This is a genomic window from Marinobacterium profundum (assembly GCF_001528745.1).
Classification (GTDB): Bacteria; Pseudomonadota; Gammaproteobacteria; order Pseudomonadales; family Balneatricaceae; genus Marinobacterium_A; species Marinobacterium_A profundum.
Genome location: NZ_BCNS01000084.1, coordinates 1 through 45,989, shown reverse-complemented (window position 1 = coordinate 45,989; position 45,989 = coordinate 1). Strand labels below are relative to the sequence as shown.

The following is a 45,989-nucleotide window of genomic DNA, read 5'->3' as shown; positions in this document are numbered from 1 at the left end:
AGGCCAATGCGAACGCCAGAAAAGCCAGCAAGTCCATGCACTTGCGCTAGTTTTTCTGGCGTGACGGACAAATAGGGAGGGAACCTATTTGTCCACCGGGTTAATAGTGTGGTGAAGGTTCCAACTATGTGTTTAAGGTGAAAGTCCCTTATGTCTGCTGCAACGCCAAGATCTGAAAGATCCATCGAATGGATAGCGCACGCGCCCGTTGCACTATTTGCAATTGTCATGGGGCTTTCGGGTCTTGGTCTTGTCTGGAGAAAGGCTCATGAGGTTTTTGGTTATTCAGCGCTAATAGGAGAGGTGATTGTTGGATTTTCAATACTATGTTTCATCATACTAAGTATTCTGTATTTAGTTAAGTTCTGTGTTTTCAAAGAGTTTGTGTTTGATGAGTTTCTGCACCCGGTGCAGGTGAACTTTTTTCCATCAATTACGATTAGCTTGTTGTTAATATCAGCTGTAATACTGCCTTATGATGCGGTTGCAAGTGAAAATATATGGCTCATATCCGCAGCCGCGCACTTGGGCTTGTCTATCATTATAATTAATCGATGGATTACCCATAATTTTGAAATAAAACATTCGAACCCATCCTGGTTTATTCCTGTGGTTGGAAATATAACGGTACCCCTGGCGGGAGCACAACTGGGCTACGTTGAAATATCCTGGTTCTTTTTCTCTATTGGCCTGGTGTTCTGGGTGATTCTGTTTACGATCATGATGTACCGTATTATATTTCATGACCAACTACCTAAAAAATTCTTGCCAACTCTATTTATTCTAATGGCGCCTCCCGGAATTGGTTTTAATGTGTATCTTTTCCTAAATGGCGGCGAATTGGACTTGTTAGCAAGGTTGCTTTTTTTTACAGGTTTGTTCATTTTGTTATTACTGTTTAGTATGATGAAATTATTTATTAAAATCCCATTTTCCGTATCATGGTGGGCTTATACTTTCCCATCTGCAGCTATGGCGATAGCCGCACTGCGTTATCATGAGCTGATTCATACCTCGGGCAGCATGATAATGGCGATCGGAATAATGTTGATAGCCACAACATTAATACTTCTGGTTACCTGGTGTACAGTTCGTGCGATCTTTAAGGGTCAACTCTTTATACTTGCTACTGATTAGTCTTCCTTTTCCACTGTATGCAGTTTTCCTGCAGGGCTGAAAAGGCTTGATTTCGCCAGGTTTATGAGTCACCTCAAGAATCCTCAGAGCATGGAGTTACAGGAGCTGTAACATCACCCGGGCCTGCAGTTGGAAGCAGATGTGTAATCTGTCACTTCGGTATGCATCTACTGCTTAGCTGTGAAGTCGTACAGTGTTACGGCCATCTATTAAAATTTTCGATAAATTTCTCAGCAAGGTTTGCCCATACTGTCGAGGTGAACCCTTACTGACCTGAATGATCCCCAACTGAAATGGTTGTCTTTTGATCAGCGGTCTCTTGCCAGGAGATCATGATTTTAAATCGCAATTTTGCTTTAAGTCATTGAAATTAAAGAAATTAAATTAATTTATTTTTATTGGTTAGCTTTGTTTAAAGACCCCTGTCTCTATGGAAATTTCACCTCAGGCCTGGAATCAGGAAGCATAAATCCTGATGTAATAAGGCTATTTAATACGTTTGATCAGATTATATTATTTTCGATAATTTACTGGCCGCGCTATAAATGTAATCACAAAACAAGAGAATTAAACGGGAGCTCTGACATGGATCTTGGATTTTTTACAATGCCAATTCATCCGCTGGACAAAGACTGGAAACAGTCACTGCGGGAGGATAGAGACGCATTTATTCTGGCGGACCAGCTGGGCTTTACCGAAGGCTATGTCGGCGAGCATGTTACTGACCAGGCGGAGAATATTACTTCCTGCGCAATTTTTATTGCTTCGCTGCTCGATGCAACAAAAACGATTAAACTCGGCACGGGCACTGTAAACCTGCCGAATAACCACCCTGCCGCTGTCGCTTCACAGATTGCCATGCTGGATCATTTGTTTGATGGTCGTCTTATTTTTGGTATTAGTCCTGGTGGTTTGCTCTCCGATGCAGAAGTTTTTGGAAATCTTGACGCCAATCGAAACGAGATGTTTCTTGAATCAATAAACCAAATCCTGGCGATCTGGAAAGACGAACCTCCCTATAATCTCAAAGGGAAATATTGGACTATTTCTACCGAACGCACCCTGATGGCTGAGATTGGCCAGGGCGTACTGCCCCGTCCGCTGCAGCGTCCGCATCCACCCATTGTTGTAACTGCAGTAGCGCCATTTTCTAAAGGTGTCACTGAGGCTGCGGCTCGAGGATGGGATCCCATCTCGGCAAACTTCTTGATGCCTGTTTGGGTTAAAAGTCATTGGCCGAAATATGCTGAAGGTTGTGAGCGTGCCGGTCGACCAGCTGACCTGGCCAACTGGCGGGTAGCCAAGAGTATCTTTGTTGCCAAGGATGACGAAACCGCCCGTGAATATGTTGAGGGGCCAAACAGCCCTTACCGTCATTATTATAACCAGCTCGTGACCAAGCTGAAAAAGCATGGCCGGGCGGAATTGTTCAAGACCGATCGCAATATGCCTGATGAAGCGGTAACTGTTGATAGCGTATGTGATCAGCTGATCATTCATGGATCTCCGGAAAAAGTGGCTCGAGAGTTGCTGGCATTCCGGGAAGAAGTTGGCGAGTTCGGCACCTTGCTGTACGCAGGGCATGACTGGGTCGATCCTGAGCTCGCCCGTGAATCCATGAGGCTCATGGCGGAGCAGGTGCTACCGGCGGTTAATGCAGCAGAGCGTGAAAACCGGATGGAGGAGGTGCCAGCATGAGAATAGCAATCGAAGGTGGAAGCCTGTTTGTAAAGGTGGATGAGGCACAGCAAAAGGGCGCACCCTGGTTAATGTTGTCCAATAGTATCGCCGCCGATCACACAATGTGGGATGGGCAGGTCCCACTGCTGACAAAACGCTACAACGTGCTTCGCTATGACGCACGTGGGCATGGTCTCAGCGATGCGCCTCCAGGGCCTTACAGCTTTGCGCTGCTGGTGAAAGACATTATTAGCATCCTGGATCATCTGGATATTGAGCGCACCAGTTTTATGGGACTGTCCCTCGGTGGGATGACAGCGCTTGGCCTGGCCCTCGAGCACCCGGAGCGCCTGGATAAGCTGGTGTGCTGCGACGCCCGGGCCGATGCGCCAGAGCCTTTCGTCAATAGTTGGGTCGAGCGTATTGGGCTTATTGAAAAATTCGGACTCAAAGCCATCCTGAACGGAACGGTTGAGCGCTGGCTGGTACCCTCTTTCGTTCAGAGCCACCCGGATGAAGTTGCCCGTATCGAGGCCATGATAATGGGGACATCGCCAGCTGGCTGGATAGGCTGCGCAGAGGCCTTGAAACAGCTGGATTACCTGAAGGATCTTGCGGCAATTAAGGTGCCTACGCTGTTCGTGGCGGGTGCCGAAGATGGGGGCGCGCCCTTGCCTGTTATGCAAGCAATGACCAATGCAGTCGCGGGGGCTGAACTGGTGGTTGTGCCCAATGCTGCACATCTGTCGAATCTGGATAACCCTGAGGGTTTCAATAGTGCTATCAGTGGATTTCTAGAGGTCGGCGCATGATTGATCTCTATTTTTGGCCCACGCCAAACGGGCACAAAATTACGATCTTTCTGGAAGAAGCTGGGCTGGAGTACCGGATTAAACCCGTTAACATTTACAAGGATGAGCAGTTCGCCCCTGAGTTTTTGCGCATTGGCCCCAACAACAAGATGCCCGTGATTGTTGATAATGCCCCGGCCGACGGTGGCCTGCCATTATCCATCTTCGAGTCGGGCGCGATTCTTGAGTATCTGGCGGAAAAAACCGGAGAGCTCTTGGCTACGGATCTCCGGGGGCGTTTGGATGCGCTGCAATGGCTCTACTGGCAGGTTGGCGGGCTGGGTCCGATGCTGGGGCAGAACCACCACTTCAATCACTATGCACCGGAGCGCATTCCCTATGCGACCCGCCGCTTTATTAACGAGACGAAGCGGCTCTACAGTGTGCTCGATGAACGTCTTGCCCAGCGAGACTTCATTGCCGGGGATTACTCCATTGCTGATATTGCCGCCTATCCCTGGATAGTGCGGCATGAGCGGCAAGGGCAAAAACTGGAGGACTACCCGAATCTGAAGGGCTGGTTTGACAGGATAGCGGCCCGGCCTGCTGTCGTACGTGCCTATGAGAAAGGTCAAGCAGTTGCCACGGCGGCAGCCTGAGTAAACTGGTGTTTTTTATAGCGAGTATCGGCGTCAGAAGTCGCGGTGCAGGGTGCTGAAATGAAAGTCCAGCAGCTGAGTCAGTTCCGGTGGCAGCGGTGCCAGTTTGGAGCGGGGCAGCAGGTAGGAGGCGAGGTTGAAAAAATCGCCAAATATCTGCGTCCGCTCCGCGCTGGTGCGCAGGTAGTCGTGGCCGGAGGAGCCGCCGGTGCCGATACGACGGCCAAGCATACGCTGCACCATCAGGGCATGGCGGTAACGCCAGGCGGTCAGTTGCTCATCCACTTCCACCAGCAGTTTCAGCAAGCTAAAGGGCTGTTGTAGCAGCGGCTCGTCACGGTACAGATAAATAAAGAGCGCTGCCTGAATGGCACGGTGTGACAGTCGTACCAGATCTTGCGCCCGTTGTGACTCGTAGGCTTCTGGCAGAAACAGGCAATCGAATTGCTGCCGGGTTTGCAGCAGTTGCACCAACTGGCGCTGTTTGTCGTCGGCTGAGAGCAGTGGGTGCGTTTCGATCAGCTGCCGGTCAGATGCAAGGCTTGCCTCGATACTGTCGCGATAGCTGGACCAGAAGTCGTAGTGCTTGTCCTGCAAGAACGGCATGCGCGCCAGCCAGGCATCGACCCGGTCGAACAGGCTGGGCTCGGCGCGCAGCTTGTGCAGGTAAACGGCATCGGCGGGCTTGAAACGCTGATAGAAGGCACAGGCGTCGAAGGCGGTGCGATCCTGTTCCCTTAGCCCGAGCTTTATCTCGATGGCCCGAAATTGCCGGCTTTGAAAGCCGGAGGCCGGCACCAGCAGGTCGCGAAACTCCAGAAAATCCTGTGGCGCCATGGTTTCGATTACACTGATCTGCTCGACCAGCAGATGCTGTATTACGGTGATCCGTTCCAGCTTGGAGCAGATGTCCGCCAGTAGGCGTTCATCGAGCCTGGCTTCCCCGAAAGCCCGCAGCACCGCATCAAGTTCATGCAGAATCTGTCTAAACCAGAGCTCATAAGCCTGGTGCACGATAATAAACAGCATTTCGTCATGGGCTTCGTTACCCTGACGGCGACTTAGCGGTGCCTGGGCGCCGAGCAATCGCCCGAGCTGCAGGTAATCGCCGTAATAGAGATCCGACGGCTGTGCCTCTGTCGTCATGCTGCCTCCTGCACTGATGTTTGAAATTCCCTGAGCTTGAGAAAAATAGCCCACAGCTTCCGGCGGCCTGCCTGGAGTGCTTTGCCGGCTGCAGATCGTTGAACCAAGTATAGAGGAGAGGCTGCCGCGCGCATGCTATGACAGCTTGTATTGGAGGTGGTTGTGGATAACTGCTTATGTATAAATTAATGCGAATTGTTTGTGTATTTCATCCACAAAAGCGCTGGGCAAGGTTGTGGGTAGTCTGTGTGTAAGCTCCGTGCACTTGGCGATAGATCCCGCAGTTAAAGGGATCTGGCCCGGTGCACAGTATCTGCACTGTGCAGTGGAAAAATGCTCCGAAAGGGACATCGATACTGCTATCGTTAAAACTTGTGCAGGGCTTTTCCACAGTCGGTCTGAGACGATCTGTGCAGTGCAGCGGGGGAGCGTCGCCCCCGCTGCTTTCTTGCTAGATGGCGCGCTTGAACTGATGCCATTTTTGCAGCCAGGTGATTACCCAGTGCGGTGCGCCATCGCCGGTGCCGGCGACTTTCAGGCGTGGATGCTGTTTCACTACCTGATCCAGAATTTCTTCCTGATTAGGTTCAACATCAACGAAAAAGACATGCTTGCCGCGCTTTAGGAGGCGTTTGAAGCGCCGGAAGTGCGTGTTGGGTTCCTGCAGGCCCAGGAAGCCGCCTTCCCAAGTGCAAAAACCCAGCAGGACAACTGCCAGGAAGGCGAAGGGAACCCAGCCTGCGGCGGTTTCAGTCCAGCCCATTCCGTAAGCGGCTCCCAGTAGCAGTGCGGCCAGTACAACGCCTATAGCGGCGCCTATTTCACTGGAGTGCACTATATCCTGTTTCAGGAACGAGGCTACTTTCGGCAGCTGGTGCTGCTCGACTGCGGCTTCGTTATCGCTCAGCACATGGATTTGTTCCGTGCTGATACCTTTGGCTTCCAGCTCGTGCTCGACGGACTCAAGCTCGTCAAGATTGTCACTGATGTAATAGTGCCGGTTCATGAAACACCTCCAGCGGTTAGGACTGAGACCTCCAGATCTCGAATGTTATGCAGTCGTTGGCTAAGGATGAATACGCTTGCCAGCTCTAAGTATAGCAGTGGCTTGGCAGTCGACTGGTTGGCGAGTAGCGGGGGATTAACGCCGGAATTGTTTTATAAGTAATTGATATTTAAGGTTTATGTTGCAATTCCTATGGGTTCGAAGGCAGATGGGGCGGAGCGGCGGGGTGCACGGGCGCAGAGTTCATCCCGCCCGTCTTTGGGGTGGCCTCAGCAGGGTACTGCAGGCGAGTTATTAAAAGCGGCGGATCAGCAGAGCACCTGTGAGTATCAGTGCCACACCAGCCAGGCGTCCGGGGGTAATGGCCTGTGGGGCAAAGCCGAACAGACCGAAGCGATCCAGCAGCAGGGCGCCGGTCAGCTGGCCGGCGATGACCAGTGCCAGCGCAAGAGTTGCGCCTATACGCGGCGCAAAAATGATCAGGGTAGTCACATAAAAGGCACCCAGCAGACCTCCGGTCCAGGACCAGGCGGGTGCTGCGCGCAATGCCTCCAAGCCCGGCCAGGGCAGTCGCAGACCTATGTAGCAGAGTACAAGGGCGAGGCTGCCGATGACAAAGGAGGCACCGGACGCCCAGAGGGCGGAACCGGCATTGCGGGCCAGGGTGCTGTTGACGCCGATCTGCAGCGCCAGCATGCCGCCGGCCAGCAGTGTCAGCGGGATTCCCAGCCAGTTCATAGCTGCTCTCCTTGTATCAGTCGCGTTTCACAGGCACAGGTGCATTGAGTTCGCGCTTTTTGGCCATGGCGTCAAACGCCGGTGTAAATGCGGGGCGGTGGAGATAGCGGCCTGCGCCTTTCTCGGCCCTGAGTTCGCCGTTGCACCAGACCAGTTTGCCCTGACTCAGAGTATGGCTGGGAATACCGGTCACTGTACGGCCTTCGAAAATATTGAAGTCGACATTCTGATGGTGGGTTTTGGCCGAGATGGTGCGGGTGCCGGCGGGATCCCAGACCACCAGATCCGCATCGGCGCCCACAGACACTGAGCCCTTGCGCGGGTAAAGGTTGAATATTTTGGCGGCGTTGGTGGAGGTAACCGCAACGAATTCATTCATGGTCAGGCGGCCCTTGTTGACGCCTTCATCCCAGATAATGGCCAGGCGGTCTTCAATGCCGGCGGTACCGTTGGGGATCTTGGTGAAGTCGTCTTTGCCGGCGGCTTTTTGCTCGGCACAGAAGCAGCAGTGATCGGTGGCGGTGGTCTGCAGGTTGCCGCCCTGCAGGCCCTGCCACAGCGCTTCCTGATGCTGTTTTGAGCGAAACGGCGGGCTCATTACATGGGCGGCGGCAAACTCGAAGCTTTCATTGCGGTACACGCTGTCGTCGATGGCCAGGTGGCCGGCCAGGACTTCACCGTAGACCCGCTGGCCATCGTTGCGGGCGCGGGTAATGGCATCCAGCGACTCCTTGCAGGACACATGCACTATATAGATAGGCACATTCATCACCTGGGCGATCTGGATGGCGCGATTCGCTGCTTCACCTTCCACTATGGGGGGGCGCGACAGCGGGTGTGCTTCGGGGCCTGTCATGCCACGGGCGAGCATTTCCTGCTGCAGCTGGAACACCAGCTCGCCGTTTTCGGCATGCACCGTGGGCATGGCACCCAGCTCCACCGAGCGGCGAAAGCTCTTCACCAGAATTTCGTCGTCCGCCATGATGGCGTTCTTGTAGGCCATGAAATGCTTGAAGCTGTTAACGCCGTGATCCTTGACCAGGGTTTCCATGTCGGCGGCAACAGAGTCGTCCCACCAGGTAATGGCCACATGGAAGCTGTAGTCCGAGGCCGACTTGGCGGACCAGTCGCGCCACTGCTCATAGGCTTCCATCAGGCGCTGGCCGGGGGCCGGGATCACGAAGTCGATAATGCTGGTGGTGCCACCCGCCAGGCCCGCAGCGGTGCCGGTGTAGAAGTCCTCGGTGGCTACGGTGCCCATAAAGGGCAGCTGCATATGGGTATGGGGATCGATGCCACCTGGCATGATGTACTGACCGCTGGCATCAATAACCTCTGCGCCGGCGGGTACCTGCAGATTATCGCCGATGGCGGCGATCAGGCCATTTTCACAATAGACGTCGGCCCTGAAGCTGTGGTCGGCGGTCACGACTGTACCACCACGGATCACGATGGACATGGGTCTCTCCTTCCTTCTTATGTAATCAATCAAGAGCCAGAAACAATCAGTTGGCAGGCGTGTGACGGTCGGGGCCATGAACGAGGCCCTCGGCCGTCATCTGGCTTCAGTTACCCTGGGCCAGGCCCTGGGTGACGGGCGCAGTCTGCTTGCTGGCTGCAATCCAGTAGATCAGGCCGCCGAGAATGGAACCGGTAAACCAGCCGTACTGATAGAACCAGTTCAGGTAGCCGGTGCTGATGGCAAACAGCGTCAGCGCCACCGGTATGCCAAAGGCAGTAAGGCCGGCGGGGTTAAAGCCGCTGTAGATGCCATGGGTCTTGTACAGTTCAGGCAGGTTGAGGAACTGACGTTTGATAATGAAATAATCGACGATCATGATGCCGGCAATAGGCCCCAGCAGACTGGAGTAGCCCAGCAACCAGCCGGTATACATGGCCTCGACACTGACATCGGACTCGATCACACCGAGTTTTTTCAGCAGCTCCCAGCCCATCAGCAATATGCCCAGGGCACCGGTCAGCAGCACGCCGCGGGTCTGGTTAATCTTCTTGGGAGCTATGTTCTGAAAATCGTTGGTCGGCGAGACGATATTGGCCGCGGTGTTGGTGGACAGGGTTGCGATGATGATCATGATCATGGCGATCACGACCCAGAAGGGGCTGTCGATCTTGCCGATCAGGTTGACCGGGTCCGAAATGGTTTCGCCCACCAGACCCGTGGAGGCGGCGGTGAGGATAACGCCGAGCGATGCAAAGAACAGCATGGTCAGGGGCAGGCCTATAATCTGGCCGGCGATCTGGTCCTTCTGTGATTTAACGTAGCGGCTGAAGTCCGGAATATTCAGTGACAGCGTGGCCCAGAAACCCACCATGGCGGTGAGACCACCGAAGAAGTAACCCCAGAAAGACGCGCCTTCGGGTCTGTTGGCCGGGATGGCCAGCAGCTCTGTCATGGATACCTGGGGCATGGCCCACATCATCAGGCCTATGCTCACACCCAGCAGCAGCGGTGCGGACAGGGTTTCCAGGATCTTGATGGATTCTGATCCCTTGATAACGATAAACAGGTTCATCACCAGGAACATGAAGAAGCCGATCACCTCGCCGGTACCGCCCAGGCTCTCCCAGCCGGGAATCAGCGTCGAGAAGAGGATATGGATGGCCACGCCGCCGAACAGTGTCTGGATACCGAACCAGCCACAGGCTACCAGGGCGCGAATCATACAGGGGATGTTGGAGCCCAGAATACCGAAGGAGGAGCGCAGCAACACCGGAAAGGGGATGCCGAACTTGGTGCCCGCGTAGGCATTCAGTGTCAGCGGAATCAGTACCACTACGTTGGCCAGCAGGATGGTGATCAGGGCTTCGGATACCGACAGCCCAAAGTAGGCGGTGAGCACGCCGCCCAGGGTATAGGTGGGTACGCAAATGGCCATGCCGACCCAAAGCGCCGCGACGTTCCAGGTCGACCAGGTACGTTCGCTGATTCTGGTGGGGGCTATATCCTCGTTATAGTGTGCACTGTTGCGCACGTCTGGGCCGGTATTGAGTTCGTAGAACTCACCTACCTGGACGGCGGTTGAGGTACGGGGAGACTCGGTACTCATAATGCATCCTCTTTTTTTGTTATAAGTATTACCGGTGCCGTCTGGGCACAGCCTGGCAGCCGGGTATCGCTCGGAAGTCGGGGTTTGCGAATGTTGCTCAGTGCGCGGTGCTGGACATTATCTGACAATCGCCAGGTGCAGCTATCAGCTTGCTGTGCCAGGCAGTGTCGGGCGGCGCAGGATTACGGATGCGGTTGGGGCTATGGATGCTGCTCTGGATGTAGTGAGCGGGCAGCAGACTTGCGGTGCGGTATAAGGTTCTGAACACGATCCTGTCTCCGTCTTGGCGGGCCTGGGTGTGTATCCGGTTCCGGTGTAACTCCGGTTAATCGGACGCTAGGCCTTGGTGTTGTTTGTTATTGTTGTTTTACCTTTTGGTCAATATATAACCTGGAAACTGACCGGGCAAGATAATTTTCCCAAAAGGTCAAAAATAGAGTTTCCGCTTATTGATGCCAAGCCATCAAGGGGGCGTCAATTGACAGCTTCAGGGGCGCGTGATCCAATCGCAGGTCGTTTTGGCAGTGTTCGCAGTGGGTACAGACAGATCATGGAAACAGATGACCGTTATATAGTCCCGGGTCTGGTCAGGGGGCTGGCTGTGCTGCAGCAGTTCAGCAAAACCAACAGGGAAGTATCTATAACTGAATTGGCAGAGGCGATTGGAGTGAATCGTTCCAGTACCTTCAGGCTCGTTTATACCCTCGAACACTGTGGTTTTCTGCGCCGCATTGGCGACAGTAATCGCTATACCCTGAGCTCGCGTATTCTGGATCTGGGTTTTCAATATCTCTCCAGCCTTGAACTGCTGGAGCCGTCGCGTCCGATTCTGGAGCATCTTCGCAACCAGACAACCCTGGCGAGCCAGCTGCTAATTCGCGACGGGCGCAATACCGTGATTGTCGACTGCTTCCAGGCCACCGGGCCTTTCACCAGTACCGTATCGGTGGGGACCCGCTGGCCGGCCCACGCCACTGTCACCGGGCAGCTGATGCTCTCGACCCTGTCGGATGAGGCGATTGTGGAGCTGTACCAGGATTTCAGCTTCGATCGCTTCACGGAAGCGACGCCCGCCACGCCCGAGGCCTTGCTGGAGCGGGTGCGCAGTTACCGCGGCAAGGATGCAGCCATCGCCTGGGGGCATTTTAATCCCGGCATGGCGGCCTGTGTAGCACCGGTTTTCAGTGTGGATGACCGGCGTATCGTTGCCGCGGTTTCCGTGAGTTGCCCGCTGGGCAGCCTGTCCCGGGACGAGTTCGACGGCCGTATCCGGGATGAGGTCGTCAAGGCCGCGCAGGATCTGTCCCGTACGCTGAGTCTGCACTCTTCCCAGTTTTGATTTCCAGAACCGGTGGCGGCTCTTTTATGAGCCGCCATGGGTTTGCTCCTTTCTTCTGCGTTCTTTTCCTTAAGTGATTCATTGGGCGCTGTCGCGTCTGTGCTGCAATATCTCCAACCTTCACACAAATTGATGTCCGCCTCGGCCACCACTGATCCCGTCTGGTTTTTCATCTGGGCTCCGGAATGTTATTTCATCTAGCCCGCGAATCTGATGCGTCTCTGCCGTGTCTCGCCGCCAGTGAACGGCCCCTGTGACCTGAACGTCGGAAACGGGATTAATTTTTTATGTTCGAGTATGAAAATCATATTTGAGTAAAAATTCTTGTTTTTCCGTTCGTTATCCTCTTTTTCCGGTTCGGCCTCTGCCCCTGTCTTGCCAAAAGGGGCGGAATCACTGTGTCTGGAATATGCCGCCTTAATTGATAATTTCTTTTTTAATATATTGTTTTTACAGATATTTTTTCTTTTCTGTTGGTTTTTATGGCGCAGTTGAGAGCTATTGCCCTGTTTTTCATGTGGGGTTGACTTGGTTTTTGAGTGGCGGTAATCTCTGTTCGCATATAAGACGAGTGTTTATATATAAAACATGAGGTGGTCGCGATGAGCTGGGTGTCAGTTTGCAAAGTGGGGCAGGTATCGGAAGACAGCCCGTTTTCAGTCAAGGTCCAGGACAAGGCGCTGGGTGTGTTCAAGGTGGAGGATGGCTTCTATGCCATCGACGATATCTGCCCCCATGCCTATGCATTGCTGACCCAGGGATTCGTTGAAGGCCGCACCGTCGAATGTCCGTTGCATGAAGCGATTTTCGATATTCCCACCGGCAAGCTGGAAAGCGGCCCAGGCTGTCGCAACCTGAACACCTATCCGTTGCGGGTTGAAGGCGACGACATTCAGCTGCAACTGGTCTGAGGAGACGCACCATGACCGAGTACAACCCCAAACTTGCCACCTGGTTCCGGAATGAGCCCAACACCCTGGCTGGCATCAATAACATCCAGGTGCCGGGCCGTACTCAGAACATCGTCTGGCAGACCCGCCACCGCGAGCCGAGCCGCTACGAAGAGGCGCTGGTAGCCCACCTTGAAGCTGTTTTCACCACGGGTGTGGTGGAGCTTGATGAGCTGGTTGCCGCGCTCAACGCACGGGGATCACGCACCGAAGCTTCGGCGCTCTGGAGCACCGACAGCTTCCAGGCCGAGATGGCGCGACTGGGTTACTGAGCAGAACAGGGGATTTACCGTGAACGACAAGCAAACAATCGAAAGCTATCTTGATCTTGGGCTGCGCAACCGCTGGTATCCGGTGGTGGCCAGTTGGGAAGTGGCGACCAGCCCCGTGGGCATTACCCGCCTGGGCGACAATATAGTGCTGTGGCGTGATCGCGAGGGTCAGGTGCATGCGCTGGAAGACCGTTGCCCACACCGTGGTGCGCGTTTGTCCCTGGGCTGGAACCTGGGCGACCGCGTGGCCTGCTGGTACCACGGCGTTGAGGTCAAGGGTGATGGCGAAGTGGCCGATGTGCCGGCCGTCAGCAACTGCCCCATGAGCGGCACCAAATGCGTGCGCTCCTACCCGGTGCTTGAAAAGCACGGCGCCATCTTTGTCTGGTTCGGTCTTGATGCCGGCACTGTGCCTGATGACCTGGTCTTGCCGGAGCAGCTCGAAAGCGAGCAGTGGAGCAGCTTCCTCTGCACCGCCGACTGGGCCTGCAACCATCGTTACGCCGTCGACAATGTGATGGACCCGATGCACGGTAGCTATCTGCACGGTACCTCCCACTCCATGGCCGAGGGTGAACGTAGCGCTGATATGCGCGTGGTCGACACCGAGAACGGCTTCAGATTCGAGAAAGTAGGCCAGAGCGGCGTCAATTTCGACTGGGTCGAATTTGGCGACAGCGGCACCTTCTGGTTGCGTCTGTCGATTCCCTATCAGCAGAAGTTCGGTCCCGGCGGCGAGTTCTGGATTGTTGGCCAGGCGACCCCGATCGATGAAAACAACACCCGTGTCTTCTTCTGGCGTGCCCGCAAGGTGCAGGGCTGGCAGCGTGACACCTGGCGTTTCCTTTATCGCAACCGGCTGGAAAAACTGCACTGGGATGTACTGGTTCAGGATCAGATCATCCTCGAGCAGATGGCGCCGGATGCCCGTAACCATGAGTTCCTCTACCAGCACGATGTGGGCCTGTCGCGCCTGCGTCGGCTGATGAAAAAAATGGCCCAGAAGCAATTGGCCCAGCTCGAAGAGGCTGCGCCCTGTAAAGAGGCCGCGGCCAATGAATAAGCTGCTGGCGGGCAAACGTCTGCTGATTACCGGCGCGGCGCGCGGGCTGGGGCTGGATTTTGCCCAGGCAGCCTGTGCCGCCGGTGCCCAGGTGGTGATGGCGGATATCCTTGATGAGCTGGTGGAACAGGAAGCTGGCGCCCTGGTAGAGCAGGGGTTTGATGCCGTCGCGGTACGGCTGGATCTGGCGGATCCTGAATCCATTAAGGCGGTCGCGGCATTCAGTGCCGCTCGTTTCGGCGAAGTGGATGGCCTGGTTAACTGCGGTGCCATTGCCACCGGTATCGGCGGCCCGGATATGTGTGAGCTGGAAATCGATACCTGGGATCGGGTGATGACCGTGAATGTGCGCGGTACCTGGCTGATGAGTCGGGCGATGGTACCGCACCTTGCGGCCTCGACTGCCGGCAAGATCGTCAATATCGCATCCGATACCGCGCTCTGGGGCGCACCGCGCCTGATGGCCTATGTCGCCAGCAAGGGCGCCGTTATCTCCATGAGCCGGTCGATGGCACGGGAGCTGGGGGCGCAGAACATCTGCGTCAACACCGTCTGCCCGGGTCTGACCCTGGTGGAGGCGACCGCTTATGTGCCCAGGGAACGTCATGAACACTATATAAACGGCCGGGCCATTCAGCGCGAACAGATGCCAGAAGATGTGACCGGCAGCGTGCTTTATCTGCTGTCGGACCTGGCGAGCTTTGTCACCGGTCAGACATTGGCGGTAAACGGCGGCTTCGTCTGCAACTGATCGGGCCTCAAGCCTTTAACAGAGAGATGACTATGAAGATCAAGGGTATCGAAGAATTACACTTCGGCGTCGAGGACATGGAACAGGCCTGCCGCTTTCTGAGCGATTTCGGTCTTAAAGCCGACAACAGCGCGGTGCAGGATGCGAAGTTATACCGCACCTTGAACCAGAGCCGGCTTTACCTGTACGACAAGGGCGACAGGCGTTTGCCGAACGCCTTTGAGGCCGGCTCGACACTGCGCACCCTGGTCTGGGGGGTTGAGCAGGCGTCGGATCTCGATGCCCTGACTGAACGTCTTGTTGATGTTCAGGGCTATGCCCGCGATGCGGATTCGGTCAGCTGCCTGGATCCCAATGGCATGTACCTGCGCTTTCAGCTGTCGACTCAGGTGCCGGTGGAACTGACGGTGCCTGGCATCAACCAGCACGGTGATATCCGTCGTGTGGATGCGCCGAGTCCCGTATATGAGCGCGGCGAGCCGATCGGTATTGGCCATGCGGTGTTCTTCGTTGAGGACCTCGACGCTGTTGAAGCCTTCTACCACGAGAAGCTGGGCTTCCAGGTGTCGGATCGCTACATCGGCAAGGGTGTGTTCATGCGCGCCGGCACCGAAGGCCATCATCATGATCTCTTCCTGCTCAAGGTGCCGAACAAGCCTGCTGGCCTTAACCATGTCGCCTTTACCGTGCGTGATATACACGAGGTGATCGGCGGTGGCATGGCGATGAACCGCAAAGACTGGTCCACCTTTATTGGCCCCGGGCGTCATCCGATATCTTCGGCCTATTTCTGGTACGTCAACAGCCCGCTGGGCGGCGCTTTCGAGTACTACACCAACGACGACTACCTGACTGCAGCCTGGCAGCCCCGCACCCTCGAACACCGCCTGGAACTCTTCACCGAGTGGGCCGTGGAGGGCGGTCTGGACGGCAACACCCGTCGCCAGGTGGTGACCCAGCTAGCGTGATATTGCCGCCTTGATTTCGGTATGAACGCCTTTTAAATGACAGCTAAAGAGCGAGGATAATCTTATGAGCCACAGCATTTCCCGCATTCTGATTATCGGTGCCGGCCAGGCCGGCGCCTGGGCGGCCCATACGCTGCGCCAGAACGGTTTCGAGGGTGAGCTGGCGCTGGTCTCTAACGAGGATCAGGTGTTTTACGAACGCCCACCGCTGTCCAAGCAGGTGCTGGCCGGTGAAATGGATGCCTCCGCGACGCAGCTGTTTTCCAGCGAAGCCATAGAGGCATTGAATATCCAGTGGCACAAGCCGGATACGGCGGTGGCGATCGATCGTGCGCGCCGGGAAGTGCGCCTGGCCAGTGGCAAGCTGCTGAGCTACGACAAGCTGATGCTGACCACCGGCAGCCGTGCCCGGGTGCCGGTCAAGGCCTGGGCCGAAATTGATGGCGTCTATACGGTGCGCACCATCGCGGATGCTGCGCGTCTGGGTGAAAAGCTGCAGCCGGGGCGCAGAATGGCCATTATCGGTGGGGGCTGGATCGGTCTGGAAGTGGCGGCCACGGCACGCAAGCAGGGGCTGGATGTGACGGTGTTTGAGCTCGCAGAGCGTCTGTGTGCCCGCAGCGTGGCGCCGCAAGTGTCTGACTTTCTCTATCAGCTGCACAGCGATCAGGGTGTCGATGTGCAGCTCAGTTGCGGTGCCATCGAACTGGCCGGCGCCGCCGGTGGTGCTGTGCTGGTGTCTGCCGCAGGCGCAGTGGCGGGCCTGTTTGATGCGGTGGTGGTAGGCGCGGGTGCTGAGATCGCCTCGGAGCTGGGTCGCGAAGCGGGTCTTGCGACCACGTCCGGGCTGGTGGTGGATGCTTGCGGCAAGACCTCGGATGCCGATATCTATGCCGCCGGTGACGTCGCCATTCACCCGGAGCTGGGTTACTGCATCCAGTCCTGGGCCAATGCGCAGAATCAGGCGATTTCGGCGGCGCTCTCCCTGCTGGGGCAGGATACGCCCTATGCCGATGTGCCCTGGCTCTGGTCGGATCAGTATCAGTGCAATATCCAGATCCTGGGGGCCGCCGGCAGCGGTGAAGGCACCGATATCCGCCGTATTTGCGGCGACAATCAGCAGTCCTTTATCCGCCTGGATGCCGATGATCGTCTGGAGTCCCTGATTGCAGTAAATGACCCGAAACTGATCAAGCTGGGAAAGCGCTGGATCAAGGCGGGTATGAAGCTGCCGGCCGAGATACTGGCGGATCCTGCACAGAATCTCATGACGCTAAAACCTTAGCCTGGAACCTTGGGCTGATACCGCGCGGACAGGCCCGCGAGCTGTTTAAAACAACGCTATAAGAATAAACAGGTACTAGTATGCAAACTTTGAAGGGTGATATGGCCGTTGCGAGCATGCCAAAAACCGGCTCCAACCTGAAACACTGGTCGATATCCGGCGTGCTGATGATTTGCGTCGTGCTGGCCTTTTTCGACAAGATCAGCATTGCCGTGCTCTTTTCCGATCCGACCTTTCAGACGGTCATGGGCATCGGTGATGACAAAACCAAGCTGGGCTGGCTAATGACCAGTTTCCTGCTGGCCTACGGTTTCTCCTCGATATTCCTCAGCATGGCCGGCGACCTGGTCAATCCCAAAAAATGCCTTACCGCCTGTGTGGTGCTCTGGGGTGTGTTGATGGCGCTGATGGGAATGGCCAAGAGCTATGAGCAGCTGCTGGTGCTGCGGGTACTGCTGGGTGTTGCCGAAGGCCCGCTGTTTGCGCTGGCCTATACCATCGTCAAGCAGTGCTACAGCCCGCATCAGATCGCCCGTGCATCAACCATGTTCCTGCTGGGGACGCCCATAGGCGCAGCCCTGGGTTTTCCGATTACCGCCTATGTACTGGCCAACTACGGCTGGCAGATGACCTTCTTCGTGATGGCTGCGCTGACGGTGGTTGTCGTGGCTGTGGTGGTGCTGGGCCTGCGGGATGTGCAGCTTAAAACTGGCGCCGAGCTTAACGCCGGCAAGAAGAAGATGGACTGGCAGCAGCATATCGCCAACTGCAAGGTTCTCTTTGGTGCGCGGGCTTTCTGGGCCGTCTGTCTGTTCAATACCGCGCTGCTGACCTATCTCTGGGGCCTCAATGGCTGGCTGCCGAGCTATCTGATCGAAGCCAAGGGCATCAACCTGAAAGAGTTTGGTTCCATATCATCGCTGCCCTTCATCGCCATGCTGTTCGGTGAAGTTGCCGGTGCCTTCCTGTCGGACAAAACCGGCAAGCGTGCCGCCCAGGTATTTGGTGGCCTGCTGATGGCCGGCATCGCCATGGCAGCGGTGCCTTTGATCGAAAGCCCGATGCTGACCATTCTCGCCATGTCGATCAGTGCCATGAGCTGGGGCTTTGGTGTTGCATCTGTCTTTGCCCTGTTGGCCCGGGTGAGCCCGGACAATGTCAGCGCCACGGCCGGTGGAGTGTTTAACGGCTTTGGCAATTTTGCCGGTGCCGCGGCCCCGGTACTTATGGGCTATATCGTGACCCAGACCGGGAATTTCGATAACGGCATCATGTTCCTGGTGGTCATTGCCATTGTCGGCTCCCTGGTACTGCTGCCACTTATTAAAAAATACTGAGTTGTACTTCCATTCCGCCTGCCCTGTATCGGGCGGGCAGGGGTAACTGTTGCCGTTAAATAGCGAGAGGATATGGGCATGACACTTAAATTCGAAGGTTGGGTAAAGCCGGAAGACAAATCGCTGGGTGATTGGCTCAATGGCCGCATTGCACGCTTTGAGGATCGCACCTACGACTTCAACGCCCTGAAGTTTCAGGCCGACTACGATCCCAAGTACCGTCGCGCGCAGATGCGCTACATGGGCACCGGTGCTACCGGCGTCAGCGCGGACAGCAACGCCGTACAGGCCGAGAATTTCACCTTTTCGACCATGATGCTGCCGGCCCAGTGTGAAGGCCCGCTGCATGTGCATGACGATGTCGAGGAAGTGTTCTTTATGCTGCGCGGCACCATCAACCTGTTTGTCGAGCACAATGGTGAGCGCTTCGAGACGACTCTGTGTGAGCGTGACCTGATTTCCATTCCGCCCGGCATCTACCGCGGCCTGTTCAACCCCGGTCAGGAAGACGCCCTGATGTGCGTGATGCTCGGTACGTCCAAGCCGCAGATCCCGACCTACCCCGAAGATCACCCCTTGTCGCAGATCAAGCGGGGCTGAAGCTGATGGCGTCCACTCTGACCGACAAGCTGAGCCGTTACCCGCTGCAAATGCTGCAGTTCAAGGGGCGTCGCCTGGCCTACCGTGAGGCAGGAGAAGGCCCGGTGCTGCTGCTGTTGCATGGCATCAGTTCGGGGTCAGGCTCCTGGGTCCAGCAGTTCGAATCCCTCAGCGCCCAGTACCGGGTCATTGCCTGGGATGCGCCGGGCTACGGAGGCAGTGATGCACTGAAGACCGCAACGCCAACGGCACTGGACTATGCCGAGGCCCTGCTGGGGCTGGTGGAGGCGCTGGATCTGCAGCGCCCGCTGTTGCTGGGGCATTCCCTGGGGGCCCTGCAGGCAGCGGCCTTTGCCAGCCTGCAGGGCGAACGCCTGGCGGGCCTGGTACTGGCGGATCCGGCCCAGGGCTACGGCCAGGCGGACGCACAAACGCAGCAGGATATCTTTCGCAAACGCCCGGCCATGCTCGAAGCCCTGGGTCCCGAGGGCCTGGCGCTTGAGCGGGCGCCGGCGCTGCTGTCGCCCAGTGCGAGCGCTGAAAAGGTGGCACTGGTGGCCGATGGCATGCAGCGGCTGAATATGGCGGGCTTTAGCGCCGCGTCCTGGCTGCTGGCCCACGATGATATCTGGCGCTATCTGCTGGACTACCAGCGCCCGCTGCTGGTGATCTGTGGCGATGAAGACAGCATTACGCCGCCGCAGACTGCGGCGGATCTGGCTGCAGACTGCAACAAGGCAAGCTATGTAGCACTGCCCCAGGCCGGTCATGCCAGCTATATAGATGCGCCCGCGGCTTTCGCCGCGGCCATCACCGATTACGCACAGAACCTGACTTTTGCACAGGGCCTGGGCCAGCGCGCTTTTTCTGGAGGCGAACAATGAGCTTTAATTTAACCGGCAAGGTTGCTGTGGTAACCGGCGGCTCCTCCGGCATCGGACTGGAGACGGTGCGCCTGCTGCTGCAAGAAGGTGCCAAGGTCGCCTGGTGTGGCCGCAACCCCGAGCGTCTGGCGGAGTCTGAAGGCTTGATGCGTGATGCCTTTCCTGAAGGGCAGATGCTGACCTCGGTCTGCAATGTTCTGGACCGCAGCCAGGTTGAGGCTTTTGCCGCCCAGGTGCAGGACGCCTTCGGCGGCGCGGACTGCCTGATCAATAACGCCGGTCAGGGCCGGGTCAGCTCATTTGCGCAAACGGCGGATGAAGACTGGCTGGCCGAGGCCGAGCTGAAGCTGTTCAGTGTGATTCATCCGGTGCGGGCATTTCAGCCCATGCTGGAAGCCTCCGGCTGCGGCTCCATCACCAACGTCAATTCCCTGCTGGCGCTGCAGCCTGAACCCCACATGATCGCCACCTCGGCGGCACGGGCGGGGCTCTTGAATCTGAGCCATTCGCTGGCCCATGAGTTTGCCGCCAAGGGGGTTCGCGTCAATTCGATCCTGCTGGGCATGGTGGAGTCGGGGCAGTGGCGTCGTCGCTTTGAGGATCGCAGCGACAAGGGCATGGGCTGGGACAGCTGGATTGGTGCCATCGCGGCCAAGCGCGGCATCCCGATGGGACGTCTGGGCAAGCCCGAAGAGCCGGCCCGCGCGCTGGTGTTCCTGGCATCGCCCCTGGCGTCTTTCACCACAGGCGCGGCACTGGATGTGTCCGGCGGCTTTAACCGGCATCTTTGAGGAAAATCTGCATGAAACAACTGATGATGATCGGTTTTGGCTCCATGGCCCGCGAAGTGGTCGCGCTGCTGCCCGAAGACCTTAATCTGCAATGGCTGCTGGTACCGGCGGATAGCGTGGCAGCAGCTCGCGGCCAGGTATCAGCCGATGTTCGGGTGATCAGCACTATTGATGCTGTGAATGCGGCCTGCGACGGCACGCCGGACCTGGTGGTTGAGTGTGCCGGTCAGGGCGCGATCCGCGAACATGGTGAAGCGGTCCTGGCCCGGGGCTGGGATCTGGGTGTGATTTCCGTCGGCGCCTTTGCCGACAATGCCCTGCTGGATCGACTGCAGAGCGCGGCGGTGGCGGGCAAGGCCCGCATTCATGCACTGGCCGGCGCCATTGCCGGTATCGATGGTCTGGCTGCGGCGAAAGAAGGCGGCCTGGACGAGGTGGTGTACTGCTCGCGCAAGAGCCCAAAAAGCTGGAGAGGCAGCCCGGCCGAAACCCTGATCGATCTGGACGCCATCACCGAGCCTACGGTGTTTTACCGTGGCACCGCCCGGGAGGCGGCGTTGCTGTTCCCGGCCAATGCCAATGTGGCGGCGACCATCGCCCTGGCCGGTATCGGCATGGATGACACCCGGGTCGAGCTGATGGCGGATCCCGGCATCGAGCGCAACCAGCACCTGATCTGCGCCCGTGGCCGCTTTGGTGATATGAAGCTGGAGCTGAGCGGCCTGCCGCTGGAGAGCAACCCCAAGACATCGACCCTGGCGGCGCTGAGCGTTGTTCGCGCCTGTCGTCACAGCACCGCGTCCCTGTTGATCTGAGGCCTTTGGCTTCGAGGAGAATAATCATGACCAAGCCTATTTTTATCGCCGGCCAGTGGAAACAGGGACGGGGCCCCGTGCGTGCGACCTATTTTCCGGCCGACGGCAGCCTGAATGCCGAAATCGCCACTGCCAGCATCGAAGATGTGGAAGAGGCTGTACAGGCGGCGGAGCTTGCCTGGCGTGAGCCCGATTGGCGCAACCGCATGCCTCATGAGCGCGCCGCGGTGCTGTATCGCGTGGCGGATCTGATTACCCAGCGCGTCGACGAACTGGCGGCCATGCAGACCCGTGACAACGGCAAGCCGCTGGCTGAAAGCCGGGGCCTGGTCATGAGTGCGGCCGGCACCGCGCGCTATTTTGCCGCCGCCTGCGAAACCCTGGATGAGCAATTTCCGGCCCAGCGCTCCCGCGAATTCATGACCCTGAGCGTGCACGAGCCGCTGGGCATTATTGCCGCTATCACCCCCTGGAATTCGCCCATTGCCAGCGAAATGCAGAAGATAGCCCCGGCGCTGGCGGCGGGCAATGCGGTTATCGTCAAGCCCGCCGATGCCACGCCGCTGGCGGCCCTGGCCCTGGCCGAACTGTTCGAGGAAGCCGGCCTGCCCAAGGGGCTGCTGAGTGTGTTGCCGGGCCGGGGCTCGGTGGTGGGCGAAGCTCTGGCGGCGCACCCGCTGGTGCGCAAGATTTCCTTTACCGGCGGCACCGGCACCGGGCGTCATCTGGCCCATGTGGCGGCCGAGAAGCTGATCCCGACCTCGCTGGAACTGGGCGGCAAGTCGCCTACCATCGTGTTTGATGACGCGGATATCGAGCTGGCAGCCAAGGGCGTTGTTTACGGCATCTTCAGCTCCTCGGGCCAGGCCTGCATCGCCGGTTCCCGCCTGTTTGTCCATGCCAAGGTGTATGACTGCTTCATGGATCGGCTGCTGACGCTGACGGCTAAGCTGCGCGTCGGTCACCCGGAGCAGTCGGGTACCCATATGGGGCCGCTGATCAGCGAAGCACACCTCGCGTCTGTGGCCGGTTTTGTCGACAAGGCACGCGCCGAGGGCGGTGAGGTCCTTTGCGGCGGCGCACGTTTGACCGAAGGGGACCTGGCCCAGGGCAGCTACTATCCGCCGACCATCATCAGCGGCCTCGATAATGACGCCAGCGTCTGCCAGGACGAGATTTTCGGGCCTGTGCTGGTGGTGCTGAAATTCGACGACGAGGCGGATCTGCTGGCCCGCGCCAACAACAGCGTCTTTGGGCTGGCCGCCGGAATCTGGAGCGAGGACTTCCGTCGCGCCTGGCGTATCGGTCGTCAGCTGGAAGCTGGCACCATCTGGATCAACACTTACAAGAAGTTCTCCATTTCGGCGCCCTTTGGTGGCTTCAAGGAGAGTGGTCTGGGCCGCGAAAAGGGACGACTGGGCGTGCTCGAGTATATGCAACAGAAGAGTCTGTACGTCGGTCTCAGTGACACCGCCAACCCCTGGTGTAACTGATCGCTTTCGCCCCCTATACAACAACAGGTAAACAGCCATGTCTGCAGAAAAAATTACCGTTGGCGAAGTCGTCGCCCGCATCCTCGAAGCCCACGGCGTTGCCAACGTCTACGGCGTGATTTCCATCCACAACCTGCCGGTGGCCGATGCCATCGGCCGTCGCGGCGAGATCACCTTTGTGCCGGCCCGCGGTGAAGCCGGTTCCGTCACCATGGCCGATGCCCATGCCCGCTTTGCAGGTCTGGGTGTGGCCCTGACCAGCACCGGCGCCGGTGCCGGCAATGCCATTGGCTCCCTGATTGAAGCCTGCAATGCCGCCAGCCCCGTGCTGCACATTACAGGTCAGGTGGAGCGCGAATATCTGGACCGCGATGCCAGCTTTATCCATGAAGCCAAGGATCAGCTGACCTTTCTCAAGGCCAGCAGCAAGGCAGCGTTTCGCATCAGCCACCCGGAAAGTGCCGCCGGCATCCTGCGTGAAGCTATCCGCATCGCCCGCAGCGTGCCCATGGGCCCCGTGAGCATCGAGATTCCGATTGATGTGCAGGCGGCGAAAATCGAACTGCCGGCGGACCTGGGCCCCATCGAGCCCGCGGCGCTGCCGGTGCCTGCGTCCGCCGAGCTGGAAAGCCTGGCCGCGCAGCTGAAAAGCGCCAAGCGTCCTTTGCTGTGGATTGGTGGCGGTGCTGCTGGCTGCGAAGCTGAAGTAAAGGCGCTGGCCGACAAGGGCGTGCCGGTGGTGTCCAGCACTCATGGCCGCGGCATCCTGCCGGACACTCATCCGCGCAGCCTGCGCGCCTTTCACAACAGCGCCTCATTCAAGGATCTGTGCAGGGACAGCGATCTGGTGATAGTGGCGGGCTCGCGCCTGCGCAGCAACGAGACCCTGACCTACTCGCTGGAGTTCGGCAAGCCGCTGGTACAGATCGATGCCCATGCCGCAGCCCAGAATCGCAATTACCGCGCCGATCGTTTTATTTGCGCCGATGCCAAGGTTGTGTTGGCGTACCTGGCCGATGCCCTGAGCGAGGGTGAAAAGGTGGATGCGGATTATGATCGTGCCATTGCGACTGTGGTCGAGCAGTCGGTGGCGGCGCTGAGCGATCAGGTCGGCAATTATGCTGGTATCTGCCAGGCGCTGCGCGCTGCTTTGCCGCAGGACGGCATCCTGGTGCGGGATATCACCATGTCCGGCAGCACCTGGGGCAGCCGCCTGTTCGAGATCAACGGGGCGAACCGCAACATCCATTCCCTGGCCGGTGCCATCGGCCTGGGTCTGGCCCACGCTATCGGCAGCGCCATTGCCAACCCGACGCGCAAGGTGGTCGGTCTGGTGGGTGACGGTGGCCTGATGCTCGGCATCGGCGAGATGGCCACCATGGTGCAGGAAAATACCGATCTGGTGCTGATCGTCATGAACGACGGTGGCTACGGTGTGATGCGTGGTATCCAGAACAACTACTTCGAAGGCCGGCAGTACTACAACGAACTGCATACACCCTGCTATCGGGATCTTGGCACCGCCATGGGCATGCCAAGCTGGCAGGTGGGCTCGGTTGAGGAGTTCGCATCCGCCATCCAGCAAGCCATCGCCATCGACGGCCCCGCCGTGATCGAGGTGGACATGGACAAGGTCGGCCCGCTGAACTTCGCAGGTCCCCCACAGAAGAAGCTTTATTGAATAGCTGAAAGCACGAATCAGGGTGCTGGTAAGCGCAGCGAACCGCACCTATGGGTTGCAGGTAATGCGCGACAAAAAGCGCAATGCGTTGCACGCATCGGTGGTGGGTTACACGGCGCCCGAACAGTGCTGCCAGGCGGCTACATCGTACAGACTGCGCCGCTAACCCACCCTACAACCGCGGGCACAAGGATGTGCGGGAGCGGTGGACGTGCATGGCTCCATGTGGTGGGTTACACAGCGCCCGAACAGTGCTGCCAAACGATTAAATTGTAATTGCTGCGCCGCTAACCCACCCTACAACCGCGGGCACAGGGATGTGCGTGCGCTTTAGCTTGCAGGGTGGCTCGTGCTTTTTAACGATTTACGACTCACCTCTTACCCTTTTCTACCCGCCCGGAATATCGCACCTGAAGATTTCGGGCGGGTTTTTTCTGCCTGATAGACAACCTTATGAGGACCTATTCAATGTCGGACCCGACTGTGGCCGCGGTGCGGCTGGAAAAAGACCTGCTGGGCAAACTGCCCGTGCCTGCGCAGGCTTACTATGGCATCCAGACCCTGCGTGCCTGCAACAACTTTGCCCTCAGTGGTGTGACCCTGCAGCATTTCCCGCGCCTGATCATGGCATTGGCGATGGTCAAGCAGGCGGCGGCGCAGGCCAACGCTGAGCTGGGTTCCCTAGCGCCTGAAAAGGCGCGGGCCATTCAGTGCGCGACTCAGGCGATTATCGGTGGCGAGTACCACGACCAGTTCGTGGTCGATATGATCCAGGGGGGCGCCGGCACCTCCACCAACATGAATGCCAACGAAGTCATCGCCAACGTCGGACTCGAGTTCATGGGTCTGCAAAAGGGTGACTACAAGGCCCTGCACCCCAATAACGACGTCAACCTGTCCCAGTCGACCAACGATGCCTATCCCACTGCCGTACGGTTGGGGATCCTGCTCAGTCACGCCGACCTGGTGGGTTCTCTGGTATCCCTGCGCGGTGCCTTCAGTACCAAGGCCGAGGAATTCAAGGGCGTCATCAAGATGGGCCGCACCCAGTTGCAGGATGCGGTGCCTATGACCCTGGGGCAGGAGTTCAAGGCCTGGGCCAGCACTCTGGGCGAGGATATCAGCCGCATTGCCGCACTGTCGGAGCTGCTGACCGAGGTGAATCTGGGTGGTACCGCCATTGGCACGGGTATCAACGCCGATCCTCGCTATGGCACCCTGGCCATCGCCCAGCTGTCGCGCATCAGTGGCATTTCGTTGCGCCAGTCCGAGGATCTGATCGAGGCGTCGTCCGACATGGGGGCCTTCGTGCTGTTCTCCAGCATGCTCAAGCGCCTGGCGCTCAAACTGTCAAAGATCGCCAACGACCTGCGCCTGCTGAGCATGGGGCCGCGCGCCGGCATCAACGAGATCAACCTGCCGGCACAGCAGCCCGGCAGCTCCATCATGCCAGGCAAGGTCAATCCGGTGATTCCGGAGGCCGTAAACCAGGTGGCCTATCAGATCATGGGGCATGATCTGGCCATCTGTATGGCGGCGGAAGCGGGGCAGTTGCAGCTCAATGCCATGGAACCGCTGATCGCCTACAACATTCTGGAACAGATGCGCCTGCTCAAGCGCGCCATGCAGATGTTCGAGGAAAAGTGCATCGTCGGCATCAGCGCCAATGAAGCCCACTGTGCCTCGATGGTGCATAACAGCATCGGCATAGTTACCGCGCTCAATCCCTACCTTGGGTACGAGAACGCGACACGCATCGCCAAGCGGGCGTTGGAGGAAAACCGCAGCGTGCTGGAACTGGTGGAGGAAGAGGGGCTCATGGCGCCCGAGCAGCTGCGCGAAGTACTGCGGCCCGAGCGCATGATCGCCAGCGTCTAGCTGCACTGAACAGTAGTGTGCTTACACTGTTTTCATGCCGGTCCGGGCTACCCTGGGGCCGGTATTTTTTGGTCTGTCTGAAACGGCCTGCATGGCATTCTTTGCCTGAAATTGTCTGCAGTATGCAGGGGATGTAAAAGGGTAAGGGTATAGTGGCCAACTGAACTTAGATCGGATATCGACGATGCCGGAAAATACCAAGAGAGAGGCTGGGGCCACTGGGCAGAGCGTTGCAGAAACTGACTACAAGGTGCTGGCGCTGGTGATGGCGGCGGGCCGGGCGCGACGCTTTGGGGCCGACAAGCGGCGTGAAACTCTCTTGCACGATCGTACGCTGCTGGCGGCCACGGTCCAGTCCATGGCGGCGGTGTTCGATAGCGTGCGGGTGGTGATTCGCGGCGATGACGAGCCTGCAGAACTGGGGTTGGAGTCGGCAACGGACGTTGTTCGTTCCCCTCGTGCCGACCAGGGTCTGGGGTTCAGTATCGCGGATGCTTTCAGCACGCTGCGCAGCTCGCAGGCACTGGCTGCAGCCGTGCTACTGGGCGATATGCCCTGTATCGAACCCGGCACCCTGGCCCGGCTGGTCGAGCAGGCGGCGGCGGATCGCATCGTCCGCCCCGAGTACCAGGGCAAGCCCGGGCACCCGGTTATCTTCGGGCGCAACTTCTGGAGCGAACTGTCACGGTTGCAGGATGAGGAGGGGGCACGCGCGGTGATCCAGCGTCACCCAGAGGCCCGCATGCATATCGAGGTCGATGACCCCGGTGTGCTGATGGACGCCGACCGCCCCGGTGATCTGCAGGCGCTGCGTGAACGCTATCAGGGAATGCAGAGCTCAGTGAGTTGAGGTAGCGCTTGGGACAGGTTGTGCCAGGGTTGCTTGGGAACCGATGTGCGGCGTAAAAAAGGGGCCATTACTGAGTACGGGCCCCTTTTTACGCTCAAATGTGAATAACGAATCCCAGTGTTCAGCGGTGCTCTGCCCTGGGAATGTAATGCAGGATGCGGTTTTCCGCCCAGACCACCAGGCTGTAGAGCAGGATGCCGATGACCGTCAGCAGGGCGATGGCATTGAATACCATGGCGGCGTTGGCCTGGCCTTCGCCGTAGGAAATCAGGAAGCCGAGCCCGGTGTTGCCACCGACCATTTCCCCCACCGTCACGCCGATAACCGCCAGCGTTGCGCAGATACGCAGGCCCGCCAGCAGGTTGGGCAGGGACGAGGGCAGTTCGATCTTCATAAAGATCTGGAAGCGACTCAGGTTGTAGGCCCGGGCCAGGTTGATCATGTCGCGGTCGATGTTTTTCATCGATTGCAGCACGTTTACCAGGATCGGGAAGAACACGATCAGGATGGTCACCAGCAGCTTGGGCCAGGCGGTGTAGCCGAACCACATGATAAACAGCGGTGCGAAGGCCACCTTGGGGGCGATCTGCAGCGCCAGGATGTAGGGTGATACCACCTTTTCGAGCAACGGGGATGAACCGAGCGCAAAGCCCAGTACCGCGCCCAGGATGCTGCCGATGATGAAGCCCAGCAGGGTCATCTGCAGGGTCGACAGCGTGTGCTGCAGCAGCGCTTCGCTCTGGTACATGCGCAGCAGTTCAGCCAGGGTTTCGCTGAAGGTCGGGATAATGTAGGCCGGAATATCGAACAGGCCGGGAATGTATTCCCAGCCGGCGATCATCAGCAGGGCGAACGTCAGGGTCGCACCGGTGTAGTTCTTGTTCATGGTGTCTGGACCTCGGTCTCAGTTCGACACGAACTGGTTGGTGAAGGTGTCCGCAATGGGCACGGCGGTGCGCACGATATCGTTGTGCAGGTAAAAATCCTGCACGGTCTTGAGCCGCACTTCGTCAAACTGCCCCAGTTGCAGCGGCGCCTGGGTGGGGTACACCAGCTCGGTGTAGCGGGTCAGGATGTCGGTGATCTGGGCTTCCTTGCCCTGGTGGCTGGGCACCGCGGCGATGTAGTCGCTTGCGGCCTGTGCCGGGCTGGCCTGGATTTCCCGCACGGCCTTGAGGGTGGCATTGACGAAGCCCTGCACGGCTTCAGGCCGCTCGGCGATGGTCTCGTCGGAGGCGAACATGGCCTGGGCCATGGCGGGGAATATATCGTTGATGTTCCATACATCCACCTCGATGCCGGCAGCCTGCACTGCGGCCACCCACTCGGGAACCCCGGACATGGCCTGGATATCACCGGAGATCATCAGCTTGATAATGCCGCCCGGCCCCAGTGCCTGTACCGACGCATCATTCTTGGAGAGGCCGGCACTGGCGAGTACCGCCAGCAGGTTGTAGTAGGTGGTGTCCTTGAACGACAGCACGCCTATGGCCCTGTCGCGAAGGTCCGCCGCCGATTCAATGCCGGCATCGCGGCGCACCGCGATCTGGGTCAGGGCCTGGCCGCCGAGCAGCGCAACCCCTTTCACCTTCAGACCATTGGCCCGGGTCACAATGGGGGTGTCACCGATGCCACCGCCCATATCGGCGTTGCCCACGGCGACCTGTTTGGCGACGTCGGCGCCACCCTTGCCGATCTGAAAGCTGACATCCAGCCCTTCGTCCGCGTAATAGCCCTTGTGCTTGGCTATCTGAAAGGGCGCAAAGGCCGGCAGGGTGTCCGGGGCCGGGAACAGGTAGGTGATTTTCTCGGCACCAACCGCGTTTTGTATCAGCAGGGATGAGGCCAGCACCAGGGCGGCCTGTTTGAGCATCTTGATCATGGGATTTCCTTCTTATTCTCGGTTAAGGTCAGGGATGACCTGTATGCAGAAAATGCAGGAGCAATTTTCTGCTAGAGGCCACGGGTTTCGAGCTTCAGCAAGTCAAACAGGTGGCTGATGTACTCGGCCGCCCTCGGCGCCTTGCGCCTTTCCAGCAGATTGCCGCGCTCGGGCAACTCGACAATCAGCTCCTCGATCACGGTGGCCGGGCGTTCGCTCAGTACCAGGATGCGGTCAGCCATGAACACGGCTTCCGACAGGTCGTGGGTGATCAGCAGGGTGGTGATGCCCGCGCTCTGGATGGTCTCGCCAAAGCTCTGTTGCAGCAGCAGTTTGGTCTGGGCGTCCAGTGCCGAAAAGGGTTCATCCAGCAGCACGATGGCGGGGTTGATCGCCAGGGTTCGGGCCAGGGCGGCCCGCTGGCGCATGCCACCGGACAGTTGGTAAGGAAAATGATTGGCGAAGCCTTCCAGCTGGCAGCGTTTGAGCTCCCGCAGGGCTATCTCTCGCCGCTCGGCTTTGCCAAGGCCGCGGGCCTCCAGACCGAATTCCACATTGCCGACGATGGTACGCCAGGGCAGCAACAGGTCCTTTTGCAGCATGAAACCCACGTGGGAATTGGGGCGCGTGACCTGCTCGCCGCTGACATAGACCTCGCCGCTGCTGGGCTGGTAGAGGCCCGCAGTCATGTTCAGGATGGTGCTTTTGCCACAGCCGGAGGGGCCGACGATGGCGACGAACTCCCCGGGCCTGATATTGAAATTCACGTCATTGATGGCGACCTGGGTGTCGGCCGAGTTGGGCAGGCTGAAGCCCTTGGTGACGCCTCGAAATTCCAGTGCAGTTGTCAGGCTGTTCATCATCTTGTACCCGGTGACCCGTCGTTTAATTGTTAGTGTGCGGGGCTCCGCGGGGTGGCTGTTTGTCCTGCCCCTGTGGAGTCGTTGCTGTTTGCGCCTTGGCTCCTCGCGTTTGGCGGCTGTGAAGCTGTATGGCTGGATGTAACCATGCTTGTTCATATTTGAACAATTAGTTTGCATTAGAATTATCAGGTTCGGTTGCTGCATGCAAGCACTTATGTTTTCCCGGCGAGCGCCCAGGGGAGGGGGAGAACTCATATTTTTGTATTAACTAATTGTTAAATATAAATTTATATACAATGTTTATTTGGCATGTTGCAGGTGTGTTGCGGCGCGCCTGGTGGTCGATTGAAGGGCTGGGGTTGTACAGGAATTATGGCTTTATGTTTTGCATGTAAAACCATTGTTGATTTTAGGCGAGCGAGCTTTTAGCTTGGATCAGCCTTGAATGAAGGTTTCATATTCAAACAACTAACAATAAAGAGCCGAGGTCCTGTCGATGAAATGTTCCACCCTGGGGTTTGCCCTGATGAGTGCCTGCGCGTCTGCTGCTGTGCTGGCGCAACCGTCGGCGCCCACCCTGTACGGCCAGTTGAGTGGTCAGATTGTGCACTTCGATGAGGCTGACTTTATCGGTAACGAGCGCGATACCTCGCCCAGTATTTCCAGGGCTGTTCTGGGGGCGCGCGGCCTCTATGCGCTGGCGGATGGCATCAGGCTGGCATACCGGCTGGAGGCCGATTTTGCGCCACTGGCGGAGGGCGACGGCAGCAAAAGCCTGTACTACAGCGCACTGAACCAGATAAAGGACGACGATGATGACATCTTTGTGCGCTATGCCAGCGCCGCCTTTATCACGCCCTACGGTGTGTTCGCGATTGGTGACGCCAGATCCGGTACCTACGACGAGTTCTATGCGCCGGTGGATGTATTCGAGGTCAACACCCAGGACAGCACGCCATCGGCCGTCGCAAACGGCTCGAGGATGTGGACCCAGGCGAAGTGGAGCAAGGACGGACTGGTGTACAAGTCGCCGGTGTGGAATAACCTTTATGCCAAGTTCGTGCTGGCCAGCGTGCAGAGTGCAAGCGATACCGACGATGACTTGAAGATCCTGGATATCGTCTACAGGAATGACCGTTTCATGCTGGGCGCGGGCCTGAGCGTATTCGACAAGGAAATGCCCGGTGTCAGTTCGGGGGAAACCGATCGCAAGCGCTGGCGTGTGGCGTCCCACTATAACTGGGACAGCTTCCGCCTGGCCGGTGTTTATGAAATGAACCGAGACCTGGGCGCGACCGGAGCAGATTTCGATGTCTTTGGCATCACCGGTACCTATATCCGGGGCAAATTCAGATACGCGCTGTCCTACCAGGACCGGGAAGCACCAACCTCCGGTGCCCTGGTGGAAGACCGCGCGGTGCTGGCGCAGGTCAGGTATACCCATGACGAGCGGCTGGATTTTTGGGCCGAAGCCGGCAGCTACAGGGAATCCGACAAGGACAACCTGGCCGTGGGGCTGAATGTTCACTTCTAATTAGCGGCTAAACCGCAAGGTACTCCTGCCCTTCCTTGTGCCCCCGTGACCGGCGGGGGCGTTTTTCGAGGACCGCCCGCGCTATCAGCGCTATCAGCGCACCTTGAGTTCTCAGCCGGAAAATCCACTGATTGAGCGGGAAAGCGCCCGTGCCGCGGTGACTACGTGGCTGCGTATTTCCTGTTCGAGCCTTGAGTGTGACACGGCCCCCAGGGGACAACTGACCGAGAGCGCCGCCAGTACCTGGCCCCGACTCCCGTATACCGGTGCGGTGCAGGAGGCGATGCGGGCATCGAAGCGGCCGCAGCTGAGAACCGCCGGCTGCCGGCGAATGTCTCTAAGCCGTTCAAGCAGGACATCGATGCTGGTGGGGGTCTGGTCTGTGAAGGCCTGCATCCTTACGTTGTGAAACAGGCTGCGGACCTGCCCGTCCGCCAGGGCCGCCAGCTGTACCTGCCCGGAGCTCGTCGCATGGGCGGCAAGGCGGGCACCGACCTTGAGGTTGCTGCTGCGGCTTCCCGCTGGCCGGTAGCGATCAACATAGAGCACATCGGTACCATCGCGGACGCTCAGGTGGGCCGTGAGTCCGGTCTCATCCCGCAGGCGCTCCATCACAGGGCGCGCAGGCTCCAGCAAGTTGAGCCCCGAAAGAAAGCGAAAGCCCAGGTCGAGCACCCGGGCACCAAGACGATAGCGGCTGCCGTTGTCGATGCGTTGCAGGTAGCCATCGGCTTCCAGTGTATACACCAGCCGGAAAACGCTGGATCTGTTGATTTTGAGGCGGCGGGCGATTTCCGCCATCGACATCCCCCGGGGACTGCCGTCAAAGGCATGCAGCAGGGCCAGTCCGCGGGCGAGCCCCGGAACCCTGTAAGGATCGGCATCGTTGTTCATATATAAAACTTTTATTATTATGCGTTCGGTGATTGAAACATGATCCGTCCTTAGGGGTCAATTCAACAGCCAGGGGGGCTGGGCGCTCTGTCCGCATTTTCAGCTACAGCTCAGCCTGGGGGCTTAGAATTTTGCAGTCGCCTGCCGAATTGCTGCGGGCTGTGGCGGCGCTTAGCCACGATGGAGCACCCATAGGCTCCAGCACGGCTGGGCGCCCGATTTGCAATGATGGAGTCTGCCCGATGAGTACCGGATCGCTTTCCCTTTTTACCCTGCAACGCAGCCTGCGGCTGGCCGCAGCCCTGATGATCTTCAGCCTGTCATCACTGCAGGCCCAGGCCGCCGATGAGGTGCGCCGTATCGACAGCGCCCAGAGCTTTGCGCAGCTGGCCGAGCGCCTGGCGGCGGCGGTGACGGCGAACAAGATGGTGGTGGTTACCCAGGCCAGTGCCAGCAAGGGCGCGGCCTCACGCGGGATCACTATTCCCGGCAACCTGGTGGTGGGCGTCTATCGCAATGACTATGCCGTGCGAATGCTGGAAGCCAGCATGGCCGCCGGTATAGAGGCGCCACTGCGTTTCTATCTGACCGAAAACGCCGATGGCAGCACCAGCCTGAGCTGGGCGACACCGAGCAGCACCTTTGCTCCTTACGCCAGCCCTGCACTGGATGAAATGGCGCTGGAGCTGGACGACGTCTTTGCTGCCATCGCCCGTGATGCTACCGAATAAGCCGGTCCTGAAATTACCGCCGGTCGGCAGGTTGTGCTGGGCGGCGGGCTGGGCTTTGCTGGTTGCAGGCTTTGGCTACGCCGCGTTCGGTGCCAGTGGTGTACGTCATCTGGCGCTTCTTAGCGTCAGTCTGCTGATGGGTGCGGTACTGGTACTGACCGAAATCGGTTTTACCGCCAGCCTGCGCCGTTTCGTAATGGAGTTTGATACCCGCGCGCTTCGCGCGCCGCTCGCCCTTATTGGCCTGACGACGCTGGCATTCGCGCCCTTGTTATCCATGGGCGAAGTCTTCGGGCAGGCGTTGGGGGGCTCGGGTGCGCCCATCGGAGTGCAGGTGGCGGTGGGTGCCTTTCTGTTTGGCGCCGGGATGCAGCTCGGTGGTGGCTGTGGCTCCGGTACCCTCTATAGCCTGGGTGGCGGCAATGGCCGCATGTTGCTAGTGATCGCAACCTTTTGTGCCGGTTCCTTTATGGCCAGTCTGCAGATGGGCTGGTGGCAGAGTCTGCCAGGCATCAACGCGGTGGTGCTGGGTCAGGTGCTGGGCTGGTGGCCGGCGGCGCTGTTGCAACTGATCCTGATCGCGGCACTCTGGTGGCTCGCGGGTCTGCGTCCCGCCGTGGCGAGACGTGTCCATGCTGCCTGGCCATTGTGGGTTGGCGCCCTGGCGCTAGCGGTGCTGAACATGGCGACCCTGGCGCTGGCAGGTCATCCCTGGAGTATCACCTGGGCCTATGCGCTCTGGGGCGCCAAGGTCGCCACGCAGCTGGGCTGGGATCCGGCCAGCACGCCTTTCTGGCAGGCACCGTTTCAGTCTTCAGCCCTGTCCGGCGACCTGCTGCAGGATGTGACGTCCCTGATGGATATCGGCCTGGTGCTTGGGGCCCTGGGGGCTGCGCTTGCGGCGGGGCGCTGGGCATGGCGCTGGGATCTTCGGTTCGGCGCCATCATTGCCGCCATACTCGGTGGCCTGCTGATGGGGTACGGTGCGCGCATTGCCTTTGGTTGCACCATAGGCGCTTTGGTGTCGGGCATTGCCTCCACCAGCCTGCATGGTTGGCTCTGGTTTGCGGCTGTGCTGCCAGGGGTTTGGCTGGGGGCGCGATTGCGGCCGTTCTTTTTCGGCCAAGGGGCTCAATAAAGTCATCGTTACCAGTGCCGCTTAGGCCGGGGCGGCTTCTGCCTGAATCAGCTGATCCAGTTCCTCCAGATAGCCTTCCAGCACCAGATTCGAGGGTGCGCCCTTGCGGGTAATAGCGCTGTACTGGGTGATATAGCGGTATTGCGTCGGCTTCAGTGTCCGCATCAGGCCTTCGCGTATCCAGCGTTCGGCGTAGTGTGTTGGCAGAAAACCAATGTATTGGCCGGTGAGAATCAGAAAAGCGATGCCTTCGCGGTCGGTGGCAGAGGCTGCGGCCTTGAGGGGCTCGTGCAGTGTTTTAACCTGGGCGGTCTGAGCGTAGGCGGGCAGTACGGCGTCGCAGGCGGCCAGCTGTTTGACGCTGATGCTGGCGGCATCGAAAAGCGGGTGCTGGTGGCTGCAGTAGAGCAGTGATTCCTCTTCATACAGCAGGCGGTAATGCAGCCCCGGCAGCGTTTTCAGCGCCGGGATTACCCCAGTGTGCAGACGTCCGTCCAGTACCCCAAGTTCGATTTCCGTGGGCGGGATCATGCGGATATTGATGCGGATGTCACCGCGCTTTTTCAGGGCATTGAGAGCATTGGTGATATGCATCTGGGGCATGGTGACAAGGTTGTCGGTGATGCCAATATTCAGCTCCCCCTTGAGCTGGGCGTGCAGGCCATTGACCCGGGTGCGGAAACCTTCGATCGCCGCCAATAGCTGCAGTGTGGCCTCGTAGACCTCGGCACCTTCCTCTGTCAGGGCAAAGCCGCTGCGCCCGCGCTGGCACAGCCTTAGCGCCAGGCGGCTTTCAAGATCATTCATGGCGATGCTGATGGCCGCACGGCTGATATTCAGTTCTACCTCCGCCGCTGAAAAGCCGCCGCACTCCACCACCTTGCGATAGATGCGCAGCAGGCGCAGGTCGGTATCACTCAGCTGGCCGGGCAGGACGGGCTTGCGGGATTTCATACTACAATTCCTCAATGCTTGGGCAGAGCTCAGGATAAAACAACGCGCAGGTTTAAGTTAAGTAATTACTTGCGTGAAGGTTAATACGTTTGGGTTTAATTTACATTAGGGCTTGGGCACACTCAATTCATACAGTGTCACCTAACTAATATCGCCATATGAATAACAAGGGGTATGCCATGTCTGAGTCGCAGCACGATAAAACCGCAGGCCTGAGTCCTGAGCAGCTGGATGCGTTCTGGATGCCGTATACGGCCAATCGTCAGTTCAAGGCCGACCCGCGGATTATCGTTGGCGCCGAGGGTGCCTACTACAAGACCGCCGATGGTCGTCGTATCTTTGATGGTCTGTCGGGTTTGTGGACCTGTGGTGCGGGCCACAACAGGCCGGAGATCGCCGAGGCAGTGTCCAAACAGCTGCGCGAGCTCGACTATGCACCGGCGTTTCAGTATGGCCACCCCAAGGCTTTCGAGCTGGCCCATCGCATTCGTGAACTGACGCCCAAAGGGCTGGATTACGTCTTCTTTACCGGCTCAGGCTCCGAAAGCGCCGATACCTCGCTGAAGATTGCCCGTGCCTACTGGCGCAAGAAAGGCAAGCCAAGCAAGATCAAGCTCATCGGTCGCGCCAAGGGCTATCACGGCGTCAACTTTGGTGGTTTCAGTGTTGGTGGCATAGGGGCCAACCGGGCGCTCTTCGGCCAGGGCGTGGATGCCGATCATTTGCCCCATACCCTGCTGAAAGAGAACCTGTTCAGCCGTGGCATGCCGGAAAAAGGCGCCGAACGTGCCGATGACCTGCTTGAGCTGATCGCGCTGCACGATGCTTCCAATATAGCGGCGGTGATCGTCGAACCTATGGCGGGTTCCGCCGGTGTGTTGCCGCCGCCGGTGGGCTACCTGAAACGCCTGCGGGAAATCTGTGATCAGCACGACATACTGTTGATCTTTGATGAAGTCATCACCGGCTTTGGCCGCATGGGCTCCATGACCGGAGCTGAAGAGTTTGGTGTGGTGCCGGACATGATGAACGTCGCCAAGCAGTTGACCAACGGTGCGGTCCCCATGGGCGCGGTGGTTGCCAAGACCGAGATTTACGAGACCTTTATGGAACAGGGTGGGGCGGACTACATGATGGAGCTGCCCCACGGCTACACATACTCCGGTCATCCGGTGGGCTGTGCTGCGGCGCTGGCATCCCTGGACGTACTGCAGAATGACAACCTGATCGATCGGGTGAAGGAAATGAGCCCGATCTTTGAAAACGCGCTGCACAGCCTTAAAGGCACGCGTTATATCAGTGATATCCGTAACTACGGCCTGGCCGGTGCGTTGCAGATTGAATCCTACCCGGGCGAGCCTGCGCGGCGGCCTTATGAAATTGCGATGAAATGCTGGGAAAAAGGTTTTTACGTGCGCTACGGCGGCGACACCATCCAGCTGGGGATGCCCTTTATCGTCGAGCGCGAAGAAATTGACCGGGTGATCAATGCCCTGGGCGACGCCTTCGCCGAACTCGACTAAACAACTACTTATAGAGGCAAGCGCATGAAAACTATCGGACATCTGATCAACGGTACAGCACACACAGGTTCCGGCCGCAGCCAGGACGTTTTCAACCCGTCCACAGGTACGGTCGACAAGCAGGTTCTGCTGGCCAGCAAGGCCACAGTGGAAGAAGCCATAGCCGCGGCCCAGGCGGCCTTCCCGGCCTGGCGCAACACGCCGGCACAAAAGCGCGCCCGTATCATGTTCCGCTTCAAGGAATTGCTGGAACAGAATGCCGAAGAAATCTGCCGCCTGATTGGTGAAGAGCACGGCAAAATTTCCCACGATGCCATGGGCGAGCTGTCCCGCGGTATCGAGAACGTCGAGTATGCCTGTGGCGCGCCTGAGCTGCTCAAGGGTGAGCACAGCAAAAATGTAGGCCCTGCCATCGATTCCTGGAGCGAGTTTCAGCCGCTGGGCGTTGTGGCTGGCATTACGCCATTTAACTTTCCCGCCATGGTGCCGCTGTGGATGTATCCCATGGCCATCGCCTGCGGTAATACCTTCGTGCTCAAGCCATCCGAGCGTGATCCGTCCTCTACGCTGTTCATCGCTGAACTGCTGATGGAAGCGGGCCTGCCCGCCGGCGTTATGAATGTGGTCAACGGTGACAAGGAAGCGGTGGACACCCTGCTACAGGACAAGCGTGTGCAGGCGGTAAGTTTTGTCGGCTCCACGCCCATCGCCGAGTACATCTATACCCAGGCCAGTGCCAACGGCAAGCGCTGTCAGGCTCTGGGCGGTGCCAAGAACCACGCCATCGTTATGCCTGATGCCGATATGGACAACGCCGTCAGTGCCCTGACTGGCGCGGCCTTCGGCTCATCCGGCGAGCGCTGCATGGCGCTGTCGGTTGCCGTTGCCGTGGGTGATGCCGCTGCCGATGCGCTGGTCAGCAAGATGAAGGTGCAGATGCAGAGCCTCAAGGTCGGTGCCTTCAGCGACAGCAGCAATGACTTTGGTCCTGTGATCACCAAGGCGCACCAGGAAAAAGTGGTCGGCTTTATCAACAGTGCCCAGGAGCAGGGCGCCGAGATAGTCGTGGACGGGCGCACGCCAACGGTGAGCGGATATGAGAACGGTTTCTTCGTCGGTGGCACCCTGATCGACCGGGTGACCCCGGACATGACCTGCTACCAGGAAGAAATCTTTGGACCTGTGTTGCTGGTGGTGCGAGTTGATACCATGCAGCAGGCGATGGATCTGATCGACGACCATGAATACGGCAACGGTACCTGCATCTTTACCCGTGACGGTGAAGCTGCACGTTACTTCAGCGACAACATTCTGGTGGGCATGGTCGGTATCAACGTGCCTCTGCCGGTACCTGTTGCTTACCACAGCTTTGGCGGCTGGAAGCGTTCACTCTTCGGTGACCTTTCAGCTTACGGTCCGGACGCGGTGCGCTTTTACACACGTCGCAAGACCGTCACCCAGCGCTGGCCATCCGCCGGTGTGCGTGAAGGCGCGCAGTTCGCGTTTCCTTCCTGATAGGGTAAGTGACTGAATGCAGAGGGGCTCTTTCGGGAGCCCCTTTTTGTTTGGCAACTTGGGCACCGCGTTAGAAGATTCGAGTCCGATGCGGTGCCTTTCTACACCAAGCGCAAAACGACCCCTATACGCCAAGCGCTGGCCAGCCGCCGGTGTGCGTGAAGGCGCGCAGTTAGCACTTCCATCCTGATTTGTAGCACGAAAAATCCGCCCCTCGGTGCAATGGCGCTGCTGGGCGCCAGTTTGATGGATATCTGACCAGACGTACTTCAAGTCCCGTTAAAACACCGGAATCGAACCGGATCAGAGCAATCTGATCCGGTTTTCTTATATAGAGTATTCAGCGGCGCTACTGATTGTTAATATCGCGTTACCATCGCAAGGCAGAGTCCCTTGCGGTTCTAACACTGGACCACCGTGCAGGTTTCACGCAGAAAACTGCCTGATCGAATAATAAGTAAAAGGTACGGGAATCCGATTTTGGGAACTCTCGCATTCCCGTCACACCCAGGATGGAAAAATGATATCCAATGAAGCGAAGATTGTTCGCGAAGTGCTGATTGCGCGGGGCCTGGAGACCCCGCTGCTGGAAAATGGCATGAGCAGCGAGCAGAAGTACGAGCGCATCAAAAGCCTGATGACCGAAGTGGTCGGCACGCTGGGGCTGGATCTCAGCGATGACAGCCTGGCGGAAACCCCACATCGCATTGCCAAGATGTATGTTAACGAGATATTCGCCGGCCTCGATTATGCCCGTTTTCCGAAAATGGCACTGATCGAGAACAAGATGCGGGTGGAGGAAATGATCAAGGTGCGGGACGTTAGTGTTGTCAGCACCTGTGAGCATCACTTCGTGACGATCGATGGCGTGGCCAAGGTGGCCTATATCCCGGATCAGACCATCATCGGGCTGTCCAAGATCAACCGTATCGTACGTTTCTTTGCCCAGCGCCCGCAGGTTCAGGAACGCCTGACCCAGCAGATACTGGTGGCGCTGCAGACGTTGCTGGGCACCGATAACGTCGCTGTCAGCATTTGCGCGGTTCATTACTGCGTCAAGTCCCGCGGGGTCATGGATACCAACTCCCAGACCGAGACCACGGCACTGGGGGGTACCTTTAAAAGCAATGCCCGCACCAGAGCTGAGTTTCTCGGCTGAATACCTGTGGCTGGCAGCCTGCCAAGGGCGGGTCAGGAGGAAACTCTTAGCCTGCTGCACTGCCTACAGAGATATTGGAGGTCTCCAAAGCGGGGCATGAGTGATGCGCACTTTAGTCGGTAATGATCTGTGGCAGCGTTGGGGGGCGGATTACTTCCGTGCCCTGTCGACCTTTGGTGCGCTGCAGGACAGCACTATTCTCAGTCTGCTGGAGAATGGGCAACTGGGCGAATTAGCCCAGGGCGAGGTACTGTACCGCCCGGGCGATAAAGCGGGCGGCTTCTACGTTATTCTTAAGGGCACCATTGCCCTCTACATGCACCATCACGACCGGGATGCACTGACGCGGCTTTACCGCCAGGGTGAGCAGCTCGGCTTCGTCGACATGATAGGCCTGCACGATCACTGGTCGACCAGTGTGGCGCAGAATCCCGTAACCCTGGTACATATCTCTTCTGATCAGTTTTATGAGCTGCACCTGCAAGCGCCGGACGACTTTGGCCTGCTGATGATCAACTTGTCGCGGGAAATGGCGCGTACGGTGATTATGCTGGCCGAAGTGATCGTCGATCAGAGTGTACTGATCGCCAGTGGACGCAATTAATACATATGCAGGAAGAGGGTAGAGCGGGGCGCCGCTGGTTGCCCAGCGGCCTGTACAGCAAGCGGACTTTATTGATCGGCGTCGACGAAGTGCTCCAGCGCCAGCAGATAGCCCTTGGTACCCAGGCCCGCAATCACTCCTTCGGCCCGAGCCGAAACGAAGGAATGGTGGCGAAAGCTTTCGCGGCGGTGAATATTGGAGATATGCACCTCTATCACCGGCTGCTCGAAGGTGTTCAGCGCATCCAGAATTGCTACTGAAGTGTGGCTGTAGGCCGCCGGATTAATGATGATTCCATCGGCCCGGCTGCGGGCTTCGTGAATCTTGTCGATGATGTCCCCCTCGCTATTACTCTGGAAAAACTCAATCTCAAACCCCAGCTGCGCTGCCCGCTCAAGCAGGCGCTGCTGTACATCCGCCAGGGTTTCATGGCCGTAGACTTCGGGCTGGCGTGTGCCCAGCAGGTTCAGATTCGGGCCGTTCAGCACATAGATACACTTGCTCATCTCTAACTCTCCGATTATCAGTAGCCAAAGAGCCTGGGGATAAAGGTCACGGTCTGCGGGATAAAGGTGATCAGAATCAGCACCAGCAGTTCAACCAGGAACATGGGCATGATACGGCGCGATATAGCCCCCATGCCCACATTGGCAATGGAGTTGGACACGAACAGGCAGATACCCATGGGCGGTGTTACCAGACCGATCATCAGGTTGAAGATCACGACTATGCCGAAGTGGGTCGGGTCAATGCCCAGGCTCATGGCGATGGGGTGCAGAATCGGCAGCAGAATCAGCATGGCGGCGATGCCCTCAAGGAACAGGCCTACAACCAGCAGAATCAAATTCACCGCGATCAGGAACACCCAGGGACTCGAAATCTCGTCCAGCACGAAGCTGCTTATGGTCTGGGGCACGCGGGAGAAGGTCAGCATCCAGTTGGCCGCAGCCACCACGGCGATAATGATCAGAATGATCGACGAGTCACGCATGGCGCGGGTGAAGATACTTGGCAGCTGGCTCAGTTTCAGGCTCTTGAGCACGAACATGCCGGCCACCAGGGCATAGCCCGCGGCCAGTGCTGCCGCTTCCGTCGGTGTGACAACGCCGGTAATGATCGAGCCCACAATAAAGACCGGCATGAACAGTGGTATCAGGGCGTCGATAAAGGCCTTGAAGCGTTCCTTGTTCGACAGCTTTTTACGCAGCGGTGCATAGTGGGCGGCGAAGAATCGCACATAGATTGAAAGGCCAATGGCCAGCAGTAGCCCAGGAGCCACGCCCGCCAGAAACAGTGCCGGTACCGATACGCCGGTGGTAATCAGAGCGTAGATAATGACCGGAATGCTGGGGGGGATCATGGGGCCTATCACGGAGGAGGCGGCCGTCAGCGCGGCGGCAAAGTCCCGTGGATAGCCTTCCTTTTCCATGGTGGGAATAAAAATGCGGCCCAGGGCCGAGGTATCCGCGACGGCGGAGCCCGACAATCCTGCGAAGATCACCGAAGCCCAGATATTCACCTGGGCCAGGCCTGCCTTCATATGGCCAACCAGGGCATTGGCGAAGGTGATGATGCGCCCGGTGATGCCACTCTCGTTCATCAGCTCACCCGCCAGCACGAACAGCGGAATGGCCAGAATGGCAAAGGAGTCGAGGCCTGAAAAAATGCGCTGGCTGACCAGACCAAAGGAAAACGGCGTTTGGGACACATGCCCAAACACGCCCAGCAGAATCGCAAAGGCGATGGGGCTGCCGATTGCCAGCAGTACGAACAGTATCAGAAATCCAACCATAGTCTTATTCGCTCTCTTGGGCGTCGTTCATGGGTGATCGAGCAACGCCTCGGCTCTTGTTCAGATGTGTGGGTGCGTGGTGTCAGGCCGGGGTGCCGGCGCGGTGTTCAGACAGCTTGATCAGTGCCGCCAGTACCAGGCCGATGCCGCCGGCAATCATGGCGGACTGAAACAGGTACATTGGCAAACCGGTTCCAGGCGCCAGGATGGCACCCCGCTTGAGCACAAAGAGGTAACCGGACCAGGCGAGAACTCCACCGGCCACCAGGGACACCAGGTCGACCACGATGGCCAGCACTCTGCGTACTGAGGCTGGCACACTGTCTTCCACAAAACTGAACTTGATATGGATTCCTTCGAGGTAGCACAGGATGCTGCCAAACATGGCGCCGTAAATCATGGCGAACTTGGCGACTTCCTCGCTCCAGAGAATGGGGGCATTGAGGGTGTAGCGGCTCATGCTGCTGACCAGCACCACCGCAAAAACAATAAAGAGTGAACTGCCTGTCAGCCAGGACAGGACTTTCTTGTAGAAGAGCTTCATAAGCTGTGATCCCGGAAAACAGGTAGCTGTGAAAACGCCGGAGGCTCAGGGCCTCCGGCGTTTGCATGCAGGAAAAGACTAGTTTGAAGAAGCAGTTTTTACCGCATCCTGCGCCTTGTTGATCCAGCTTGGATCAATTTCGCCCTTGAGCCATTCGATCACGGCGGGCTGAGCGGCGCTCTGGAACTTGGCCATCTGCTCGGCATTGGGTACGGTGATTACCATGCCGTTCTCGGCCAGTTTCGCCAGGCCTTCAGCGGAGTTGACCTGCTGAATGGCACGACCCACCAGACCTGCGACCTTGGCGGCACGCTTGATTATGGCCTGATCCTGCGGGCTCAGGCTCTGCAGCAGCTCGTCGTTCATCAGGATGAAGTCGGTGCCGTATACATGGCCGTCCAGGCTGATGTACTTCTGCATTTCGTAGAACTTGTTGCCATAAATAACGCTGACAGGGTTTTCCTGCCCATCAACGACGCCGGTTGCCAGGGCTGAGGGTACTTCAGGCCAGGCGATAGGTGTCGGCTCGCCACCCAGGGCCTTGACCATCTCGACGTACAGCGGCGTGGTCATGACGCGGATTTTCAGGCCTTCCAGATCCTTGGGTTCGCTAATAGGGCGCTTGGAGTTGGTGAAGTTGCGAAAGCCTGTTTCGGCGTAGGCCAGGGTGCGCAGGCCGGTTTTCTGCAGGCAGTGCTCACCGAGCGCCTTGCCGAATTCACCGTCCAGCACTTCCCAGGCGACGGGAGCAGACGGGAACAGGTAGGGAATTTCCAGTACCGAGGCTTCAGCGCAGAGCTTGGAATAGGCACCGGATACCATGGCCATGCTCAGGGTGCCTTCCTGGGCGGACTGCAGCAGGTCGGTTTCACCACCGAGCTGGCCGGCGGGGTATACGTTTACGGCGATGCGACCACCGGACTCGGCTTCAACCAGATCCTTGAAGACCTTGGAGGCGGCGCCTTTTTTGGAGGTGGTCCATTCCTGGGGATCGACGTGACCCAGGGTCAGTTCGATATCAGCAGCCTGTGTCTGCAGGGCAAAGATGGCGGCGGCGGTGGCAAGTCCCAGTGTTATTTTTTTTGTTGAAAGTTTCATGCTTGTCTCTCCAAAGACGGATGTCAGTATGCATCCGCGATCACTTGTTGTTGTGAGTACTCATGCTCATCAGGGCGTGCCCTGCGATTGAAATGCAGGCTAACAACAGTATTGAGTATCGTCAAGTTTGTAGGCTCAAATCAAAAATACCCTATATTTTAAGGTCGGTCCTGAAGTAAGCGTCCTTCGACCCTGCTGCCGTGCTCAAGTTCTTGATTTCAAGGCGCTCGTGGGACTGTCCGTCACTCGGCTAGGGCTGTCTGTCGTTAAATATCCAGGTCGTTATCAAGAATGATATTTTGTTAATTTTATATTCCATTATCGATATGTTTGGCTGTGATCTGTGAGTCAGGCCAGTAAAGATGCGGGTTTCAGGGCTTTTGGCAAAAATAACCTATACTTTTGAAAATATCATACATATTGACGATTATCGGTTTAGGTGGCTATTATCTGTTCATCTTGAAACGCAGTCGGCGACGGGGCTTCCCGTTACCGGATTCGGTTGATGGAGCGCAACTATGCTGCCGCTGTCCCGGATCTCTGCGGCCCCTGAATGATTCAGCGGATGCGTTACCGCTGTGGAGAATAAGAATGCTCAAGCTTGGTCTCATCGGACAATCCATTGCCCAGTCCCGCTCACCCGCCCTGCATATCATGCTGGGTGAAATGTACGATCTGCCGGTGAGCTATGAGCTGCACGAACCGGCGGATGCCAGCGAAGCCGCCTTTGTCGCCACCCTTGCGAGCCTGCGTGAACAGGGTTATCGCGGCGCCAATGTGACCTTTCCCTACAAGCAGCTGGCGGTTGCCCATGCGGGGGAGGTCTATCAGGGCGCCCGGTTGGTGGGCTCCACCAATACGCTCAACCTGAGCGGTGCAGTGGCCGCGCACAATACGGATTACAGCGGTTTCATCCGTGGCTATCGCCAGCGTGTGGGCGAACAGGCCGCAGGTCGGGTGCTGCTGATAGGCGCAGGCGGTGTCGGGCGTGCGGTGGCGTTTGGACTCTTTGAAGTGGGAGCCAGTGAAGTCATGGTGGCGGATCTTAATGCCGCCAGCGCAGCCTCCCTTGCCCAGGCGCTGAACGCCGCCGGCTTCAAGGCTTCAAGCGTGGCGCCCGAGAATGTTGCAACAGCTGCCGCCTGTGCTGATGGTCTGGTGAACTGCACCCCGGTCGGGCATTACAAAACGCCCGGCCTGCCCATTGCCGCAGAACTGATCGGGTCACAGCGCTGGGCCTTTGATGCGGTCTATACGCCTATCGATACCGAGTTTCTGCTGCAGGCGCATGCCAAAGGCCTGGCGATCGTCTCGGGCTTTGATCTGTTTATTTACCAGGGCATTGATGCCTTTGAAATCTTTACCGGCGTGCGTGCCGATGCCCAGGCGCTGCTGGCGCGCTTTAAACAGAAATTCGATATCCAGAGTGATCTGATCGCCTGATTTCTGATGATTGTGTCGCGCATGCCCGCCTGTGCGGGCGTGTGTTTTGGCCGGGGCTGCGTCATGCAGTTTTCCGTGCAGCTCTTGATAGAGCAAGGCCGCGTCTGACGCGGCCTTTTTTTGGCTCTTTGCGGATTAAAGGGAAGAAATGACGCAGTCGCAGGATGGGAGAAGCTGCCCCGTGGGTCTTGCCGCACATCTACATAAGCTGGGGCGGTGTAACCCATCTTGGGTGGGGGCCTTGGTTTCAGCGGCGCAGGATGAGTTAAAGCGTAACTGCACCGGAAAACCGCCCTTATTTAGAGTAGTATCGGGTGAAATACTGATTGTCATATATCTGTGAGCACGAACATGAATACTGCAGTGGATCGTAAACTGGTTGGGCAGACGGCCTACGATAGTCTGCGCAACGACATCGTCACCGGCAAGCTGGGCCCCGGCCGGAAATTGAAACTCAATGAGCTTAGAGCCAGTTACGGTGTCAGCGTGAATACGCTGCGCGAGACCCTGATGCGGCTGGTTTCCGATGGTTTTGTTGCCTTCGAAGACCAGAAAGGTTTTCGCGTGAACCCGGTTTCTGTGTCCGATCTGGATGAGTTGATCGAGCTGCGTGTGCAGCTCGAAATCCTCGGGCTGCAGAAGTCCATGGCCAACAGCCAAAACCGCATGGACTGGAAATCTGCGCTAATCAGTGCGCATTACCGCCTGAGCTGCATGGAAAAGCTGATGATGGAAGACGAAAGCAGCCATGTGCGCGACTGGGAAAAAGCCGACCGCGATTTTCACATGACCATAGTGTCCAACTGCGGCTCCAGTCAGCTGATTCGTTACCACGGCTCAGTGCTGGAATTATTCATGCGCTACCAGGTACTGGCGCTGAAGAAGCGTCCGTTCCGCGGCGAAGCGGTAGCGGATGAGCATCAGCAGTTGGTGAATCTGATGCTGGATGACAAGCTAGACGCGGCAACAGCCCTGCTGAACGAACATATCAACAAGGGCAGCGAATTGCCGCTTTGAGCGCCAAGGCGCTAGCAGCCCTTTGCCACAGAAACATCAGCGCGGCTCTTGTTCCCCCTTATGAGCAGAAAATTGCTCCTGCATTTTCTGGTTACTGGCCATCCATGGCCATATGC

Annotated in this window: 44 protein-coding genes; 29 read left to right on the top strand and 15 right to left on the bottom strand. The window is 58.0% G+C overall.

The annotated features are described in order from the left end of the window. The first annotated feature begins 150 nt into the window (after positions 1-150). From MPRO_RS05115 to MPRO_RS05100, 4 genes are all read left to right on the top strand, one after another. The gene (locus MPRO_RS05115; protein ID WP_067288246.1) at positions 151-1,137 is read left to right on the top strand and encodes an SLAC1 anion channel family protein; all 987 of its coding nucleotides are present in this window, start codon (positions 151-153) and stop codon (positions 1,135-1,137) included. 585 nt (positions 1,138-1,722) lie between these two features. Then, complete coding sequence (locus tag MPRO_RS05110) at positions 1,723-2,835, top strand: LLM class flavin-dependent oxidoreductase (RefSeq protein ID WP_067288244.1); 1,113 nt, start codon at positions 1,723-1,725, stop codon at positions 2,833-2,835. After that, positions 2,832-3,629 (top strand): alpha/beta fold hydrolase, encoded by a 798-nt coding sequence (locus tag MPRO_RS05105; protein ID WP_067288241.1) that lies wholly within the window; start codon positions 2,832-2,834, stop codon positions 3,627-3,629. Before MPRO_RS05110 ends, MPRO_RS05105 begins: the two co-directional genes overlap by 4 nt. Continuing rightward, positions 3,626-4,267 (top strand): glutathione binding-like protein, encoded by a 642-nt coding sequence (locus MPRO_RS05100; RefSeq protein ID WP_067288239.1) that lies wholly within the window; start codon positions 3,626-3,628, stop codon positions 4,265-4,267. The genes MPRO_RS05105 and MPRO_RS05100 overlap by 4 nt, the downstream gene beginning before the upstream one ends. A 33-nt stretch (positions 4,268-4,300) precedes the next feature. Here the strand turns inward: MPRO_RS05100 and MPRO_RS05095 are convergent, their stop codons facing one another. From MPRO_RS05095 to MPRO_RS25705, 6 genes are all read right to left on the bottom strand, one after another. Then, entirely contained in the window at positions 4,301-5,413 is a 1,113-nt protein-coding gene (locus MPRO_RS05095) for a tryptophan 2,3-dioxygenase family protein (protein ID WP_067288237.1), read from the bottom strand. A 451-nt stretch (positions 5,414-5,864) separates the two neighbouring features. Beyond that, positions 5,865-6,419 (bottom strand): NAD/FAD-utilizing enzyme apparently involved in cell division, encoded by a 555-nt coding sequence (locus MPRO_RS05090; RefSeq protein ID WP_067288233.1) that lies wholly within the window; start codon positions 6,417-6,419, stop codon positions 5,865-5,867. Between the two features lie 294 nt (positions 6,420-6,713). Then, positions 6,714-7,157: a DMT family transporter gene (locus tag MPRO_RS05085; protein WP_067288229.1), complete on the bottom strand. Its 444-nt coding sequence runs from the start codon at positions 7,155-7,157 to the stop codon at positions 6,714-6,716. Between the two features lie 16 nt (positions 7,158-7,173). Then, entirely contained in the window at positions 7,174-8,616 is a 1,443-nt protein-coding gene (gene hydA / locus MPRO_RS05080) for a dihydropyrimidinase (RefSeq protein WP_067288226.1), read from the bottom strand. A 106-nt stretch (positions 8,617-8,722) separates the two neighbouring features. Further along, positions 8,723-10,225, bottom strand: coding sequence for an NCS1 family nucleobase:cation symporter-1 (locus MPRO_RS05075; protein ID WP_067288223.1), 1,503 nt, complete (start codon positions 10,223-10,225; stop codon positions 8,723-8,725). A 97-nt stretch (positions 10,226-10,322) separates the two neighbouring features. Beyond that, entirely contained in the window at positions 10,323-10,493 is a 171-nt protein-coding gene (locus MPRO_RS25705; RefSeq protein ID WP_158651755.1) for a hypothetical protein, read from the bottom strand. 282 nt (positions 10,494-10,775) lie between these two features. On the opposite strand from MPRO_RS25705, the gene MPRO_RS05070 reads away from it, so the two are divergent. The 16 genes from MPRO_RS05070 (at position 10,776) to MPRO_RS04995 (ending at position 27,182) form a co-directional block, all read left to right on the top strand. Next, positions 10,776-11,564, top strand: coding sequence for an IclR family transcriptional regulator (locus MPRO_RS05070; RefSeq protein WP_067288219.1), 789 nt, complete (start codon positions 10,776-10,778; stop codon positions 11,562-11,564). 602 nt (positions 11,565-12,166) lie between these two features. Continuing rightward, entirely contained in the window at positions 12,167-12,475 is a 309-nt protein-coding gene (locus MPRO_RS05065) for a non-heme iron oxygenase ferredoxin subunit (RefSeq protein ID WP_067288216.1), read from the top strand. 11 nt (positions 12,476-12,486) lie between these two features. Then, positions 12,487-12,786 (top strand): recombinase-like helix-turn-helix domain-containing protein, encoded by a 300-nt coding sequence (locus MPRO_RS05060; RefSeq protein ID WP_067288213.1) that lies wholly within the window; start codon positions 12,487-12,489, stop codon positions 12,784-12,786. A 19-nt stretch (positions 12,787-12,805) separates the two neighbouring features. Next, positions 12,806-13,849: an aromatic ring-hydroxylating dioxygenase subunit alpha gene (locus tag MPRO_RS05055; RefSeq protein WP_067288211.1), complete on the top strand. Its 1,044-nt coding sequence runs from the start codon at positions 12,806-12,808 to the stop codon at positions 13,847-13,849. After that, positions 13,842-14,600 (top strand): SDR family oxidoreductase, encoded by a 759-nt coding sequence (locus MPRO_RS05050; protein ID WP_067288208.1) that lies wholly within the window; start codon positions 13,842-13,844, stop codon positions 14,598-14,600. Before MPRO_RS05055 ends, MPRO_RS05050 begins: the two co-directional genes overlap by 8 nt. A gap of 32 nt (positions 14,601-14,632) precedes the next feature. After that, positions 14,633-15,568 (top strand): VOC family protein, encoded by a 936-nt coding sequence (locus MPRO_RS05045; RefSeq protein ID WP_067288205.1) that lies wholly within the window; start codon positions 14,633-14,635, stop codon positions 15,566-15,568. 64 nt (positions 15,569-15,632) lie between these two features. Then, the gene (locus MPRO_RS05040; protein WP_216821243.1) at positions 15,633-16,853 is read left to right on the top strand and encodes an NAD(P)/FAD-dependent oxidoreductase; all 1,221 of its coding nucleotides are present in this window, start codon (positions 15,633-15,635) and stop codon (positions 16,851-16,853) included. Positions 16,854-16,933: 80 nt separating this feature from the next. Then, positions 16,934-18,190, top strand: coding sequence for an MFS transporter (locus MPRO_RS05035; RefSeq protein ID WP_082708455.1), 1,257 nt, complete (start codon positions 16,934-16,936; stop codon positions 18,188-18,190). Positions 18,191-18,268: 78 nt separating this feature from the next. Next, positions 18,269-18,790 (top strand): cupin domain-containing protein, encoded by a 522-nt coding sequence (locus tag MPRO_RS05030; protein WP_067288273.1) that lies wholly within the window; start codon positions 18,269-18,271, stop codon positions 18,788-18,790. A gap of 5 nt (positions 18,791-18,795) precedes the next feature. Then, positions 18,796-19,674 carry an alpha/beta fold hydrolase gene (locus tag MPRO_RS05025; RefSeq protein ID WP_216821242.1) on the top strand — a complete coding sequence of 293 codons (879 nt, stop codon included), beginning with the start codon at positions 18,796-18,798 and terminating at the stop codon, positions 19,672-19,674. Next, a complete protein-coding gene (locus MPRO_RS05020) occupies positions 19,671-20,465 on the top strand; it encodes an SDR family oxidoreductase (protein ID WP_067288202.1) in 795 nt (264 codons plus the stop codon). Before MPRO_RS05025 ends, MPRO_RS05020 begins: the two co-directional genes overlap by 4 nt. 11 nt (positions 20,466-20,476) lie before the next feature. Further along, positions 20,477-21,280: an aspartate dehydrogenase gene (locus tag MPRO_RS05015; protein ID WP_067288200.1), complete on the top strand. Its 804-nt coding sequence runs from the start codon at positions 20,477-20,479 to the stop codon at positions 21,278-21,280. A 26-nt stretch (positions 21,281-21,306) separates the two neighbouring features. Continuing rightward, entirely contained in the window at positions 21,307-22,773 is a 1,467-nt protein-coding gene (locus MPRO_RS05010) for an aldehyde dehydrogenase (protein WP_067288197.1), read from the top strand. A 37-nt stretch (positions 22,774-22,810) separates the two neighbouring features. Next, positions 22,811-24,454, top strand: coding sequence for a thiamine pyrophosphate-binding protein (locus MPRO_RS05005; RefSeq protein ID WP_067288194.1), 1,644 nt, complete (start codon positions 22,811-22,813; stop codon positions 24,452-24,454). A gap of 468 nt (positions 24,455-24,922) precedes the next feature. After that, positions 24,923-26,332: an aspartate ammonia-lyase gene (locus MPRO_RS05000; RefSeq protein WP_067288191.1), complete on the top strand. Its 1,410-nt coding sequence runs from the start codon at positions 24,923-24,925 to the stop codon at positions 26,330-26,332. Between the two features lie 184 nt (positions 26,333-26,516). Beyond that, positions 26,517-27,182, top strand: coding sequence for a nucleotidyltransferase family protein (locus MPRO_RS04995; RefSeq protein WP_082708454.1), 666 nt, complete (start codon positions 26,517-26,519; stop codon positions 27,180-27,182). A 121-nt stretch (positions 27,183-27,303) separates the two neighbouring features. On the opposite strand, the gene MPRO_RS04990 is transcribed toward MPRO_RS04995, so the two are convergent. From MPRO_RS04990 to MPRO_RS04980, 3 genes are all read right to left on the bottom strand, one after another. After that, positions 27,304-28,068 carry an ABC transporter permease gene (locus MPRO_RS04990; protein WP_067288188.1) on the bottom strand — a complete coding sequence of 255 codons (765 nt, stop codon included), beginning with the start codon at positions 28,066-28,068 and terminating at the stop codon, positions 27,304-27,306. Between the two features lie 18 nt (positions 28,069-28,086). Continuing rightward, positions 28,087-29,064, bottom strand: coding sequence for an ABC transporter substrate-binding protein (locus MPRO_RS04985; RefSeq protein ID WP_067288186.1), 978 nt, complete (start codon positions 29,062-29,064; stop codon positions 28,087-28,089). A gap of 71 nt (positions 29,065-29,135) precedes the next feature. Beyond that, a complete protein-coding gene (locus MPRO_RS04980) occupies positions 29,136-29,924 on the bottom strand; it encodes an ABC transporter ATP-binding protein (protein WP_067288266.1) in 789 nt (262 codons plus the stop codon). Between the two features lie 499 nt (positions 29,925-30,423). Here MPRO_RS04980 and MPRO_RS04975 point away from each other — a divergent pair, with 499 nt between their 5' ends. Continuing rightward, positions 30,424-31,461 (top strand): porin, encoded by a 1,038-nt coding sequence (locus tag MPRO_RS04975; protein WP_067288183.1) that lies wholly within the window; start codon positions 30,424-30,426, stop codon positions 31,459-31,461. 111 nt (positions 31,462-31,572) lie between these two features. On the opposite strand, the gene MPRO_RS04970 is transcribed toward MPRO_RS04975, so the two are convergent. Continuing rightward, on the bottom strand, positions 31,573-32,355 hold the full coding sequence (locus MPRO_RS04970) for an IclR family transcriptional regulator (RefSeq protein WP_067288179.1): 783 nt from the start codon (positions 32,353-32,355) through the stop codon (positions 31,573-31,575). A 242-nt stretch (positions 32,356-32,597) separates the two neighbouring features. Here MPRO_RS04970 and MPRO_RS04965 point away from each other — a divergent pair, with 242 nt between their 5' ends. Beyond that, on the top strand, positions 32,598-33,086 hold the full coding sequence (locus MPRO_RS04965; protein ID WP_067288176.1) for a DUF302 domain-containing protein: 489 nt from the start codon (positions 32,598-32,600) through the stop codon (positions 33,084-33,086). After that, positions 33,073-34,224 carry a YeeE/YedE family protein gene (locus MPRO_RS04960; RefSeq protein WP_067288174.1) on the top strand — a complete coding sequence of 384 codons (1,152 nt, stop codon included), beginning with the start codon at positions 33,073-33,075 and terminating at the stop codon, positions 34,222-34,224. Before MPRO_RS04965 ends, MPRO_RS04960 begins: the two co-directional genes overlap by 14 nt. Before the next feature lie 21 nt (positions 34,225-34,245). On the opposite strand, the gene MPRO_RS04955 is transcribed toward MPRO_RS04960, so the two are convergent. Next, positions 34,246-35,178 (bottom strand): LysR family transcriptional regulator, encoded by a 933-nt coding sequence (locus MPRO_RS04955; protein WP_067288171.1) that lies wholly within the window; start codon positions 35,176-35,178, stop codon positions 34,246-34,248. A 179-nt stretch (positions 35,179-35,357) separates the two neighbouring features. On the opposite strand from MPRO_RS04955, the gene aptA reads away from it, so the two are divergent. From aptA to MPRO_RS04935, 4 genes are all read left to right on the top strand, one after another. After that, positions 35,358-36,701: an omega-aminotransferase AptA gene (aptA, locus tag MPRO_RS04950; protein ID WP_067288168.1), complete on the top strand. Its 1,344-nt coding sequence runs from the start codon at positions 35,358-35,360 to the stop codon at positions 36,699-36,701. A 24-nt stretch (positions 36,702-36,725) separates the two neighbouring features. Further along, positions 36,726-38,216, top strand: a complete 1,491-nt coding sequence (locus MPRO_RS04945) for a CoA-acylating methylmalonate-semialdehyde dehydrogenase (protein WP_067288165.1) — start codon at positions 36,726-36,728, stop codon at positions 38,214-38,216. A 520-nt stretch (positions 38,217-38,736) separates the two neighbouring features. After that, a complete protein-coding gene (gene folE / locus MPRO_RS04940; RefSeq protein WP_067288162.1) occupies positions 38,737-39,375 on the top strand; it encodes a GTP cyclohydrolase I FolE in 639 nt (212 codons plus the stop codon). 103 nt (positions 39,376-39,478) lie between these two features. Beyond that, complete coding sequence (locus MPRO_RS04935; protein ID WP_067288159.1) at positions 39,479-39,979, top strand: Crp/Fnr family transcriptional regulator; 501 nt, start codon at positions 39,479-39,481, stop codon at positions 39,977-39,979. A gap of 68 nt (positions 39,980-40,047) precedes the next feature. On the opposite strand, the gene aroQ is transcribed toward MPRO_RS04935, so the two are convergent. From aroQ to MPRO_RS04915, 4 genes are all read right to left on the bottom strand, one after another. Beyond that, positions 40,048-40,485, bottom strand: coding sequence for a type II 3-dehydroquinate dehydratase (gene aroQ / locus MPRO_RS04930; RefSeq protein WP_067288156.1), 438 nt, complete (start codon positions 40,483-40,485; stop codon positions 40,048-40,050). A 17-nt stretch (positions 40,486-40,502) separates the two neighbouring features. Further along, positions 40,503-41,771 carry a TRAP transporter large permease gene (locus MPRO_RS04925; protein WP_067288154.1) on the bottom strand — a complete coding sequence of 423 codons (1,269 nt, stop codon included), beginning with the start codon at positions 41,769-41,771 and terminating at the stop codon, positions 40,503-40,505. A gap of 82 nt (positions 41,772-41,853) precedes the next feature. After that, complete coding sequence (locus MPRO_RS04920; protein ID WP_067288151.1) at positions 41,854-42,315, bottom strand: TRAP transporter small permease; 462 nt, start codon at positions 42,313-42,315, stop codon at positions 41,854-41,856. A gap of 78 nt (positions 42,316-42,393) precedes the next feature. Continuing rightward, positions 42,394-43,413: a DctP family TRAP transporter solute-binding subunit gene (locus MPRO_RS04915; RefSeq protein ID WP_067288148.1), complete on the bottom strand. Its 1,020-nt coding sequence runs from the start codon at positions 43,411-43,413 to the stop codon at positions 42,394-42,396. A 591-nt stretch (positions 43,414-44,004) separates the two neighbouring features. Here MPRO_RS04915 and MPRO_RS04910 point away from each other — a divergent pair. Beyond that, positions 44,005-44,856, top strand: a complete 852-nt coding sequence (locus MPRO_RS04910; RefSeq protein ID WP_067288145.1) for a shikimate dehydrogenase family protein — start codon at positions 44,005-44,007, stop codon at positions 44,854-44,856. Between the two features lie 351 nt (positions 44,857-45,207). After that, positions 45,208-45,873 carry a GntR family transcriptional regulator gene (locus MPRO_RS04905; protein WP_067288141.1) on the top strand — a complete coding sequence of 222 codons (666 nt, stop codon included), beginning with the start codon at positions 45,208-45,210 and terminating at the stop codon, positions 45,871-45,873. The last annotated feature ends 116 nt before the right edge of the window (positions 45,874-45,989 follow it).

Excerpts from the sequence above, each read along its gene's own strand:
- MPRO_RS04945 (WP_067288165.1), top strand. The coding sequence starts at position 36,726 with ATGAAAACTATCGGACATCTGATCAACGGTACAGCACACACAGGTTCC.
- MPRO_RS05050 (WP_067288208.1), top strand. The coding sequence starts at position 13,842 with ATGAATAAGCTGCTGGCGGGCAAACGTCTGCTGATTACCGGCGCGGCG.
- MPRO_RS05075 (WP_067288223.1), bottom strand. The coding sequence starts at position 10,225 with ATGAGTACCGAGTCTCCCCGTACCTCAACCGCCGTCCAGGTAGGTGAG.
- MPRO_RS05105 (WP_067288241.1), top strand. The coding sequence starts at position 2,832 with ATGAGAATAGCAATCGAAGGTGGAAGCCTGTTTGTAAAGGTGGATGAG.
- hydA (WP_067288226.1), bottom strand. The coding sequence starts at position 8,616 with ATGTCCATCGTGATCCGTGGTGGTACAGTCGTGACCGCCGACCACAGC.
- folE (WP_067288162.1), top strand. The coding sequence starts at position 38,737 with ATGATATCCAATGAAGCGAAGATTGTTCGCGAAGTGCTGATTGCGCGG.
- MPRO_RS05040 (WP_216821243.1), top strand. The coding sequence starts at position 15,633 with ATGAGCCACAGCATTTCCCGCATTCTGATTATCGGTGCCGGCCAGGCC.
- MPRO_RS04995 (WP_082708454.1), top strand. The coding sequence starts at position 26,517 with ATGCCGGAAAATACCAAGAGAGAGGCTGGGGCCACTGGGCAGAGCGTT.
- MPRO_RS05030 (WP_067288273.1), top strand. The coding sequence starts at position 18,269 with ATGACACTTAAATTCGAAGGTTGGGTAAAGCCGGAAGACAAATCGCTG.
- MPRO_RS04920 (WP_067288151.1), bottom strand. The coding sequence starts at position 42,315 with ATGAAGCTCTTCTACAAGAAAGTCCTGTCCTGGCTGACAGGCAGTTCA.
- MPRO_RS04990 (WP_067288188.1), bottom strand. The coding sequence starts at position 28,068 with ATGAACAAGAACTACACCGGTGCGACCCTGACGTTCGCCCTGCTGATG.
- MPRO_RS05100 (WP_067288239.1), top strand. The coding sequence starts at position 3,626 with ATGATTGATCTCTATTTTTGGCCCACGCCAAACGGGCACAAAATTACG.
- MPRO_RS05065 (WP_067288216.1), top strand. The coding sequence starts at position 12,167 with ATGAGCTGGGTGTCAGTTTGCAAAGTGGGGCAGGTATCGGAAGACAGC.
- aroQ (WP_067288156.1), bottom strand. The coding sequence starts at position 40,485 with ATGAGCAAGTGTATCTATGTGCTGAACGGCCCGAATCTGAACCTGCTG.
- MPRO_RS04980 (WP_067288266.1), bottom strand. The coding sequence starts at position 29,924 with ATGAACAGCCTGACAACTGCACTGGAATTTCGAGGCGTCACCAAGGGC.
- MPRO_RS05045 (WP_067288205.1), top strand. The coding sequence starts at position 14,633 with ATGAAGATCAAGGGTATCGAAGAATTACACTTCGGCGTCGAGGACATG.
- MPRO_RS05005 (WP_067288194.1), top strand. The coding sequence starts at position 22,811 with ATGTCTGCAGAAAAAATTACCGTTGGCGAAGTCGTCGCCCGCATCCTC.
- MPRO_RS05085 (WP_067288229.1), bottom strand. The coding sequence starts at position 7,157 with ATGAACTGGCTGGGAATCCCGCTGACACTGCTGGCCGGCGGCATGCTG.
- MPRO_RS05035 (WP_082708455.1), top strand. The coding sequence starts at position 16,934 with ATGCAAACTTTGAAGGGTGATATGGCCGTTGCGAGCATGCCAAAAACC.
- MPRO_RS05060 (WP_067288213.1), top strand. The coding sequence starts at position 12,487 with ATGACCGAGTACAACCCCAAACTTGCCACCTGGTTCCGGAATGAGCCC.
- MPRO_RS05015 (WP_067288200.1), top strand. The coding sequence starts at position 20,477 with ATGAAACAACTGATGATGATCGGTTTTGGCTCCATGGCCCGCGAAGTG.
- MPRO_RS04960 (WP_067288174.1), top strand. The coding sequence starts at position 33,073 with ATGCTACCGAATAAGCCGGTCCTGAAATTACCGCCGGTCGGCAGGTTG.
- MPRO_RS05110 (WP_067288244.1), top strand. The coding sequence starts at position 1,723 with ATGGATCTTGGATTTTTTACAATGCCAATTCATCCGCTGGACAAAGAC.
- MPRO_RS04915 (WP_067288148.1), bottom strand. The coding sequence starts at position 43,413 with ATGAAACTTTCAACAAAAAAAATAACACTGGGACTTGCCACCGCCGCC.
- MPRO_RS04925 (WP_067288154.1), bottom strand. The coding sequence starts at position 41,771 with ATGGTTGGATTTCTGATACTGTTCGTACTGCTGGCAATCGGCAGCCCC.
- MPRO_RS04905 (WP_067288141.1), top strand. The coding sequence starts at position 45,208 with ATGAATACTGCAGTGGATCGTAAACTGGTTGGGCAGACGGCCTACGAT.
- MPRO_RS04985 (WP_067288186.1), bottom strand. The coding sequence starts at position 29,064 with ATGATCAAGATGCTCAAACAGGCCGCCCTGGTGCTGGCCTCATCCCTG.
- MPRO_RS05010 (WP_067288197.1), top strand. The coding sequence starts at position 21,307 with ATGACCAAGCCTATTTTTATCGCCGGCCAGTGGAAACAGGGACGGGGC.
- MPRO_RS05020 (WP_067288202.1), top strand. The coding sequence starts at position 19,671 with ATGAGCTTTAATTTAACCGGCAAGGTTGCTGTGGTAACCGGCGGCTCC.
- MPRO_RS05070 (WP_067288219.1), top strand. The coding sequence starts at position 10,776 with ATGGAAACAGATGACCGTTATATAGTCCCGGGTCTGGTCAGGGGGCTG.
- MPRO_RS05095 (WP_067288237.1), bottom strand. The coding sequence starts at position 5,413 with ATGACGACAGAGGCACAGCCGTCGGATCTCTATTACGGCGATTACCTG.
- MPRO_RS05025 (WP_216821242.1), top strand. The coding sequence starts at position 18,796 with ATGGCGTCCACTCTGACCGACAAGCTGAGCCGTTACCCGCTGCAAATG.
- MPRO_RS04965 (WP_067288176.1), top strand. The coding sequence starts at position 32,598 with ATGAGTACCGGATCGCTTTCCCTTTTTACCCTGCAACGCAGCCTGCGG.
- MPRO_RS05115 (WP_067288246.1), top strand. The coding sequence starts at position 151 with ATGTCTGCTGCAACGCCAAGATCTGAAAGATCCATCGAATGGATAGCG.
- aptA (WP_067288168.1), top strand. The coding sequence starts at position 35,358 with ATGTCTGAGTCGCAGCACGATAAAACCGCAGGCCTGAGTCCTGAGCAG.
- MPRO_RS04975 (WP_067288183.1), top strand. The coding sequence starts at position 30,424 with ATGAAATGTTCCACCCTGGGGTTTGCCCTGATGAGTGCCTGCGCGTCT.
- MPRO_RS04970 (WP_067288179.1), bottom strand. The coding sequence starts at position 32,355 with ATGAACAACGATGCCGATCCTTACAGGGTTCCGGGGCTCGCCCGCGGA.
- MPRO_RS05000 (WP_067288191.1), top strand. The coding sequence starts at position 24,923 with ATGTCGGACCCGACTGTGGCCGCGGTGCGGCTGGAAAAAGACCTGCTG.
- MPRO_RS04955 (WP_067288171.1), bottom strand. The coding sequence starts at position 35,178 with ATGAAATCCCGCAAGCCCGTCCTGCCCGGCCAGCTGAGTGATACCGAC.
- MPRO_RS04935 (WP_067288159.1), top strand. The coding sequence starts at position 39,479 with ATGCGCACTTTAGTCGGTAATGATCTGTGGCAGCGTTGGGGGGCGGAT.
- MPRO_RS04910 (WP_067288145.1), top strand. The coding sequence starts at position 44,005 with ATGCTCAAGCTTGGTCTCATCGGACAATCCATTGCCCAGTCCCGCTCA.
- MPRO_RS05090 (WP_067288233.1), bottom strand. The coding sequence starts at position 6,419 with ATGAACCGGCACTATTACATCAGTGACAATCTTGACGAGCTTGAGTCC.